This window comes from Exiguobacterium sp. (genome assembly GCF_020832205.1).
Lineage (GTDB): Bacteria > Bacillota > Bacilli > Exiguobacteriales > Exiguobacteriaceae > Exiguobacterium.
In genome coordinates this window covers 1-56807 of sequence record NZ_JAFIFD010000024.1, presented here as the reverse complement: position 1 = coordinate 56807, position 56807 = coordinate 1, and the positions used below count along the sequence as shown (strand labels likewise).

Genomic DNA, 56807 nt, shown 5'->3' with positions numbered 1-56807 from the left:
TCCGCGTCATCGAGAAGAGACGGCGCATGATTGGCTGACACGCATCCGGTTCACCGACGCCCCGCTCTTTGCCTCTTGGCTCGAGGCGGCCGAATACGGGGAGAAGGATGCCCCGAACCCGATTGTCGAAGCGTTCGAGCAACATGTCAAAAAAGTGCTCAAACAATAAGACCAGCGCGACCTTGAAGGGTCCAGCGCTGGTCTTTTCTTATAAGATCGGGCTGAGCAACCGGGATACGCTCTCTTTGAAGCGAATCCATTTCGTCCGCGTCTCGTAGCGCTCGATCGTCAATCGTTCGGCGCATGCCGTATCACGCTCGAACGCCTCGATGACAGAACGGGCGACCGTCTCATCATAGACGAGGGCCGAAATCTCGAAATTCAAATGAAAACTTCGGGCGTCGATGTTCGTCGTCCCGATCGAGGCGACCTCATGATCGATGACGAGCGTCTTCGCGTGCAAAAACCCTTTCTCATACGTGTAGACGTCAGCGCCGTAACGGACGAGTTCGGCCGCGTTGGCGTACGTCGCCCAGTAGACAAACATATGGTCCGGTTTGTTCGGGATCATCAAATGGATCTTTGTCCCGGACATGAGCGCGATTCGACACGCATCAAGGAAACTCGCGTCAGGGATGAAGTAAGGGGTTTGGATATAGATGGCGTCTTTCGCCTCGGTGATCATTTTGACGAGCATGTTTTTCAAATGCTCGGTCGTCGAATTCGGGCCCGACGTGACGATTTGGACCGGTGCAGCGAATGTGTCAAGCGTCCCTTGCGGCCAGACGAACGCTTCTTTCTCCGTCTTCTGCTTTGTCGGGACGGAGCGGTTCCAGTCGAGCAGGAAACGTTCGAGCAGCTCGCGCACGGCTTCACCTCGGATGCGCAAGTGAACGTCGCGCCAATAGCCGAACTGTCGATTCGTCCCTAAATACTCATTACCGACATTGAAGCCACCGATATAGCCGATTTCGCCATCGATGACACACAACTTGCGGTGGTTCCGGTTGTTGACACGGAAGTTGATGCCAAGCCGTGACGGAAAGAACGATTTCACTTCACCTCCATGGGCGAGCAGCTCTTTGAAATGATGCCGCCGCAAGCCACGGGATCCGACCGCGTCATACAAGAGACGGACACGGACACCTTGCTTCGCCCGCTCCGTGAGAGCAGCGATGAGCGCTTGGCCGAGCGAATCGTTTTGGATGATGTAGTATTGGATGTTGATTTCGCTCGTTGCCGCATCGATATCATGAAACAATGCCTCAAACTTCTGCTCCCCATCATGAATGACTTGAATGGCGTTATGATACGTCACGAGGGCGTTCGTCGACAGCAAGTTCAGACGGGCGAGGCGCCGGTACTTCGATAGGAGCGGATCGCTCGTGAACAAGTCTTGCCTTGCGTCTAGTTCGTCGAGCTGTTGTTGGACGTGATGAGCGTATTCGATCCGTCGTTCTTCATCGACTTGATAAAAATTGTTCGACTTGATCAAGCGTCCGAAGAAGATATAGATGAAGAAGCCGACGAGCGGCAAAAAGAACAAGACGAGAAGCCAGGCCCACGTCGAGCCGATGTCGCGTCGTTCGAAAAAGATGATGGTGATGGCGAATATCATGTTCAGAATGATCAAGATCATCCCGAGCACGCTTAAGATGATTTCTGTCGTCAGCATTTGATTCACCTTCCCTTTCCTGTTGTTTACCCGCCATCGTCAAAGATGAAGACACAAAAAAACACCGCGTATGCGGTGTTTTTGGGGTCGTACGAATTAGTTTAATACTGTGATTTTGACAGATTGACGACCAAATTGGATCGCTTGTTCTTGTGTCGGCATCAAGAGATCGATTTTGTTCCCTTTGATTGCGCCGCCAGTGTCTCCAGCGATGGCTTCGCCGTAACCTTCAACATAAACTTTAGAGCCGAGCGGGATGACTGAAGGGTCAACCGCGATGACTTTTTGGTTCGGGTTTGAACGGACGTCGATTCCTGTTGCTGTGATACCTGAGCATCCTGCACAGTATGGTGTATAAGCTGTGGCTTCAACTGTCATCGTCTTACCCGAAGCCGGAGCTTGAGTTTGCGTTGTCGACGTAGACTGTTTCGTCACAGGTGTAGATGTTGAAGCTTTTGGTTTCGCTGCAGGGGCGTTATTCGCTACTGATGCAGCGGCTGCGCCTTTCACCGCGAATTGTTGACCTGGGAAGATAAGATCCGATGAGAGACCGTTCCAAGTCATCAATTGGTTGACAGTGACGCCGTTGTTAGTCGCGATTCGATACAACGTGTCGCCTGATTTAACTGTATACGTATTAGATGAGTTCGAAGCTTTTGCTTCTGCCTTGCCAAGTTTCAATACTTGGTTCGGGTAGATCATATTTGAGTTTAAGCCGTTCGCTTGTTTAATGTCGTTTACAGAGACGTTGTTGTTCACGGCGATACGATACAATGTATCTCCAGACTGAACTGTGTGTGTTGATGCTGCCGAAGCTGGAGCAGCGACTCCTAAACTAAGGCCAGCGAGTGCCGTTAGTGTCAATAGTGGTTTTTTCATAAGAATATTCCTCCCTTTTCTAACGCTCCCTAACTGTAACACCTCTATATTTCAGCGCCGTTACAGTGCGATATGAGAGTGATATCAGTTCAGTTACAGAACTTTATTGGTGCGAAGTCAAGGGTGAGTTTCTTACAAATCGGATACAAATGGCTTTGTTGAGCCGTTTCGAGGTATACTGAACGGAGAAGAAAGGGGTGGATAGTCTTTGGAACTATTACTGCTATATTACATTGTGACTAATTTACTAGCTTTTATGACATTCTTTCTCGATAAACGACGGGCAAAAGCCGGTTCGTGGCGTATTTCGGAAAAAACGTTGCTCACGATGGTATGGGTCGGCGGGGCGTTCGGCGCGTATGTGGCGATGCGGCTGTTTCGTCACAAGACGTTGAAGCCAGCCTTTCGGCTCGGCGTGCCGATTGCGATCTTGATTCACGCAGGCATCACGGCGTACTTCATCTTTTAACGCCATTATATAGAAGGAACATGATTCGTCCATTTTCGCGAGGATGGATCAGAAATGTCAGAATCATCGTCTTTTTAACTGGAAATAGATTATCAGGACGGCGGAAATTCAAAAGAAATGTTCTATTGTTGAGGTGGATGAGTTTGAACGATACAGGAACGATTCTTTATGTAGAATGGTCGGGCGAACAGGTGCCGACGATCGGATTAGACGTGACGACGCATTTCCATGCGTTCATCGTCAGGCAAGGTCGAGCCGACTTGTTGCTCAATGGGGAAAAGATCCGGCTCAAAACGGGAACGGGGCTCCTTGTCGGTCCGGGGCAATTGATGAGACGCGTCGGATGGACCGACGAGACCCGTCTCGTGGAGATCAAGGTCGACCCGTATGATTTGTTCGCACCGGCGTTGGCGGAACAGTATGTGACGCCTTATATGAACACGTCTCATCTGACGAGGAAACAGCTGACACCGACAAATCGCCCCGAAAAGGCGGTGCTTGATACAATCGATAAGGTAGCCCGGACCGTTAAATCCGATACCCCGTTCTCTTGTCTCGACGCCGCGCTCCAATCGACCGTCCTCTGGCGCTATTGGATACAGCAAAAATGCGAGGAACCTCCACGCATGACGGGGAAAGATCGGATGACGGCGATGCTCGCTCATATCCATGCACACGTCACGCATCGTCTGACTCTCGAGCAAATCGCCACTGCGGGGGGCTTGAGCCGAGCGGAATGTTGCCGCTATTTCACGAAGTGGTGTGAGACGACCCCGCTCTCATATGCGTGTGACGTCCGGATGGAAGCGGCGGCGCGTCGATTAAAGGAGACGTCTGATTCGGTCGCCGTGATCGCGGACCAGTTCGGCTATTCGAGCGTCAGCCATTTCGTCCAAACGTTTAAGAAAGTACATAAAGTTACGCCACTTGCCTACCGTAAAGGAAAGAAGGCAAACTAAAAGCCGACATGAGTCGGCTATTTTTGTAGTTAGCGAGCGGTCCAACCGCCGTCTGCTTTCAGCACGTCACCGTTGACGAAACTTGAATCATCCGAGGCGAGGAAGAGCGCGACCTTGGCAATCTGTTCCGGTTCGCCCATCGGTGCCTCCCCTGCTCCTTGGATGGCCCGCATCCCGAGTTCGCTCGGTGCGGTGATCGTGGCGCCGATGTTCGTATTCACACCGCCCGGGGCAATCGCGTTCGCCCGAATCTTATGGAACGTACCGTATGTTGCGGCAATGTTTTTCGTCAATCCGATCAGTGCATGTTTCGAAGCGACGTACGAAGCACCGCCCCGCGTCCCGAATAGCCCCCCGACCGAGGCGTTATTGATGATGACTCCGCCCGAGTCTTGCTTGTCCATGACCTGAATCGCGGCCCGGGCCAATTTCATCGGTCCAGTCAAGTTGACGGCGATGACCCGGTCCCACACTTCGTCGGTCACTTCTCCGACCGTCAAGAAGTTGTCCATGATGCCGGCGTTGTTGACCAAGATGTCGAGGGAGCCGAACATATTCGTTGCCGTCTCAACCATCTTGTCGATGTCTTCCTGCTTCGTGACGTTCCCCGCGACCGCGACCGCTTCGCCGCCAGCATCCTTAATGTCACGCACCGCCGCTTCGACCGCATCCCCGTTCATGTCGACGGCGACGATGCGCGCCCCTTCTTTTGCGAAAAGCTTGGCGATGGCGAGTCCCATCCCTGAACCGGCACCGGTCACAAGCGCTGTCTTCCCTGATAATTTCACACAGCATTCCTCCTTGTCTACGTAACGGACGACATAGAAAAACGACAAGTGCGACTGAACACATGTCATTATAGATATACCCCGATTTATACGCAATCATCTGGCGAGATGAGGAACTTTTCTACAATTTTTTGGTCTCTTCCCGTACAATAGACACATACAGATATTGGGAGTTGAAAGGGGTGAGTCGAGTGAGTCGTTATCATGCAGAAGTGGTCGGGCGTGGGATCCCCGTTTTGTTTTTACCGTCCGGTGGATTCACTGGAGAGGAAGGGCGTTCGCTCGCCGAGGCGTTGCGCGACGAATTTGAGGTCCATTTGCTGGATTTGCCCGGGTTCGGAAGAAGCGAAGGGATAGGACAGGTTGTCGATGCCAAACAGTTGGCCGATTGGGTCAAAGGCTACGTAGAGTCCCGGCGACTCGGTCCCGTACACGTGATCGCTCACTCGCTCGGCGGCGCCGTCGCGCTCGCTTTCGCTGTTCATTATCCCGAACAAGTGGAGCGGCTCGTGTTGCTCGACCAAGGACACAAGTCGTTCCCGCGCGTTCCTATAAAAGAGTATGAGGTCTTTGGCTTCGCAGTACCGATCTTGAGCGGACTCTATCGTCTGCTAGGACCGCGGTTTTTAGAGCACATCGAACGAAAAGTGGTGTCGGACAAACCGTCCTCATCCATCTCAGATGACAGGTTCCAAGTTTTTTGTAAGCAGACCGGTCTCCCTGAACGAGATGAGATTCGTCATGCGTTGGACGCACCAGCCAAGCTCGAACGAGGTGGATTACAGTTGTTGTTCGGCTTCTATCACCTTGATGTGCCATTTCTTATGCGTTCACTTCAAGTACCGACCTTGCTCGTCTACGCTGATTTTGTCGGACTGGACGCCAAAGAAGCCCGATTGACGAAGTCAGCCATTATCGACCTGCAACGGCATGAGCTGCCAATTACCTACATACGTCTGACTGGGGGCCATTTCGTCCATTGGAACCCTGCGTTCCCGATTGAACAGGTGCTCCAGTTTTTACAATCTCAGAAAGTGAGTGGTCTTAGATGAAGCGTCAGCAAAAGATTGTCCTGATGATTGTTTCCGTATTGTTGTTATCAGCCGGAGTTGCCTGGGGAGTTGAGAAGACGAAGCAACCCCAGTTGCCTGAGGGAGCGGAACCGATTCTCACTTACGACCTGACTGACCGTGACATGAGTCTTCGCTTTTTCACGCAACGTTATGTCGACGAGTTGAGCGACGACACATCCACACAAGGCGTTGGCCTCGAAATTACCATCGACGACCGCATCGAGTCGATCGCTTCGATTTCTCTGTCTGAGGAAGATCTCATGTGGTCGACTGCCGGCCAAACGTGCGAAAATCGGTCAGGGGGTGTGCCCTACGACATCCTCTACGGCGTGAACCAAGGCATGACGACTCGAGTCGTCGTCGAATTGAACGGAGAGCAGTACGAACCAGAGTTGTTAAAGACGAAGGCCGGGAATGATGTCTGGTTCGTCATCGTCGATCAAATCGAGTCAATCGAGTTAATCACCGGGTATGATGCTGCCGGTAACGTGACATACGAGTTCAAAAATAAAACAGACTGAGGACGAGCCCCCAGTCTGTTATCGTTCACAAGCGATGCCGTCTTTATCCCGGTCTTTCGTGATGTTTGCTTGATACAGCGCTGCATCGACATGCGGTTTAAATTTTGTTTTTCCACCTACATTTTTGACGGTCTTGTTTTTTGCGACTCCGCCTTTATACGTTTTGTTTAACTCGGTGCAGTTCTTGAATTTCTTGGCAGCGGCATCGACGGATGACGTCGGGGTAACGCTCATCGTGAATAGCGCAATCCCTGCGACGGTGGCATAAAGTAGTTTCTTCATCGACTCTTCCTCCTTCTTAATGAGCGATTGGTGACAGTGTTCTGTTTCATTATAGGAGGAGTTATCGGTAATTACCTGATTTTTAAAATGAACGACAGAAGGCAATCCGTTATGGACTTGTTTATTTTGATGCAAGACCGGGCCCTCCCGTTACTGCTGCGTCGAACCTGTGGGCAGTTTTTCCGAATACTTGGCCTTTCCCAGAGACGCTCCAGGAGACGATGGCCAAGACATATGCCGAATGGTTGCCGACGTCTGGTTATGAGCTAGCCGACTTACCAAGCAGCTCGTTCACGAAGCATGACGGCCCGTCTATAGCGAAGTCTGGATGGCGGGTAAAGAGAAAAAATTGGAAGCGACATTTTAAATAGGAGAACCCCTTAGTAAAGAACATACTCTTTACTAAGGGGTTCAATCTGCTTTATAGCGAGTCACCTGACCTATTCATTAATGGCTATTGTATCTTTAATAATATGCAGAAAGAATTCCTCAAATGACAGTAGACGTTCATCGTGATCATAATCTTCTTCTGGGACGTTCGTGTTCCTGTACACGACACTCGGCTCTCCGTTCACCTCGTTATCAAGATCAAGGCAAGCATAAAAGTCTTCTAAGTCGTCATAATAAACAGCTATTAGATTTTCTGCCAGCCCATATTCATAGTCAGTCGGATGATGAAGTTGTCGGTTAATTTCAATCAATTCTTCATCCTCCAAAGAAAAGAATATATTCTCTCCGAATAGCCCTCCCCCGAACTCTTTCAAGAACGTAGCGTAGCTCCCTTTAAATGTTACCCCTAGTTTGTTTTCGATAGCTATAACTTGTTGATTGGTATAGCCACTTCCTAACTCCGAAAGCTCAGGGTGCTCAAGAATCAATTGTTTCGCCTGTTGATATGAATCTTGTGGAATACTATGCGAGAGAGGCTTCGAAAGCCGAGCGTCAACGTCCGGTCTTTCCGTAGTACTCATCTTACTTGAATAAGTAGAAACGGCGCTTCGACAAACTTCATAAAACATCTCTGTGAAGGAATCTTCTAAATACTCTGGCCCAATCGGTTCAGGTGGATAGACACTAATCTTCCTATCTATTCCATTCTCAACCCTTGCACTCGTATCCATACAAATCATGGATAAATCAAACTCACCTTCTTGAATCCCGAATAAAGACGAGGGCAACGTCGGAACGAACCGTCTCATAAGCTCTTTGTTGAACTCTTTCGTTTGAGAAACGATATCGTATGTATTTTCTTCAGGAGAAATCCCCCAGATGGATTCATCTTCCGTAATCAAGTAGCTATATTGCAACAAGAATTTTCGATACATCGCTGGGAACGTCACTCCAAGACTCTTTTCTACTTCATCGATGTCAGTTTCAGATGCTCCAGGTCCAACGGTAAATGCGTTCGGATATTTCTGTATCATCTTTTCGACTCTTTCGAATTTTGATATGAGTTTGCTCATTTGTTTCCTCCTTTTTAATAAAAGATGAGCTATGATTTATACTCCCATCTTCTTTACATAGTCAATCAATATCAGTTTATGATTGACGTGATGCTGTCCCTGTCGTTTGTAGCCAAGCTTCTCATAGAAATGATGATTCCTAGTATTCAAATGAGGCGTATCCAGAACCCATTCTTTAGCGAGAGGAAATTGTGCCTCAATTAGGTGAATCAATTCTGTTCCGAAGCCTTTATTTTGATACTGTTTCGATAAAAAAACTCGATTCAAACGATACTTCCCGTCACCGTTATCGCGTACGTCTGCTCCACCAGCAATCTCTCCATCAATCCAGATGGTGTAATGAATAAATAGTTGAATTTTCTTGATTAGACGCTCGATCGGCTCGTTGACGGGGTTCGTCTCATAATCTTCGTAGGTGATTAAATCTTCTTGAAAAGCTTCTTTTTGTATATCTAACAGAACAGCTGCTTCATGTATCGTTGACCGTTTAAGGGATAACATTGTCTGTCTCCAATCGTATGTAATATAGCGTTGCAAGTCATGTCCATTTCAGATTTATATCATTTGAAATACGTTTTCTTTTGGATGCATATTTCGAGGATTAAATACAATGCATCAGCGTTCTGTTTGGCTTCTACTTGGATAGTATCTTGGATGATATCGTGTAAAAACTCAGCATTTTTTATTCATCTTGTTTCTTCTCCTTATACTCGTGCTCGTTTATAGATGTCGATGTCCCCACTTCTGAAATCGATGCGTGCGTTCCAGTTCCGGACGTCAGATTGAATGACGAACACATCGTCTGACTCCCAACGACTCGTCCCGAAATATAATGAGAACGCGTTAAAGCTCGCAATCTCCTCAATCACCTTCGTATGAAACAGTCTTATCCCTTTTTCGTACCCTTCAATCCAAAACGTCGCACCGGTCACCGAGACGATCAATTTGAAAAGCACGATCTGATTGCGTTTTTTGTTCGCTTTCGGCGTCTTATTCAACAAGACGACCAACTTATAGTCGTTCATTTCAATCTGTTTCAGGCAATGCTCGATGATGTCAGAAATCGGCCGTTCTGTGCTGATCATCTGTTCATCTAACAATGGCACGAGCACGTCCCGAATGACCATCGCGAACTGGTGAAACTTCTCTTTCTCCTCTAGCATCATCACATACGTCTCGTAATCGAACGTCTCATGCGTGAACTCGTGTGTCACTCGTTGATGATGTGTGTCATCAAACGTATGTATGTTGTATGTATGATGTGTCTCAGCATAGATAAGGTTGATCCCTATCACATCAAGGTCTCTGAAACGAATGTCCCCGCTTTCCATGAAACGTGACAACGCACGTGATAGCAATTCTTCAAAGACGTATGACGAGTGAACCGCTGTGATGTGTTTCTTTGCCCAGTTCCGGTCACGCTGCGCGTTTACCCTCGAATCTAGGCGAATCGTGATGTGGCTCATCTGATCTCCCTCATTTCTCTCACTTCTTCATTATACAAAAAACTCCTTTTGACAATCATTAAGATCATCAAAAGGAGTCTGAGATTACTTTACCGGTTCGTACGCGAGCGCTTCCCCGTTCGTTTCAATCACGTGTTTGTACCAATCGAACGAATCTTTTTTCATCCGCTCCATCGAACCATTGCCTTCGTTGTCACGGTCGACGTAAATCATGCCGTAGCGCTTCTTCATCTCGCCCGTCGTGAACGAGACGATGTCGATGATGCCCCATGGCGTGTAGCCGATCAAGTCGACACCGTCATGGACGACCGCTTGTTTCAACTGTTCGATGTGCGCCTTTAAGTAATCGATGCGGGCCGCGTCGTGAATCTTCCCGTCGACGATCTCATCGACAGCACCGAATCCGTTCTCAACGATGAAGAGCGGGATTTGGTAACGGTCATACAACCGGTTGAGCACGTAGCGGAGACCGACCGGATCGATGGCCCAACCCCAGTCGCTCGACTTGATATACGGGTTCTCGACGCCGTTCGGCAGACCGCCGTTGACGATGTCGCCACTGTTATCGGCAACGACGTCACTCTTCACGGTCGTCGACATGTAGTAACTGAAGCCGAGGTAATCGACGGTCCCGTTCCTCAAGATCTCCTCGTCCCCGTCAAGGAACGGAATCGTATAGCCTTCCCGCTCGAACTCATTCAAGGCGTAGCTCGGGTAGACCCCGCGCACTTGCACGTCCGGGAAGAAATAACGTTGGCGCATCATCTCTTCAGCGAGCATGACGTCGTCCGGGTTCGACGAGAACGGATAGATCGGCACGTGCGACACCATCGCTCCGATCTCGAAGTCCGGGTTGATCGCCTTTCCTTTTGAGACAGCGAGAGCGCTCGCAATCAATTCGTGGTGACCGGTCTGATACATGACTTCACGCGCGTTTTCCCCTTCTTCGACGATAACGCCTGAGTTCGTCCATAAGAAGAGCGGGTTGTTGACGTCCATCTTGTTGTTAATCTCGTTGAACGTCATCCAGTATTTCACCTTATCTTTGTAGCGGTCAAAACACACCTCGGCGAAACGGACGAAATGGTCGACGACTTTACGGTTGCGGAACCCGCCGTACTCACGCGCGAGGTGGAGTGGCATCTCGAAATGCGACAACGTGATGATCGGTTCGATGCCGTGCTTCAACAGTTCGTCGAACAAGTCGTCATAAAACTTCAGACCGGCCTCGTTCGGCTCCGCGTCGTCCCCGTTCGGGAAGATCCGGCTCCAGCCGATTGAGGTACGGAGGCACTTCAAGCCCATCTCGGCAAACAAGGCGACGTCGTCTTTATAGCGGTGATAGAAGTCGATGGCCTCATGGTTCGGATAAAACTCGTCTGGCTCGACCTTGTCCGTGATGCGACGCGCGACGCCGTGGGCGCCTGCTGTCAACACGTCAACGACGCTCGGTCCTTTGCCGTCTGCGTTCCAGCCGCCTTCAAATTGGTGAGCGGCGAGCGCGCCGCCCCATAGAAAGTCTTTCGGTAATGTCTTCATTGTAGTTCCTCCTTAATTGTTCACAACCGTGAGCATCGCTTGTGTTGAATCTGTTTTTTGGTTTGGTTGGACGAGCACATCGGCGTATGTCGCGCTATTCGTCACGATGACCGGTGTGATTGCTGAAATGTTGTGGGCAGCGATCATGTCGCGGTCGAATGACGTCAACACATCGCCCGCTTTGAAACTGTCCCCATCGTTGACGTGCACCGTGAACGGTTTGCCGTCGAGCGTCACCGTATCGAGCCCGATATGAATCAAGAGCTCGATTCCTGAGTTCGAACGGAGACCGATTGCATGCTTCGTCGGTGCGACCATGACGACCGTCCCATCGAACGGTGCAATGACTTCATTCCCGTCTGGTTCGACGGCATAACCTTTCCCCATCGCGCCGGAGCTGAACACGTCGTCCGGAACATCGGTCAATGTGATGACACGGCCTGAAAGCGGTGATGTGACTGTTTCTTCTTGAACGACCGTCGCACTCGCTTCAGAAGCTGCCGGTGTCGCTAATTCTTCGTTTGCCTGTTTGGCCGTATCTTCCCCGAAGCCGAAAATTTGAATCAAGACGACCGGAAGGATGATGGCAATCGCCGTTCCAATTAACAGTCCCCAAATCGACGTCGGTACGTCTTCACTGATCCCGTTGACGAGTGTGAGCGGACCTGGTAAGCCGGCGTAGGCGAAGTAGTACGGGTTGAAGAAACTCGCGACGATGGCACCGGTCGCACCCGAAATGCACCCGAAGATGAACGGTTTTTTGAAACGGAGCGTCACACCGTAGATGGCAGGCTCGGTGATCCCGAACAGACCGGTGATGCCAGCCGAGACACCAACTTTTTTGATTTCCTGACTTTTCGCTTTCAAGATGACACCGAGTACGGCACCGACTTGGGCGATAACGGCGATCGTCTGATAGGCCTGGAACGAGTCCCGCCCGTATAAGTCGAAGTTCGCGAGCACCATCGGCGTCACACCCCAATGGACGCCGAAGATGACGACGACTTGCCAAAGTCCTCCGATGATGGCACCGGCGAGCATTGGTGCGTTCTCCGCTAAGAAGTTATACCCGTTCGCGATTCCGACCGCACCCATCGTCGTGATCGGTCCGATGACGAGAATCGTGAGCGGCACCATGAGCACCAAACTGAAGAATGGGACGAACAAAGGACGAATAACCTCATTCATATGCCGGTTCAAGAACCGCTCGACGTAAGATAAGATCCAAACGAGGAAGAGCGGTGGTAAGACGGACGAGGTGTACGTCGTCCCTGATAAGGCAAGACCGAGGAAACTGATTGTCTCCCCTGACGTGATGCGTGCCGCCATCTCGGCCCATGTCGGACTGACTAAGGCGGCACTTGCCGCGACAGCGATGAACGTGTTCGTCTTGAAGTGTTTCGACGCGGTGATGGCAATGAAGATCGGTAAGAACGTGAACGGTGCCCATGAGATGAAGCTGAACACTTCGTACGTTCCTGTCTCGGCAAAACCTTCGAACAATAAAGTCGTTAAAATGAGTACCCCTTGCAGAATCCCGGCTGCGGCCAAAATATAGATGAACGGTGCGAACACCGCGGACATCGTTGCGATGATCCGGTTGAGGACCGTTCCCTTGTTGCCCTCGTCTGTCTCGTTCGTCTCCATCTTCACGAGCTTCGAGAACTCCTCGAACACTTCCCCGACGTGCTGCCCGATGACGACTTGGAACTGTCCGCCCGTCTCGACGACCGTGATGACCCCTGGCATCGCCATGACACGCTCTTTCGCTTGCGGGTTTGACCGCTTCAACACGAGGCGAAGCCGTGTCGCACACCGTGCCGCATTGATGACGTTCTCTTCCCCACCGACCGCATCTAAAATGTCACGAGCGAGCTTTGAATAATCCCGAACTTTACTCAATTGAAAATCCTCCTTTGATGTAACGCTTACATTTTGTACACTCTTACTATAATTGTACCGGTACAATTAATCAAGACCGATATAAAATATTTGTGTGACCATTTTTCTAATGCCCGTATGATATAATACAGATATCATGACAATGTAGAAGAGGGACAAGGATGCTAAAATACCAACAGATTGCAGCAGAGATTGAGCAGTACATTACGAATCAGGATTTAAAACAAGGCGATAAGCTGCCCGTGCTCGAGCAGTTGATGAGCCAATACAGCGTCAGTAAGAGCACTGTCACGAAAGCGCTCGAGTTGTTGGAACGCCGCGGTGTCATCTTTCAGTTGCGCGGGAGTGGAATCTTCGTCCGGCGTCATAATCGCCCGGGTTATATGAGTCTGTTCTCGACGCAAGGGTTTAAGAGTAACCTCGGCGACCGCGTCTTGACGTCGGACGTGCTCGATGTATCGGTCACGAAGCCGAGTGAAGACGTCGCCGAGAACTTGGGGATTGGTGTGTCGGATGACGTGTATCGAGTCGAACGGGTCCGTTACGTCGACGGGGAAGTATTTTGTTACGAGGTGTCGTATTATTTGAAGGCGATCGTGCCGTATTTGAACCGGGAGATTGTCGCCGACTCGATCTTCGACTACGTCCAAAGCGCGCTCGGTGTCACAATCGGCTTCTCCGACATGTACATGCAGGTCGGGCGATTGAACAAGACAGAAGCCGGCTATCTTGGCCTGCAGACAGACGACCCGACACTTCGCATCGAGACAATCTTCCATCTGACGAACGGGAAACCGTTCGACTACTCACGCATCACCTACCATTACGAACACTCCCAGTTCGTCGTTCAGGCGAACGGACCGTACATGTGAAAACACCGCTCGACGCGATTTGCGTGGAGCGGTGTTTTTAGGTAGTTTAGACGAGCGGTTTACGTTTCAAATCCAGTAGCGCATCATCCGTTTTATAAAGTAATTCGTTGAATCGTTCTGCACCATGCGCTTCGATGAACGCTTCTTCGGATGGGTAGATGGGAATGAACCAGACCGGTACAACCGTTTGTTCGTCCCCTTCATACGCATGAAACGATTCATCAAAATAAAAAGGTGTCGCCACATAAATCGAGGAGAATTTTAATCGTTTGAAGACGTTCGGAGGGAGTTCAAAATATTCGCCGAGGTCGAAAGCGTGATGTGTCTCAAGTGCATGCGTCGTTAATTGCCACAGTAACTCAAGCACGTCTTCATACGCAAGTTTTTGTTTGAAACTCAACAGCAGCTCTTGATGTGTCTGAGTCTCATCCTCGTTTTGCAGCGTATGCCAGTGAAGGCCTAGCGTCGAGATGGTGAACGCATCGGTTGCAGGACTGTCATCAAACTGCAAGAACTGCACGGCCTGTTCTAACAAATCCTCTGTCTCGAATTGATTCGTGAACTCTCCACAGTGGGATTCTAAATGCTCTAAATAATTCATTATGTTTCCAACTTTCCTCATAGATTCTTACTTTACTATGGGTCCCTGTTCTCGATTCACCCAATCCATAATAAACCTCTCTTGGTGGCTGTTCAATGTTGGAAGTTCATGGCGTGAGAAAAAACGATGCTCGTGACTCTCTTCTCCTTCCTGCGCAAGTTCTCCTGAAAATCCCGTCGCATGAAAGATGACTTGTACACTAAAGACTTGATCTCCATTTTCGTAAGAAGCATATCCTTCTTTTCCTGAATATAGCCCAAACAAGCTTAGCTGACTGACTGTAAGACCTGTTTCTTCAAACGTTTCGCGTTGTGCTGCGCTCTCGAATGTTTCACCAGGTTCCATGACACCACCCGGGATTCCCCAAACGTCATGATCTTTACGATGCTGAAGCAAAATTTGATCATTGTGCTCGATTATGACGCCGCAACCGACCGTCATTAATAAGTTATTTCCAATGAGATTCCGCATGTCCTGTATGTAGTTCAATCTATTTCCCCCTTCCCATTATGAATTTCAAAACCGCTTGATTGAACCGTTCACATGATCAAGAAAGTGATACACGTCGTTTGCATCGTGTGCCAGTACGAAGTTTCCGAAGATATGAGGATGATACTCTCCGATGAACGTTTCAAGTGTCTGTACAGACGTAAGGGATGAGAGGGACTGCCAAAACCGTTTTGCTTTCGGAATCTCTAGTTGAGGCAACAACCCGTCTTCAATCAACTTCTTCCAGTCGTCATCATGAAGCGTCAATCGATACACTTCCTCCCTCGGGCCGAACGTTCCTCCGAGACAGAACGTCAACTCGATTGGAAACACACCCTTTGTCACATGGTGAAAGAACGTCTCGTAATCCGCTGTATCGATCGATTCAACGGATTCAATAGTCGTCCCTTGAAGTGTCAGCCCCTCACGGTAATAGCTTACCAACCAATCCGTTTCATTTGAGAACGTGACGACTTCTTCGCGCTGGTCGTCACAGAAAAGTGTCAGCCATGGTGCAATATCCTCATGATTATAAACGATTCCGGATGTGACAAACTCCTCTTTTAAGCGTTCAAACGAGAAACGATGTCGCTTCGGCAACCGTACTGACGTCTTTCGTTCGACGCGTAACGGGAACGCTGCGCCAGCAAGATGTCGGTAGATTAGATGATTTGTCTCTTTCTCTTTTAATGCATCGCTCGGCAAAATCAGCATCTCTGTCTGATGATAGATGATTCGACACGGTTTCACGTCCGGCTCGTTCCCGTAGTCCGTAAAACATGTCGCGAGCGCGTCCGCCGCCTCAGGCAATCGCCGCTCTAACTCCGTCCAACCGTAAAACTCAACGATATCCGGCAATCCGCTCTCATCGGTGATGGCGTCCCAAAATGCGTCCCAGTTCATGCCATAGTGCGAAGGGAATTGTAACTGTTCTTTGAATAGTCGATGTAACTCGGTTTCCGCCGCGATGTTCGAGACATCTAGTGTCACACGAGTGACTCGTTCATTCTGTTGACACACTTCGACCGGATGCATCCAGACATACACCGTCTCAACGACCCCAGATGGTATGACATCGACATAGACGGCTCTTGTGAACGGGTGCAAGACGAGGAATCGCAATATCGTCTCATTTGTAAAGCCTTCATCGATTTGTAAGTCATCCGGATAAAACGAGAAGATGTCGGCAGCTTGTCGACGAATCGAACGATACACGTCATCAAGCGTTTGGTCATAAACTTGGTCGAATTCATAACGAGCCACTTTCCATAACGTCACATCGTTCGAAAATGATAAACTCTCCGTCTTTTGTTCAAATTCATCCGTGTGCACCGCATGTCGACGCAGAAATAAAGCCGTGGCCGCATCGACTTTATGCAACCACGGACGTTTCAAATTCATCTTTTTCCTCTCCTCCGGTACAAAAGATAACCGAGCGGGAGCCCCGCCAACAACGCGAGTCCAAGCATCCAATACGATGTCGGCTCTGTCGTCTGAACATCACCTGAACCACTAGTGAGGGCATCCTCCGTGGAACCTTGATCGTTTGAACGTGTCTCGACCAAGAGTTTCTGATACATCTCGAGCGTGATCGTGTCTCCTTCGATGAACCGTTTCGCATCGGTCGTCAAGGCGGTCAACGTCTGCCCATCATAGTCAAACCAGGCGTTCTCGCGCGCGGAATGGACCAATGTACCGGACACATCAGCTAAGGCAATGGCCAACTCGTCACCATACCCGAACGTGGAGAAGGCGAAGAGGCCTGGCTCTTGCTCGTACGTCCCGATGACATTTCTCGGCTCCCCATCTTGTAGGACGGCTGATACGTACTCCTTGCTCGAGACGAACGTACACATTTCGTCCGACGAATAACAGGATTGTTCGGCGATCATCACTTCATGGAGCGGACCGAACGAGATGGCGCGACTTTCCGTCAAGTGATAGTTACCCGGGTCGTCTCCTTCGATATGGTCGAGGACGATCGACTCGAAATGTTCTTCAGCGAAACGCTCCGCGGATCGTTCTGTCGACGCCGCAGCTGCGGACGTAGCAGCGAGCGCGAGGGACAAGGCTAAAGCAAATGTTGTGATTAGGCGGAACATGTTGTTTCTCCTTTCAACCGACAGACATCTGTTTGAGAAGTGACGCGTCAATCCGAATCAGTTCCGCATGGGGATGTTTTTGTCGGTCGATGATTTGGTCAAATCGTTTCGAGGCGACGAATCGATCGGATTCGTGAATCCACGCCAAACGCACGAGGGCGAGGCGCAGTTGCTTACGACCGTCACTCATTCGCAGGTGATCAATCTGATTATCGGCATCGAGCCGATTGATGAACAGTTCGACTTTACAATCTTCCTTCACTAAATAGGATACCAAATAAGCGGCTTGTTGAATCAGTTCCTCATAGCGCGCGTGAAGACCGTTTCCGAGCGGCCCGCTCAAGTCGAGCACGAGCGTGAACGTATCGAGGTTTTGGCGTTGATACACTTTCGCCTGTAGCTTCCCTGTCTTGGCTGTAGCGACCCAGTCGATTTGTTTGACCGGCTCTTGCTCATATCGTTTTGTGCTTTGAATCATCAACGGGTCGTTGAGTGGTGAATGCTTGACGAGTCGATCCCCCATGCGCAACATGCGTGAGTCGAACCTGTTCTGTCTCGTGATGGATGGGAGGATGATCCAGGACGGAAGCGTATGATCTGTGACGAAGATGGTGCCGAGCCCAAATGGGAGTCTGAACTGAAGTGTACATTCATCGATTTGGACGGGCCCGCGCTGTTTCGCGTGGATCGGAAGCAAATAGGTCGATTCAGCACGAAGTGGAATGACATGTACGTGCTGATCTTCGTCAAACGTCAAACCGTGTCCCGTGACCAGGCGGACCGATGCCGGGATTCCGAGTTCTTGGAGACGCTCGATGCCTGTCACTTCCATCTTGAGCGTGACGCAATCATTCACGAACAACAACTGCTCCTTTTGATGAAATAACAAGCTTGTCGCCTCAACAATTTTCTTCGTCAACCACTTTCGTACGAGCATCAACCCTAAAATCGCGCCAGACAGATAAGCAAGCGGCCAGACGTACGGGAACCAAACGAATAGGACGAGGATACTCGTGTAGGCCGGCCAAAGCTTTTCATCTAAGAGGGATGGTGTACTTACTTCGACCTGACGCATCTTCACACCTTCTCGACTGGGACGTCGACTCGCTCCAAGATGTCAGTGAGGACTTCCCGTTTTGTCGATTTCACGTCCCCTTCGAGCGTGAGTGTCAATCGGTGCGCCAACACATGCGTCGCGACGGCTTGGACATCTTCCGGCGTCACGAATTCTCGTTCCTGGATATAGGCATAGGCTTGAGACGCCTTGACGAGGGCGAGCGTCGCCCGAGGGCTGGCCCCGACTTCGACAAGCGGATGGTGTCGCGTCTCTTGGATGAGCGCGAGCAGGTAGGTCACGACGTCCTCATGGATACGGACAGCTTCAACTTCTCCCTGTGCTGCTAAAAATGTCTCGGACGACATGAGAGCATGTACGACGTGCCGCGTTTTTGAAATCGTCTGTAGAATCAACTGCCGCTCCTCCCCCGCTTCAGGGTAGCCGACTTGAAGGGACATTAAGAACCGGTCGAGTTGAGCGTCCGGCAAAGCGAACGTCCCTGCCGATTCGATCGGATTTTGTGTCGCGATGACGAAGAACGGTTGCGGCAGTTGATACGTGACCCCGCCAATCGAGACTTGCCGCTCCTCCATCGCCTCAAGCAAGGCGGATTGCGTTCGTGGCACAGCACGGTTCACTTCGTCAATCAAGAGGATATTCGTGAAGATCGGTCCCGTCCGATTTTCGAACGTCTGCGTCTGCACGTTAAAGAAATCTGATCCGATGATGTCTGACGGTAGTAGATCGGCCGTGAACTGGATGCGTGTGAACTCAGCCTCGAAGCTTTTCGCGATGCTTTTCGCAAGTAATGTCTTCCCGGTACCTGGCACGTCTTCTAACAGAATATGTCCGTTCGCGAGTAGCGCCGTGCAACAGAGGCGCGTGATTTCAGGTTTTCCAAGATAAATCTGGTCCAGTTGTTCCAATACGCGTTTGATGGTCATGGGGTAGACTCCTTTTCTAAGCGAAGTAGGTAGGCATCAAGCTGTTGTTTAAACACTTCTTCACGTTGTGGCGTGATTTCGACTTGGTCATAACGGATCTCTAAATAGCTCAGTAGTGAGGCGTCGAGTTGGATGCGTCTCGCCCAGGCGGACAACGTCTCGAACGGACGTCGTCGTTGTTGTGGCGGCAGCGCTTGTTCGAATTGAATCAGGTGTTGCCGTAATGGGGAATCCGGCAGCGGATGGACGGGACGTTTTGGCTCTTCGATCGTTCCATCTGAATTTTGATTTGGATGAATCCTCTCGTCTGTCGGAACGGCTTCCCTCACTTTTTTCCTCAAGCGATGCCTGCGCCACATCCATGCGCCAATCAACAGAAGGATTGCACTGAGGATGTAAGGTAACGGGAAAAAGCGATTGACTTCGTCATTAGATGGTTTACCGTATGACGGAGACAAGTCCTCCCGATTTCCTCTTGGTGTGCCGCCTTCCTCATCCGATGGTCCAACAATGCTTCCACTTCCAGAAGACTTAGACGCAGACTCTTCGTCAGTGCCACCTCCGCACCAACGATTCGTGTCAACCACTTCGATAATCCCAAACAACTTTCGTTTGTCGTGGCAGTCCGTCACCCAACTCGTGATAGGGCTCCCGGAGATGTCCAACCCTTTGTAATATGTATATGCGACCTGACCTGAGAATGAAATGAGCGCGACAAACAGAAAGGAAATCAAGACTACTGATATAAAAAGAACTTTGGCTTTTCTCATGTGACGGTCCGTACGTGAATATGTAGATTCGACTGCATCCCATTCAACAGCTCCTTTCATTCAAAGATTCCATTTAATCCTTTTTATGGAAAAAGTAATTGATAGGATTATAGCATACGGATTAATGGAATATTCAGTTTTTTTCACAAAAAAAGTTGCCCGCTTATTGAACGAGCAACCAGACTTCTCCGCTATGTATGTTATCCTCCTCTTGAATCATCTCATGAAACCGACACACCTCGATATCCGCCGGAAGGTTGAATCGCTGTAAGCACACAGAGTCGACTGACAACCGCGTCCATGTCTGCTCTGAAGTATCCCGATCCATAAACGCCTTCAGTCGTGCATCACTTTCGAATACGAGAAGTTCGGACTGCCAAAGCGACGGCAAGTCGATCAAGACGACGACCCGGTACCGCTCCTGTTCTCGGAGGCGCACAAGACGTAAGGCCCCCTTTACCATCGCCTCGATGACGGCGTGCTGAATCCGGCTATTCTCCTCTATCGACAGCAAGAACGGTTGATCGATCGGAATCTTGTTATGCCAATACCCGTCATGAAACGTTGTCGGGAACGAATCGGTCTGTTCGCCGACATACAGGCGCAACCGTTTCAGTCTTCGTCTGACACCGCGTACTTTCGCTCGTCTCTTCAAGATGTTCTTCCCAATAGGACGTCGACTTGCTGCTGGTGGTGCCTGTCATGCTCGATGAACTCGGTGACGATATAGGCAAGTGTATACGGGACACCCTGATGCGGGCAATGAGTTGCTCCGTTCGCGGTCGTGTGTAGCGTCAACGTCTCTTGACGCAATGACTGAAGCGCTTCGACGAGCGAACCCCGACTCGTTTTGGCTAACTGGAGCACTTTTTCTCCCGAGAGACGCTTCGCTTTTTGGGTCGCTCGCGCGTTAAACGAGTCGAACTCCGGGAAAATCATCCCTTCCCCGTTCTTGACGGCCGGGATGATGACGTTCAACAGATGGTTGTCCCAATGGGCGATGTGCAAGACGATTGCTTTGATTGACCATTTGTCGGTCGCAATCGAACTCTCCCACGTCGATTCATCCAATTCCGTTAGCGTGTTAAGCCATTTTGTATAGGATGCAAACTCGTCGATGACGTTTGAAGTGTTCGTCATGAAAGTGTCCTCCTTCGGTTATAGGCTAAGAAAATTGTATCATGTTAAATCTCTTTTGTTCGGATCAAATAGCTCTAAGATTCCCCAATCATAAAATACTTGATAGAGGCGGTTGGACCTCTATGCGTCTAAAGAAATGGACAGCTTCTTTTTCGATTGTCGCGTCATCCCATCAATCGAGATTGAACCGTAAGTGATGGCGACACCCTCTGGAGATGGGATAATCGAAAGGGGAAACATATCTAACCAGTTCGCTGACGTCGGAAACGAATCTGGTGCCCAGTCGAGCTCCATCTCGTGCCCTGCTACTGCATAGGCATACGGTATGCGTTGATACACGTCTAAAAGCAGTCGTTCGATACTGGTCGTAATGCTCGCAATCGATTCTGTATCATTTGTGTCTGTGAACACGTCCTCCCAATCCAAATCAATGAGCAGCCCATCAAAATTGAGTTCGTCTTTCAACGACACGGTCACGACTTGATTGATTCGACCGAATCGATTGGTCGTTAGCGTGACCGTGCCATAATATCGAATGTGAGACAAGTCGGGATTTGCGTCTTTCGGTTCAATCGCCACCCACTCATTCCCGGCCTCATCATTGCTATAAGAAATGCGTGTGATTCTCCCACCCGTTATCATCAACGCTTCGCAAACGATGCGAAGATTTTGATCCCGTCCGTTTCCTTTTGCGAAAGCCATCCCGATTGAAACGAACCCTCCTGATTTCCCCATCGAATCTCCCCCTTTGTTTTCATCATACAAAAAAACGGCACCGTATACACGGTACCGCCCTATCTTATAGCCAGACTGGTAAAGAAAAGAAAACCAAGAACAACACGGTCAAGACACCGACGACCGGACTGAGTGACCGGTAGCCCTTCTTGAACAAGACAATCATCGTGTAGGCGATGAAGCCGAGCCCGATGCCATCAACGATGGAATACGTGAACGGGATCATGATGATGACGAGAATCGCCGGGAAGGCGTGCTCCCAATTGTCGAGCGGGAGATGCTTCACGTTCTGGAACATCATCATGCCGATGATGATCAACACCGGCGCAATCGCCGTCACCGGGATGATCGCGAACAGCGGCAGCAACAAGAGCGAGACAACGTACAGCCCTGACGTGACGAACGAGGCGATGCCGCCCCGCGCCCCGACCGAGATGCCGGCCGCGACCTCGACCGTCGACACGGTCGGGCTCGAGCCGAATAAGGCACCGGCCATCGTCGACAATCCTTGCGCGACGAGTCCTTTCGGTGCGTCTGCATCTTTGCCGATGGCGCGCGTCTGATTCTGGATCAGGCTGATGTTCTCGATCAACAACACGAGCGTCAACACGCCGACGGCGACGAGGAAGAGTGGCGACATCGATTCCGTGAACGAGACGCTCCCGAACACGGTACCGAACGACTCGAAGAACGGTGTGAGCGCGAACTCACCTGTCCAGTCGAGAGTACCCATGACAGCGCTCAAGCCGACCCCGAACGCAATCGTCCAGAGGAAACTGCTCGGTCCCATCTTCAAGAAAAGCAGGATCGCGACGAAGAGCGTCAGGAACGCGACCTGTACCGGCCGTTCCCCGAGGTCTCCGATGTGGAGCAGTGCCCCACCGCCGCCCGAGACGATCCCCGCCGCCTCGAGCCCAATCAAGATGAGGAACAGGCCGAGCCCGACCGTCAATCCGTCATGAATGATCGGCGGGAACGCGTTCGCCAGTTTCCTTGCCACCTTTGTCACTGTCAACAGGACGACGAGCGCCCCCGAGACAAACGAGACGGCGAGCGCGCCTTGCCAGCTCAGTCCCATCTGCAGGACGAGCGTGTACGTGAACAACGCGTTGATGCCCATCCCTGGTAACAGGAGCAGCGGCAAGTTAAAGAGCCCTGCGATGAACGTCCCGATGATGCTTGTCAAAATCGCTCCGACGAGCGCTCCCTCGAACGGGAGTCCGGCTTGTGTCAAGATTGCCGCATGCACGGCCGGGATGTATGCTGTCGCCAGAAAGTTCAGCACGCCCCCGTATGTTTCTGTTTTCCATTCTGTTTGTTTTGCCATAGGAATCAATCCTTTGTTGGCACCCTCACCCACCCATGTGGTTACACACGAAGCTGATTATATCCCGTCTGACTTCCGACATGCAACACTCTTGTAGTTCAATTCCATCTTTGGACCCAGTGCTGAGACGACTCCATCTAAAGGTTCATTTTATAAAACAAGAACAAACGTTCTTGTTTTTAGCATCTTTTTTGCCCTGAATCTGCTATAATGAAAGGGCAGGTTAACACAGCAATAGTGGGGTCAGCCGTCAATTCCGCAATGGAGGAAGGCGGTGGTGCGGATGGAACAACTGTGGAATTGGGTCGGCGATTACGTAATCGTCCCGATCCTCGCTCCGATCATTGTTCACTTGGTCATTCACCAATCATCCGATCGTGCAACGTCTGAACGCACAAAAAAATGACCCCCTCGGCGCAATGAGATGGGTCACTTTCTGATTCACTAACCATTGTGACGGCTGGGCCACTCTTAAAGTGGTAGCCTGTTTGACAGAGGTCGGTGTATCCAGCACCGGTCTCTTTCTACTTGCATCATACCATATCTGTTCCCAGTTTTCAGTAGTGGAAACACAAAAACCATGAATTTGACGTGACATACAAACACGACCAGGCTGACGTCAGCCTGGTCGTTTCGTGTCTTGTTCAACTGTATAACGTGAGAACCAGGCGAGCATAGCATCGGCCTCATGTTTTGGAATGTCTTCAATCGACTCGATTGACAACAAGCCGCCCCGCGTCGACAAGGTGACGTTACAGAGGCCAAAACGGCGTTGCAGCCAGGACTGGGTCACATGGATTTGTTCGATGCGTGGCTTATCTGTCACGAACGAGCGGACGTTGAACGCGCCTGTCCGTAATTGGATGAAGGCGCCGTTCCGCGCATAGCGGGTCGTGTAGTAGCTGAGCACGCGCCCTCCGATGATGAGCGACCATAAGAGGAGGAGCCACCAGGCAAAGTCACGGAAGAAATACAGGACGATGCCGGTGACGATGACGCCGAACCAGCTGATGCGCATCAATTTGATCCCCAACGATTTTTTTGGTAAACGATGGAGCGTGTCGGCCCAGGCGAACTGGTTGAAGTGTTCGTTTAGCACCGCCATCGCCTTGTCCCGTTTGACGAACGGGAGGATCGTCGACGACTCGTCTTTCAATTCTTCCTGGGTACCGGCTGCGACGAGTTCGACACCGATGATGTTGAACCAGCGTCGGATGAACGTCTCTTTGATACGGATGGCTTGAATCTTCTCATATGGGATTTCTTTGGCCGACCGATTCAACAGTCCTTTCTCAACACGGATCCGGTCGCCTCTTCGTTCGAGGAGAAAGTTTCCATACTTCAAAAAGTTGATCACCATACCGATGGCGACCGAGAGAAGTAAAATCGCGAGCACGAGCACACCGATGGCAATGATCGAGGCGCTGATGACCCAGTCCCCGATTTGGTCGACCGTTCCATCAATGCTGATAAAGTCATCGATGTACGTGATGATCGTTGAGGCGACCGGGAAGATCGCGAATACCGACAGTGACGTGAGCGAGGCGATGAGGATTTCGCGTGTCGACAACGTGTACAGACGAACGCCTTTCGGTTTCTCGATTGCGGCCGGTTCATCCGTGACCGGTTCATCGGTCTCGCTCGGCTCGGCCGCAACTTCAAGCCGTCGACGTCTGGACTGATCCAACACGTCCTCGAGCCGTTTCGCCTCACTCGGGAAGACGCCTGCGAGCTTGAACGAAGCGTCATCGCTATTCGCATTCGTGTCGAACGTCAATTCGGCGACGCCGAGAAGCCGGTAAAAGAACGGGCTGTTGGAATGAACGCTCTGAATCTTATAAAGCGGTAACGATTTCTCTTGCTTCATCCAGTTCCCTTCGATGACGTACATCGTCTTCTCGTCCAAGGCGTACCGGAAATTGCGCCATCCAAAAAACTTTTGAATCAAATCGAAGCCGATGAAGAAAAGCACCCCGACGCGGAGGATGATTCCAAAGGTCGTCTCCCAATCGTTGTTTAAGACGAACAAGATGACAATCGGGATGGCGAACGACTTCAATATGTCGACAATCCGTAGCAACAGCACGCGTTTCGGGAGGCGATGCCACGTGAGTGACGCTTCGCTCATACGACATCCTCCTCTTCAATCCGGGCGTAGACGGCGATCTGTTCCCGAAGCGTCTTCGCGAACGACTCTTCAATCGCGTAAATCTCGTGGGACCCGGCCGCTGTACCGATCGTGATCGTCTGCAAGCCGTACTTTCGGAGAAGCGGTCCTTGTTTGGCATGCACGTATTGCACTTTCGTCATCGGGATCAAGACGTCGTGTGTCGTGATGATCCCGTGATGCAAACGAATCTCGAGCGGTTGGACGAGATACGTGAAGCGTTCTTGTTTCCACTTTTGGAAGACGATGATATCGACCAAGCTATATATCACATCGATCGCGAGCAATACGAACGCGGTGATTTGAAGCCAGCTCGGCCAGTCGAACCAGACGGCCGCGAATGCGAGCGCCCCGGTGACGAGGAATCCAATTAAATAAAAGATGGCACTCGACAAGCGGAACACGGTCCGGGCCTCGACGGGCAACTTCCCGCTGATTGTTGATGGTGTTTCAAGTTCTGACATTGGTGTTTCCCCCTATCCGTTCGGACGTTTGTCCGTCTCTCTCTTCAGTATACGCCGTTTTTCTGAAAAAAGTTTCATTCTAAGACGGGGAAAGCGGCGAGTTGCTCGTTGATTAGTCGAAACCGTTGCCTTTCCTCAGGCTCGACTTCCTCGACGATGGTGGTTAACGCTTCTTGGGCGGAACGTTTCAGCGGATCCGTGATATGCCCGGTCAGTTTGATTGAGGCGAACGCACTTGCGAGGATGACGACGTCACATGCGAATCGGTCCCCGTTTTGCATCCAGTCATCCGGCGTCGAGATGTCTTCTTCGAGCCAGTCTGAAAGAATCGCATACGCCCCTTCCAGAAAATCGACGTCTCGGTCTTTTCGAAGCGCTTCTCCGAACATGTCGAGGACGTCGGCCCCTTCGTCGCTCCCGAACGGGGCAAACTCGTCCGTGCAGTCCAAATAATAGTCTTCATGGAAATACTGCATGAACGCCGGGTGGGCCGTCAGCGGATGCGGCCCGACTTCCGGGTCGTCCACGTACAGATGTGTGTCCCAGTCATACTCGACTTCAACATAGCCTTTCTTCAGTTTTTGACGGACGAGTTTGTCCGCTTCCTTCTTACATTCTTCCGCCGTATCGAACGACTTTAATTGGACTTTCCCGACCGTGTCGCGTTTGCCGTATTGGACGACGAACTCGTCCGTGCCGACACGAATAATCCAGAATTTGGTGTTGTGTTGTAAATGCATTTTCATAAAAAACCTCCAAAATCATATATGAGTTCAGTCAATTGTGGGTAAGACAAAGAGACGTTTTCTGGGTTTAAACGTTAAAATTTCTTCATGACGCTCTCCTTTCTCTTCCACAGAAATTCGTAGCGTGTAAATACTGTCTGGATTCGGTTCGGCACCTAAAAATGCGAACTCATACGAGTTACTTTGAAGCATCTCAATCGGATCACCTACAATCTCCCCGGTAAGTTGGGTATCGTTTTCATAGAATGATAGATTGACGATGACGCCTTCTGACTCATCCCACTCCACCTGACCCGCCCACGTCTCTTTTAAAGAATGTGAAACCGTATAAACTGCATCAAACTTTCCGTCATTTGAACTCGCAACGAGCTTTGGCGGAAGGGTGAGTGAGATAATCATCCATGTTCCTAATAAAAGCGTAACAACACCAATACTTACTTTCTTGTTCAAAAATATTCCCTCCTCTTTGTGTTTCTGATACCTTTTACATTCAGCAGCAACTTTATATATTCCTTTTTATTCCATAAAAAAAGCCAAGCCGCTTCTGCGCCTTGGCAATCCGTTAATCTTCAAAGAACCATTTCTTGCGTGGTTCCACTTTCAAGTTGTCCCCATGCTTTTTCATCTCTGTGATGAGGTAGCGTTCGAGCTCGTTCATTGCCTTGACCCAGTCCGTCATCGTTGCGACGAGCGGGACGACGGTCAAGATGAGGTCTTCCTCTTCATCCCGCATCTTCTCAATCATCAGTTTGGCGAAATCGAAGTTCTCATGGATGAGATCTTCTTCCCGGTCGATGATATGCTCGTTCTCGAGTTCATACGCCGAGAACAGCCGTTCATGACGGCGCAACAAGTGCCGAATGTGACGTAGCAATTCTTCTTCAAGTTGTGGCGGCAGATGTTCGATCGTTAAATAGTCGTCGTGAAGCTTGTCAAGAACGTGGATGGCGGCACTGTTCGTGTCGATCATCTTCGACTTGAGGACGGCCCGACGATAGATCGGAGTCTTCTTCTCGAGCCAGCGGTTCGCTTTGATCTCTTCTTCAAAATAATCATATGTCGTCTTTGAGCTACGATGTTTCTTTTTCGTCTCTTCGAGCGACTCAAACGAAGAACGTCCTCCGTCCGTCTCTGAGAATAGGCGCGCGATGCGGACGGCCATTTGGAATACCGTCGTGATCTCGTCCTCGAGCTTCCGCTCATAGCGTGGCGGGAACAAGAGCGCGTTGACGAGAAGCGCGACCGTGATCCCCATCATGATGAGCAAGTAACGTTCCCCGGCGAACATCCAAATCGGCATTTCCGATTGGCTCGCCCCTTCCATAATCAAGATCGTCGTCAAGATGACGGTCCGTGTCGTCGATTCAAGGTTCAAGAACAGAAGAATCGAGATGGCGATGATGATGACGACGCCGATCGCGATTGGCGTTGGGTTCGGTGTCAACAGTAAGGAGAAGACGGCGAGCAACGCCCCAATCAAGTTCCCTTTCATCTCTTCTAAAAGCCGGACACCGGTCTGATATACCGACGGCAGTAAAGCGAGTGATGCGGCGAGTGCCGGGACGACGATTTGTTCAAATTGAAACGCTTCAGCAATCAGTAACACCAGGGCGACAGAAATCCCGGTTTTAATCGTTCTAGCTCCAAATCTCATGCGGTGTCGACAGCGAACTGTCTTCCTCCCTTTTACACGTCTTCTTTTTTTGTATCCCACTTGTCAGCGAGTGAAACATCGAAACGCATGAAGCCTTGAAACGCTGTTTCGAGAGCGCTTCCGTGGTATGATGGCGTTGGATATTTTCTTTCATCTTGATGGGGAGGGGTTTACTTGTCAACCATTGCTTTATTCGGAGGGAGCGGCCGCACGGGGATGCGGTTGCTCGAGAAATTAGTAGAAGCCGGTCATGAGGTGAGACTCTTGTCTCGTCAACCGATCGAATCACGTGAAGGCGTCACGGTCATATTAGGGGATGCGACCGATCAAGAGGCAGTCGTCGAGACGATCAGCACAGCAGACGTCGTCTTCTCAGCGCTAGGGACCGATAAACAAAACGTCTTGTCCCGTTTCACTCCGCTCGTGATTGACGCGATGCGACAACTTGGCGTCACACGCATCGTCACGGTCGGGACGGCCGGCATCCTGCAGGCCCAAGGCACCGACGCCTATCGCTTCCAGACACGGGAGTCGAAGCGCTCGATGACCACTGCGGCCGAGGACCATGCTCATGCGTATGAGTTGCTCGATGCTTCAGGTCTCGACTACACGGTCGTCTGCCCGACACAGTTGATTGACGAGCCGTCAGTCGGCAAACTCGTCATCACTCAAGACGAGCTCGGGACGCTCCATTCCGGACCGATCTCACGCGATGACGTCGCCGACCTCGTCCTTGACGTCTGGCAAGAAAACAAATATGTAGGACACCGCGTCGGCATTACGACGGAATCATGAGGGGATGGGGACTTTGAACGAACAACGTATGCGCCTCGCGCAATTGACCGACCTGTTTGAAACGCAAGATGAGACCGATATGGCCCGTCTTGCCTGGACGGCACTTCGTAAAGTGACACGTGATGAGATATGGATCGCCGTCTGCGGTCACTTCTCCGCCGGAAAATCGACACTGCTTAACAACTGGCTAGGAGACGGCGTCTTGCCGACGAGCCCGATTCCGACGAGCGCCAACATCGTCACGCTTCGAAGCGGTGCGACGGGGGCCTCGGTTGCCATCAATGACACGGATTGGATTCAACTCGAGGCAGAGGGACTCTCTCGGTTGAGCGACTATTGCAAGATTGAGGAAATCAAAGAAGTCGAATACGCCCTGCCCCGCTTCCCGTTCGGGGACGACGTCGTCTTGATGGATACGCCAGGCATCGATTCGACCGATGAGCGCCACCGTCAGGCGACGGAACGCTCATTGTTCCTCGCGGATCACTTGTTTTTCATGATGGACTACAACCACGTCCAATCAGCACAAAATATTCAACTCATGAAACAGTTTAGCGCCGAGGGACGTCCGTATTCAATCATCATCAACCAAATCGACAAGCATGATGAGAGCGAGTTGTCGTTCTCGTCATTCAAACAGACGCTCGCGGCAGCGTTCGCACACCACGACATCGAGCCGGATGACGTATTCTATATCTCGCTCCGTGATCTCGACCATACGGAAAACGAAGTGCCGCGGCTACGGTCATACGTCGAACGAGTCATCACTACAGCAAGGGACAATCGTCTCGAAAGTGCCGAGCAGTTGACGGACACGCTCCTCGCGCGTTCGGAACAGATGTACGTCCGTTCACTCGAGCAGTTGCCCGATGTGGAGAAACATCCGACCGAGATTCAGGCCCGCCTGCAGCGACTCGAGAAAAAACACGTCTGGCTCAGTGCGTTCCGCCGCGAGTTCTTCCGCCACCAGGCCCCAATCGTCGCCAGCGCCCCAATCATGAACTACGAGTTCCGTGAACTGTTGCGGGACTATTTGGAAAGCTGTGTCCCGACGTTCAAGGTCGGCCTCTTCTTCTCAAAAGACAAGACGCGGCAAGAACGGTCGCGCCGTGAAGAGATCGCCGTCAAAGAGTTCAACCGCCTGCTCGACACGAACTTGCGCCCGCACTTAATCAAATACGCAGAAGACATCATTCGCGACTTGAAGTTACCTGAAACGGCACTCGCCCGACCGGACACGTTACCAGAAGCGCCGGCCACGCTCATCACCGACCAAGTGAAAAGCGGCGCCTCGCTTAGCGGGGACACGGTCCTTCAGTTCAGCCGGGACATCGAGTCCGCCCTCGCCGCCTGGGTGACGAAAGCGTCCGACCCGTGGGTCACGTCGGTCGAAACGTATCTCGAGACAGACGGTGCGGATCGGCTTGAACGAATCACGACCGAACAAGATTCGCTTTACGATATGTTGGACACGCTCGGTATGAGACGTCGCCTCCTTGAGCGACAAGCTTCACTTCGTGCTTTTACCGAACGAACACTATTGACGGAACGAATTGAGGAACTCGAAGTCCGTCACTACGTCGATGTCGAACATTTACCGAAGCAACAAAGCGCCCAGCAGCAACAAGAAGTTGCACCGACGGCGATTTTGGATGATACTTTTACGACTTTTTTGTCTGATTTTTCTTATGAATATGCGGTATGTGAAATATTAGAGAGCCATCCACTGTTCACGTCCCGGGTGAAGTCGCTCCGCCGCAAACTCGAACGCGCCGAATCGGAAACATACACGCTCGCCATCTTCGGTGCGTTCTCATCCGGCAAATCGTCGACGTTGAACGCCCTACTCGGCGAGACGGTGTTGCCGACGTCGCCGAACCCGCTCACCGCCTCAATCACGAAAATCGTCCCGCCGAACGGACGGGCGCACAAGAGCGCCACGATCACGTTCAAATCGCGCGACGAGCTCGAGACAGAACTAAACAGTTACGGGACGACGCTCGAGACGCTCGCACTCGACCATCCGTTCGTGAACGCGGTGAAACACGCCCCACTCCAACATCTCGGAACGTCGGAGACGGTCGATTATGACACGTTCGCCTCGTTCGTCACGGAAGAAGCGAAGAGTTGCATCGTCAAAGAAATCGAGCTGTACGTCGACTCCCCTTGGGCCGAGCGCGGCATCATCTTCGTCGATACACCGGGCGCCGACTCGCAGTTCAACCGACATAGCGAGGTCCAGTTCGGCTATATGCGCGACGCTGATGCGGTGTTGTTCGTGACGTATTACAATCACGCCTTTACCGAGGCCGACCGTGAACTCGTCATCCAGCTCGGACGTGTCCAAGGGACGGGCGACCACCAGATGTTCTTCCTCGTCAACGCCTCTGACTTGGCAGCGGACGAGACAGAACGGGATGCCGTGACCGACTATGTGGCCCAGCAATTGACGAAGCTTGGCGTGAGACACCCTTCCGTGTTACCGATCTCGAGCCGAAACGCCATGAACGGGCGCGACGAAGGATTCGACCGCTTCGCTGAACGGCTCGGCCAGTTCGTCGACCACGACCTGCGCCAAGCGAACGCGCTTCGCATCAAGGAAGAGACGGCCGCACTCCTCGCCTCGTTCGAAGAGGTCGTTCGGGAAGCAGACGCCGACGCGAGTGTCAAAGCGAAACGTCGCGAACGACTCGAACGGTTACAAAGTGGGCAAGTTCTCCCGGTCACGTCACTTGACGCACCGTTCGCCCGGGAAGCGAAGGAGCTGCTTGCCCACCTCGAGACGCGGTCGCTCCTGCGCTTGTCGGACTTCGTCAAAGAGACGTTCCATCCGGTCGAAGTGGACGGTTCGAAGGCGAGTCTAGAACGCGCCCTCGTCCGCACGCTCGACAAGTACGCTTATGACGTCCATCAAGAACTCCAAGTGTTCAAATATCGGCTTGAGAAGTTTTTGAAGAACGAGACGGCCCGACTCATCGCGCAAGAGACTGAGAAGTTACGTCCGCTGTTGCCGACGTTCGCGTTCGACGAGGACGTGACGATCGACTGGCTGCGTGACACGGTCGAGACGGTGTCGTTTGACCAAACCGCTTTCCGTCCGGTGTTAAAACAGTTCAAGAACACGAGCCAGTTCTTCGAAGGAGACGGCCGGACGATGCTCCGGGACGACTTGAGCGCACGCTTGCGCCTTGCTGTCCGTGAACAGCTCGAAGCAATCGGTGCCCGAGAAATCGAACGGACGTCTCGTGAGCTCATCGGACTCGAGGAAAGCCTAAGTGCCGCGTGGAACGATGAAGTGCGTGAACTCGTCTCCGGCGAGCTGAGCGTCCTCTCAGACGGACAGTCGTTCACGGACATGAGACAGCGCCTCGGAGCGCTCGGAAAGGAATGAACGCATGGGATCTATACTCCTTGTCGGCTTGATTCCGGCCGTGATCATGACGATCGCGCTCGGTCTGTTCATCCGACACCTATATATCACGAACAAAGAATGAAACAAGCCTCGAGCGCATATCAGCACTCGAGGCTTGTTTTTATTCATCTGCCGGGTAACGGACGTCGATTTGGCGGCGCATATCGGTCATGACATCGGCAAGCATGCGCATGTCGTCATGCGTATGACGCGATGTCTCCCGCTCCCCCGCCTCGATTAAATGAATGAACTCCTGAATCTCGAACGCCATCGGGTTTATTTGTTCGCTGACGAGCTCCTCGGTCGTCCCGTCACGCCCTTCGAACGTCAACCGGTCGAACGTGGCGATGTCGTCAATCAAAATACGCCCCGTCTCCCCAATAACTTCAGACGGTGAGTTCGAGCCGTGAATCTTCGAATGGAGCACGACGATGTCCATCCCGTCATACGATAGGATGGCCGAGCCGCTGCCGTCGACACCCGACTCGAGTTTGATGGCGTTCGCCAATACCGTATTTGGTCGACCGAACAGTTTGAGCGCGGGTCCGAGACAGTAGACGCCGAGATCCATGAGTGACCCGTTCGAGAAGTCCGGGTTGAACGTGTTCGGGTTATCCCCACGTTTATACAGGTCATAGCGTGACGAGTACTGCGATTTGTTCAAGACGACGCGCCGGACCGGACCGATGCGATGAAGTTCTTGACGCAACACGTCGAAGTTCGGCATGAACAAGTTGCGAAGCGCCTCGAGCAAGACGACGTCATGCGCACGTGCCGTCTCGAGCATCGCGTCGACCTCGCGGACGTTCGAGGCGAACGGTTTCTCGCAGAGAACGTGCTTGTTGTGACGCATGAACAGGATGCTCTGCTCGGCGTGTAGCGAGTTCGGGCTCGCGATATAGACCGCGTCGATGACGTCACTCGTGGCCATCGCTTCAAGCGATGTGAACGTATGTAAGATGTTATGTTGAGCGGCGTATGTGTCCGCCCGCTCAGCCGTTCTTGAATAGACGGCCGTCACTTCTCCACCATTGATTTGTTGGACTGTGTCTACGAAGGTGTCGGTGATGAAGTTCGTGCCGATGATGCCGAATCGAATCATAAGTCGTCTCCTCGTTTCTTTTTTTACTAAATTTGGCGAGAATTCCCCCACCTCCAAGCGTCTCGGGCGAAGCCCAGCATAGGTGGGAGATGAATCGCCTGCTAGCAAATCCTTTGGATATCCCTGTGACAGATATGACTAACATAAGTTCGTTATTCCGTCAGATTTCCTCTCCCCCTCCGCGGGTATCGGATGAGGAAGGCGCTCATCACGATCATCGGCCGAGAGGAGGGAGAAACATGCTGAAGGGCTACAAATATCGGCTCCACCCGACGGCGGCGCAGGCCGAGTTCCTGGTCAAGACGATCGGCTGCGCCCGCTTCGTCTACAACAAGCTGCTCGAGGACCGCATCGCCATCCACGAGGAGGCGAAGGCGGGCGGCGGCCCGAGGCGCAAGCCGCCGACGCCGGCCTCCTACAAGCCGCTGTTCCCGTTCCTGTGCGAGGCGGACAGCCTCGCGCTCGCGAACGCGAAGCTGCACCTCGACGCGGCGTTCGCGAAGTTCTCCGCCGGGACGGCCGGCTTCCCAGTGTTCAAGTCGAGACGGCGGTCGCGCGCGTCCTACACGACGAACAACCAGCACGGCACGATCCGCATCGAAGGGGACCGGGTCCGGCTCCCGAAGGTCGGGTTCATCCGTTGCACACAGCACCGCGGCCTCGACGGCGAGATCCGCTCGGCGACCGTGTCGATGACACGGACGGGCAAATTCTTCGTGTCGCTCCTCGTCGAGCAGGCCGACGCGCCGTGGGTCCCGGCAGAACATAAGATCGGGGTCGACCTCGGCCTCGCGCACTTCGCCACCATGACGGACGACGACCTCGTCACGGAGAAGATCCCGAACCCGCGCAACCTGCGGGAGGCCGAGGCGCGGCTCAAGCGGGCGCAGCGCACGCTCGCCCGCAAGAAGCCCGGTAGCCGGAACCGCGAGAAGGCGCGGCTCCTTCTGGCCAAAAAGCATGAAGAAGTACGGGACCGCCGGCATGACTTCCTCCACAAGCTGTCGCGACGCATCGTCGACGAGAACCAAGTCGTCGTGGTCGAGACGCTGAGACCGAGGGAGATGATGCGGGACCGCCGCCTGGCGAAATCGATCGGGGACGCCGGGTGGGGCGAGTTCGTCCGGCAACTCGAGTATAAATGTAAATTCTACGGGCGGACGCTCGTCAAGGCCGACCCGTGGTTCGCCTCGACCCAGGTCTGTTCGGCCTGCGGCGAGAACGGCGGCAAGAAGGGCCTGCACATCCGCGAGTGGACGTGTGCCGCGTGCGGCGCGCACCACGACCGCGACGTCAACGCGAGCCGCAACCTGTTGCGCCTCGCCGACCGAAACACCCCAGGGCAGGGACTGCCCGACGAGCTTGGCCCATAACCGTGGCTACCAAAAGCACGGTCTTCCCAAGAAGCTCCCACTTCAGGTTGCGAAGCAAGCAAGTGGTGAGTAGTTCACCGTCCATTCTTATAGGTTGTCAATCACAGGAAGACACTCAAAAGGAAAATGATCCGAGTAAAGTCGCTCAACAAACTGAAGCGAGTCCATCTTCAGAAGATGGCGCGGAGAAGATGAAGATCAAAGACTCGATCGCAAAGATTAGCATTTCAAAAGACGGTGAGGTAATCAGTTTAAATGATGATGCGTCGATTGAAACGTTACGTGCAGTCATTGAAAGTGCCACGAAAGAAGATGGGATTGTGAACATGTCTAATCCTACACACTATGTAGATGTTGTTTATGCGAACGAAGACAAACAACGTTTTTATTTCTGGTTAGGTGAAGCAGGTGAACGAAGTGCGATTATGAGCGCAGACGACAAACATTCCATTTATACAGTTTCAGCAGCGTTGACAGAAAAAATCATCATTTTAACTCAATAAGATTAACAATAGACCTCAACTCGAGGTCTATTCTTTTCATGCTAGTTTTCAAACGCTTTCTCGAAACAAATATATCGTTCATGCCCTTTAGGTTTTGAATCAAAATGAACACTACCACGTTCGACATAACCATGGCGTTGATAAAAGTTACATGCAGTTTCATTACCCGAAAAACTGTCGAGCCGGATGCTGTGATACCCTTGCTCCTTTGCCAAACGCTCCGAAGCGTGGAGAACGAGGTTCCCGATTCCCTTACCTTGTTGCGACGGATGGACCATGAGCGAGTGAATGACGAGCGGTTTCTCGCCTTGCCATTCAATTTCGTTCCATTCCGCAGATTGCCATTCATCAAGCACGACGATTCCGAGCAACTGTTCACCGTCTTTCATGATATAGACGGAGCCTTCTTTGATACAATCCTCGAAATAGGCGCGGTTCGGGTAAGGGTCGTCCCATTGGAAAATCTGTCTGTGGAGCAAATCGTCTTTACAGGCGAGATAAAGTTGTTCGATTGCATTCACATCTGATGGTGTAGCTAAAGAGATTGTGGTCATTCCAATGCTCCATTCTTAAAAGTGACTATTTTTTATTGATCATCCGTTCATATTTTTTATACTCGTCACGGGACATGCTTAGACCGAGCAGCTCAGTGATCGTGTCTTGTCGCCACGTGCTGGGATTGAAATATTGTGAGCCCGTATTGAACCAGCGCCCCTTTTGATCAAATCCCCATTTATACTTCACACGGTCAAGTCCTTGCTTGATGAGCATCTTTCCTTCTTTCGGATTAGTACGCATGCGATGTTCTCCGAGCTTCATATATGGTTCGACCGCCCACGGGCATCGTTCAATCGCCCGTTGAACATATGTATAATCGAAATGATTAACGTCTCTCCTCGCCAACGCAATGCACAGCAAGCCACTTACTTCTTCTGGCCCACGTTCGATGAGCGTTTCTGCCAAGACGACATCCTCGTCTGTGATGACAAAATCGTTCCAACCCATCCAATATAAAGCGAGCGCATAATAGAACGGATCATCCGGATGATATGTATAGGCGGTTAGCGCGAAGCGATTCACCCGTTCAAAATCTTCGATGGTATCTATCAATTCATACCCGATGAGCCAGTCCCATCGGCTTTTATCGGTCGGGTCCATCATCACCTGGTCAATTAACATCTGTTCGATACCCTGTGTCTGTTGAAGGTAATACTCGAGCTGCTTGAACTGTTTTGCCTCAATGTGTGCATTAATGCAATCCATCATCGCTTGTTGCTCTGCCGAAAAAACCTCGTTCCCTGAGTAAAGCTCAAAAATATACCCTCTCGTGTAATCATTCAAATTCGAATCTCCTCTCACACGTCGCTTTCCACAATACGGGCTAGTTCTTCAATCCCTTCACGTGTGATGCCTACTCGCTGCTCGATGGCGAGCGGATGGTCGGTCGGCTCAAGTTCGATGTAAGGACGCATGCCGACCTCTCGAATATGGACGTTCGTCTTCAAGTTGATCGTGTCCGGATAATCGGGCAAGTCTGTCGAGAACCAACCGAACATCGGTTCAAGTTCGACACGAGCCGTATCTTCCCACGCGTCAAGCATCCGAAAGAAATTATCCGCGCTGAGTGACACCCAGACGTTCCAAGTGAAGACGTCGTCCTCTCCGATAATCGGAAGTTCGAGACAACCATTCACAAAAAAATGTTCCTCGTCTAGGACGCAGACGTCATCGGTCAAAACGACGCGCCGCTTCATCTCTTTCTTAGAGAATTCCTCGATATAAGTCGGCATGAGTGAGCCATATCCGAGCGGTGTGTCGATCGGCGTCTGGCAGACCGAGCAGGCACACTGGGCGCTATGCTTGCGCTTCTGTTTAAAACAGTTCATCATTCTTACAACTTCTCCTTTAAAAATTACAAATTCGGTATTTGAAATAAAATTAGTCTTCTTCTTCGATGGCTTCTAGGACGGTTTCGGGATCGTACTCCATCCCTTTCAAGTCACTCGACCAATCCAATCCACATAGCAACCCGTCATCCGCCATATTCGGCAACCAGCCCGCGACGAACAAATCAAGTGGCAACTCGATAAGCTGATAGTCTTCCCATTCCTCAGCCCTACAAGCAAGTGCGCGTTCACGAGTCGAGAAGAACAGCAACACGTCTGTCGCCTCAATGATTGAAGGCGCATATGCCCAGCCATTGTCCGCTTCGGCCGATAAGCCGAACACCGTCTCGCTTTCAAGGACACGCGCACAGAATCGCTCGATCACGTCCGACTCCAATCGGACCACTTCGACGAACGCATCGATTGAGTCGGCAACTCGCTCGAGTTCCTCCGTCTCATGCCACCAGATATAGATCGTCTCGACGTCTGAAGTCAAAAAACCGAGCTCGTCCCCGCTCCCGTTCGCAGCGACCGTGATAAAGTCTTCCGGTAACCCGCGCTCGTCTCTGTTCGCACGGATGATGTCGTCCCACGTTTTATTGAAGAAGCGTTCGTCTTTGATTGGGTAAAAGAACCACTCCCCGACCTCAAACTTATTGTCGTGAAGCCACGCCTCCCGGAGTCCGTTCGGCAAACGGCTCCCGAGCGCTTGTTCGACCGCTTCGATTGTTTCTAACGTAAATCCTGGCAAATTGGTTTCGATTCGCATTGCAATCCCTCATTTCGTCATTCAATCACATAAAGTATACTTTTTTTGGTGAAAAGAGGGAATGTGTTTTTCGTCTTTGCTGTCTGAACGACTCACACACGAAGCAACGTGACATCCGTTCCGTCAATTTGAATAAACCCGCCAGCACACCCGCGCAGGTCACCGGTCACTCTCCCGCATCGGGTCGGCTTCTCACGCCGACCGAACGCCCAACGATACAATTCGCCGCCCGTCACAAAATAAGCCGCTTCTTCGACAATCGTCATCGCCTCGCTTTCATGGAGCATTTTCGGTGTACGATAGACGATAATTTGTCCGTTACGATCGATATGTGTCAACTCACCGTCGAGTGACGGGAAAGTCCAGACGCCTGAAGCGGTCGTAACGAGGTGCTCACAGTCAACGATAATCGGTGCTTTACGCGTTTCGGGATTATAGCGAAACAGGACGTCACCGCCCTTTGAAAAACAAACGAGCGCCTCCGTCGCGATGCCTTCACCAAAAATCCCTTCATCGCCGTATCCGACCCAAATCCTTGACGTATCAACGGCAACGGACGCGATACATTGACCGGCATGAAATGAAGTCTCGATGCTGCCATCCGTTCGAACAGTCCAAGCATTCGGTTTTGTATCATCGCGAGTAAAGTCGACAATGACAAATGTCGCCTCGTCGATCACCCGGATGAACGGGTCGGTCAGGTCGAGTTTGAGTTTGATCGTATTCGCTCGCCACGTCACGATGGCAACGCCATCTGCATGATGTAACGTGATGAGCTCCTCACCCCACCAATCGGCATCAACAGCTTCATACATTGTCTCGTTCATCGTTATACTCCTTTCGTCTTCTTGTTAGAACGTCGTTTTTGAATCGAGTCGTCTAAGTTGCGTCCATCCCGCTTCACTATAGACATGTTGGCGTGCGACGTGGCTAGAAGGGGAAACGCTTAAGATTTGGAGTGCCAATCGCTCCGCCTCCTCTTCACTAAGCAGTTTGTCCAGAATGACATGAAAGAATAATACATACTCTTTCAACCGAACATCGTCAGGATCAAGTTCAGTGGCCCTTATCGCGTGTGAAAAACTCCGCTCATAGGCGCCTGCATGGTGACAAAACGGCTGGCTTAATAAAAGCGAGGCGATTTCATGCCATTGTGCCGTCTCTTCTATTTGAATGATTTCGACGATAAAATCATAAAGCGAGAGGTCACCTTCGTCATATCCAACTGTTAAAAACAAATCGCGCACCGTGTCGTCATCATATGTAGCAGCCATTGCAAGCACGGTCCGTACGTCTCGGCACCGGATCGCACGTCGAAAAGCCACACCATCTAAATGCTCGAACCATCCCATGTTTTGACCTCCTCAGTCGTCTCTCACACGTTCATATGTGCCGTATCGTGCGTCATACACCTCGCGCACCGGATCAAGCGTCACGTCGTTGATCGTGACGAGCCCTTCTTCCCAAACGACTGTCACTTCTTCGCATGGATATTCCCAGAAGATACGCTCATGTTCTGTCGACCCACGGTGTTCGATTTCTCCTAACATCGCAAAGTCGGTCGTCGCCCCACCGCTCGTTCGATAGAAGAACATCGTCTGTGTCCCGTCAGGTGAGACTGATTCATAGACGAGCTCGCCCTTTGGCACACCATCGATCGTGTCGCCTGCTGTTACGAAACGATATGCACCGTACCCGAGCGCAGCCCAGACACATAAACTGATTAGACCAAGGGCAAACAACCAACCACCATGTACATTCTTCAAGTTCGCTCACCTTCCAATCTGTCCAAGCCTGATCGTTCTAAACGTTTCCGCTCTAGCGTTTGACCGGTCACGCACCACTTCCCGTCTTGTTTCGGGTAGACACGAAATCTGTACCGGTCTCCGAGCCACCCGATCACATCCAACGTATAGAGTGAATCCCAGTGCAACTTGTACACCTGACGAGAGATTCGATACCCTCTCGGAAAGGAACGATCGAACGACGATGCATCGACCTCGATGACGGCTTCCCGTTTCATCCAGCGACGTTTACCATGAATGTCATATAAATCAAGCGATACCCTAGCTTTATCCTCTCTTATCGTGACAATCAAGTTCGCCCGAATCGTCTCGTTCTTATTTTTCGCTCGCATCAAGTTTGCTTCGAACGTATAGTCGTGACGCTCGACGTGATCGCGCAACGTATGTCGCACGTCTGGCGTGAAAACGTTCGGTGCAAAGAAGCGTAATGCACGCTCCAACTCGGTCAGCGCCCGTTCCGGGGTGACTTCTTCATTGATTGGTGCCACATACACCGGTGTGCTGTTATGCTGAAACACAATGGCCTGAAGCGATTCACTCGACAATGTGTCACAACAGACAACCGTCAGCGACGCGTCACAAGGAAGTGTAAGCTTCAAGCTCCGAATCTTCTGATGAAGTAACGTAATCAAGGCATCCAATTTAGGTATCTCGCGCGTCAGCCCGCCTTGACCCAACTGTTCGATTGAAATCCTCATCGTCACCCCTCCCTTTCTCGCAGATCGTCAATCCAACGCTCGAGCTCTTCTCTCTCATGCCAATATACACCCGGCTCTACCTGAAGGTCGACCCCGTGCAAAAACGTCAGCCCGTCCATCACACTCGCATCAACGTGCATGTCTTCCGTCCGCTCTAATGCGTCCGCTGCCAAATCGGAGACGTTTTCGAACGTCAGCGCGCCTGTACGGACAGCGCATAACCAATCGACAAGATCCTCGCGAGACGGGACGTTCCGGCGCCTCGGAAGTTCATCTGTCGCCAGCTTTCCTCTGTTCACCTGCTTAAAGAGTTCGATGAGCCGCTGGTTTGTCGGCGCAATGTCGAGCACCGTCTCAATCGGCGTCCGAATCGATTTGATCTGATTGTTCATCTCATTCCATAAAAAGAGCGTCTCATCTCGTCCGTACATGAGCCAATCACCGGAAGCGTCATATCCGATTCGTTGCCCGAGCGGAGATAATGGAAGGTGTGACGCATCCTCAATAGTGAGGAGCGTCGCAGGCAGCCGTTCACCCGAAGAGGTCGTCATGGTGACGGGACACTCTTCGGTCGGGAGAAACTTTCGCACGTCTTCCCATGTCATCGTTCTGACTGCAACCAATCTTCAAACGAAGGCGCGATTTGCTCGACATGATCACCTGTCTCATGGTCAACGATGACGACTTCATTTGTCTTCAAGTCGACACAGACGAGGTCCCCGAGGAAATCTTCATATCCGATGACGGGGAGATGGTTTGGCCACGGCTCTTCCTCATCGAAAACCTCTCCTTGTACCTCGTCAAAACGGTCGCGTTCGTTTAAGAATGCGAAACGCGGCAGCCCTTCTGCATCCTTCAATCGAATTTCCGTTTCGGACGTCGGTAATAACGCCAGCAATTCTTCTTTCGTCATATGACTACCTCCCTCTATTTTTCTTCATTTTACCTCATCATCCTTAAAATATGTTTTATATTCCCATTGATTCTAATTGACAACGATTTTGTATAGTGTAAAATTACACTTGTAAGTTATTGTCATAATATCCTTTTTAGTAGTCAATTGAGGTGGACCATGAATAAGAACGATTTTATCCAAACTATTTCAAAACATATGAAATCGATTCGGATCGAGCAACAGTTTTCGCAAGAAGAAATGGCCGAGGTGCTCGGCATCTCAAAAAAAACGCTCATCCAAATCGAGAAAGAACGGACTGTCGCCAACTGGGGCACGGTCGTCACGCTCTGCACGCTCTTCAATGATAGCGAAATTCTGTTAAATGAGATTGGGGACGACCCGGTCGAGTTCGTGAAATTGCTCGCTAAAGAGGTCGCCTATGAGCCGAAATCGAAGACGCTCGGCGGCCGGGTCTGGTGGAAGCAGATCTCGACAGATGGTGATTATGTGATGCAACAAAACGTCATCAGTAGCCATTACCGTATCCTCGATTCAAAAGACGTCCGTTGGTACAGCTCGTTCGATGCGGACGATGCCATGCACGTTTTGGCCAGACTCGCGCGAAATCAATGAAAGGAGCTTCAACATGAACATTAAAAAACGATGCATCGTGACGCTATCGTGCGTCTATGCTATCGCCTTTGTCTTAAACGTCATCCCTTCGGTCACGTTCCCCGATGCGACAATCGGACCACTTCAGGCAACGGCGTCCGTCTTGCTCGTCCTCTGTATGATTGGGACGTGCGTTTTGAACGACCGGGTCGCCAAGCTTTATGTGACCGCCCTCTTGTTCGCCGGTGTGACCGTGTTCACGTTACATAGCTTCGAGACGTATGTGTACGACATCGTCATCCTTGACGCCTTGTTCGCGATTCAATATCCGCTCTACTTGTTATTCGTGGCCCCACTTTTCGGGCTCAACTTCTTTTTCAACGTCGAGGCAGACTTCATCGCCTTGTTCGCTTTTTTCATCGGACTGTTCATCCTTGGTATCCATGAGATTGCGATGATGGTGTCACGGAGATCGACATGAGCCGTTGGTTGCTGATTGGATTGGCCAGTCTCATCACCGCCCTCATCCATTTCCTACTTTCGCCGAATCTGCCTGACGTGAATGAATCGATTTGGTTAGGCGGAACAGTAGGGCTTCTCCTGTTGTCCGTCATGGGATTCAGTACCCTTCTCGGACAGAAGCATCATTGGACTTACCGCCAACGGTTCGTTGTCGGAATCGGACTGATTGTCGCTTTTGCGCTGTCATTCAGTCTCATCCTTTGGTGGGTCGTCGCAGTTAACTTGAATCAAATTTAAATGGGAGGAAACTCAATGTACTACTATATCGGGTCAGGGTTTAATAACATCGAGAACGTCAGACGGTTACGCGATCTGCTCACCGCACAAGGGGCATACCCATACATACGATTGGACGCGTAATGCGCGAGCCGATTCGGTCGATGCGCTACGCGACATCGGAGAGAAAGAGCGTGACGCCATCAAGACTTCTGACTTTGTCGTCATCTTGCTTCCGGCCGGGAAAGGCAGCCACGTGGAGCTCGGGATTGCCATCGGCTCAGGCGTGCCGGTGTTTCTTCACGACACGACCGACAGCATGACGAATGTCGAGACGACAAGCACGTTTTATCACGTCTCGCATGTCGTCCAGCTGACTGATGACCTTGAAGACGTTCCACATCAAATCGATTCTTATTTCTCGTCTGCAAGCTTCTAAACGTTGTTTCTCCTCTGTCGTGTACTTCAACTCCCTTCCCTTTCCCACACAAAATTTTGAATTTACTTGATTTTTATGGCGCCTCAGTCATTTTTGTGACATACTGTTCAAAATTGATTTGAACGGAGACGATTGCGATGCGATCTTGGAAACAACCTTTACTTTTGCTCACTGGGGTCGGCATCTCGAACCTCGGGGCTTGGGTGTACTTCATCGCCCTCAACTTGATCGTCCTCGAGATGACGCAGTCGCCGTTCGCCGTGTCCGTCCTCTACATGCTCGTCCCGCTCGCGGCTCTCTGTGCCAACTTCTGGTCAGGTACGGTCATCGACCGCACGGATACACGACGCCTGATGATTTTGCTCGACGCGCTACGCGCCGTCGTCGTCTTCAGTCTCGCCTTCATCGACTCGCTCGCGCTCATTTACGTGCTCGTCTTTCTATTGAACATCGCCAGTTCCGTCTTTGAATCGGCGTCCCTCGTCTACATGACGAAACTCGTCCCGAGTGGCGACCGCCAGCGGTTTAACGCCATGAAGAACTTTGTTCAATCGGCTGGTTTTATCCTAGGACCAGCTATCGCCGGGCTTTTGTTTATGATTGGCAGTCCGACGCTCGCCATTCAGTTGAATGCGTTGGCGCTACTCGTCTCGGTCGGCATCCTCGCGCTTTTGCCGACGCTATACACGGCCCGTGACGTAGTCGAGGTGTTCAGTGTACGCATGATCATCGAGGATTGGAAGACGGTCGTACGCTTCGCGTCGACGAAGCGCTACGTGACGCTCGTTTATAGCCTTTTCTGCGTCATGACGATTTTCATGTCCGGACTCGACTCGCTCGAGGCATCATTTGCGACGCAAGTGCTCGATTTCTCCGAGAGCCGTTACGGCTTTCTTGTCAGTGTCGCCGGAGCCGGGATTATCGCCGGATCAATCATCAATGCGACGTTCAGTGCGAGGATGACGTTGCCGTTCTTGATTAGTTTCGGTGCTGTGATGACGCCTATCGGCTATCTCGTCTTTGCCTTCTCGGAATCATTCGTGGTCGCGTCTGTCGGCTTCTTCTTACTCACGTTCGCCTTGTCATTCGCGAACACCGGCTTCTTGTCGTTTTATCAAAACAACGTCCCGACCGACCTGATGGGCCGCTTCTCCGGGGTGATCAGCGTCGCGGAGTCTGTCTTGATTATCAGCTTGACGTTCGGTATCGGTTTGCTCGCAGAATTTGTCGGGATCCGCTCGACGTACGTCGCCTTCTCGCTCGCGTTCTTGCTCGTCGGCTTAATCACGATCCGGGTTGTGCTCGAACGTTCGAGACGTTCATTGTACGATACCGCATCATTTGAAGAAGCGTCATGAATGAACAGAGACAGTCGTTTATAGGAAACGGCTGTCTCTGTTCGTTTTACCTTGAAATATGTAAGGAATGTACTCGCTTCATTTCGAAAAGTCGATAATCCGACGCCATCCCTTGTTCTATAATGAACATAAAGTGCCTTCTCTTGGTTAACCCACCTATACATGGGATAATTGTGAGGGAAAGCCTCAAACTCAAAAGATACACAAGGAGGGATGACTATGAACCGATGGACCAACGAATCGTTAAAGCTGATTGGTCTAATCTCTTCCCTGCTCATCGGAACGATACTCTATACCATCTTGCTCGTGGAAAGTGACAGCGGATTTCTCGGCTTATTGATTTTGCCGGTCATCGTCATAACTTCACTCGCCTTCGGGATGCGGGCTGGCTTGTCGATTTCTGTGACACTGCTCGTCTTTCTCTTCATCTACTTCCAATCGTTTGCCCCACTAAATGCACAAGGGGAAGTCCAGTTCTTCAATTGGCGCGGGATCGGGTTTACCACACTTCTCCTCATGCTATCTGTCGTTTCTGGCCTCGTTCACCAACTCGTGAAGCGCGTTCAACGATCGCGATACGCACTTGAAGAACGTGCGCGACAACTGATTGCCGTTGACCCCGAAACGTGGCTCGATAACGCCGAGCGGTTTCAACTGAACGTCAACAGCGAACGTGACCGTCTCGTCCGCCATGGTGGTGCTTTCTCGGTTTCGTTCATTCAATTTGACGACTTTATGCGTTTCGAAGAGACATATGGACGCACGGAGTATGAATGGTTTTTGAATTACTTCAGTGACGAACTCCACAGGGCGACACGGCGTACGGACCAAAAATACCGAATCGCCCATGACACGTTCGCCATCATCTTTCCGTACACGTCTCCAGAGGCGGCGCAAGTCGTCCACGACCGCATCCGTCCGTTGCTCGAGGACTATGAGTTACAGAGCGGCGAGCACGTGAGACTGACATACGAGGACATGTTTTATGAAGTGACGCTTGAGAACGCCACGGTCATGGTCGATGCAATTCTTGAGAGGGCTTCATCGCTTCATTAGAATCGTTTTGACCTAGTAAGCCCTTGAACGATCCGTCGGAGGACGTGATTGTTCAAGGGCTTTTTCGTAGTCTGCGTGACTTGTCTTGTCTGTACAGGAATCACGTCACACGAGAGCGAAATCAATATATAACACACCATCAAGGAGGCATGATTCCCATTTCATCGACCGTCTATAGCATTAAACCGATCCAGTCACCACGCGAACTCGACGCATCGTTCCTCGTCATGAACCAATTGCGGACCGACCTGACCCTCGACGCCTATCGTGAGCTCGTCGCCGCCATGCGGCCCCAAGGCTATGAACTTTATGCGCTATACGCAGACGATACGATCGTATCGCTCGCGGGCATAGAAGTTCGCGTCAATCTCTATCTCGAGAAGCACGTCTACATATATGACCTCGTGACGTGCGCCGCGCATCGTTCGAACGGGTACGGTGAGATGCTGCTTCACTTCGTCCACGAATACGCACGCGATCGTGGCGCCCATTACGTTGCCCTCGAGTCTGGACTCGCCCGAACCGAGGCGCACCGTTTTTATACGGACAAGATGGACTACGCCATCACGAGTTATTCCTTCCGAAAAAAACTTTGATATACATGAAAAAAAGAAGAGCAAGTCGCTCTTCCCATTTTCATTATATCGAAATTCTCGAACCAAACACAGACTATTTCCCTCTAATTTCATCCACTACACTATGAAGACAGCCTGACTGAAGGAGAGATGATACATGAACGATGACAACACACCGCTCGACCGTGGCCCGTTCTTTCACGGGACGAAAGCCGAACTGAAGCTTGGAGAGTTACTGGAACCGCGACGCGATTCGAACTATCAAGACAAACAATCGAACTATATCTACTTCACGGCCACCCTCGACGCCGCCAAATGGGGAGCCGAACTGGCGAGCGGGGATGCCCGTGAACGCATTTATCTCGTCGAACCGACCGGTGACTTCGAGAACGATCCGAACTTGACGGACAAACGCTTCCCCGGCAATCCGACGCGGTCGTACCGCTCGAGCGAACCGATCAAAGTCGTGGCCGAGCTTGGTGCTTGGGAACGCCATTCCGTCGAACAAATCGACCAGATGCGCGCCGCGCTTGAGAAGCTCCGTCTAGAAGGGAAAGATGTCATTGAAGACTAACATGAAGGAGAAGTACGTTGAAGAAATCGTATCAGAAACGTAAATGGCTCATCCTCGTCTTCACTATCTCCGGATTATTGTATGCGACGACGTACATCCCGCAACGCGTCATCACGACAACACCATCGAGCGTCGCTCGCATTCACATATTTGACGGTCAGAGCGGTTACGAGCTCGACTTGAGTGACCGAGACGACATCAACGCCGTCATGCAAAATTTGAATGATGTCACGTTCCAAAAAGGGAAAGTGAGCTTCGGTTATATGGGGTACTCGTACCGCATCACATTGTATGACAAAGACGGGGATGAGCTCGATGAATTTATTGTCAATAGTGCCGACACCGTCCGTTACCGCGGCTTCTTTTACACGGCGAAATCAGGAAGAATCGACTATGACATGCTTGATGAATGGATGCAAGAGCTCAAATCATACCCCGAAGATTAATGACTTTATGTTTCTTCAATTCATGAGTTGCAAAAACGGATGGGATCAGTAACTGATTCCATCCGTTCTCTTTTGGTTCCCCTGTTGAAGCGCACCATCCGCATGAACGAGCGTGAACGGATCGGCGAGCGAGGCCGCTGCCGCCTCTGCTTGCGAAACCGTCTCATCGACCACGATCGCTTCTTGACGTCGTAACCGGAAAGCCCAGTCGGCTCGTCAATAATTTACTAAGAGAGACTAGCGAGGTAAGCGCAAAGAACTGATATTTTTTTGTGTCTCCGTTAATCACTTCAATCTCTATTCAATTTTTACTTAGAAGCAAAGTCGATTACATATACATGTTCTCCAATAAACAAGTTTCCATTTACAAGTAATGCAACGCGGTCAACTTCTGAAGGGATCTCATAGGTCAACAAAACTTTGACGTTTGCCGGGACGGTTAGCTGGGATTTGCCATCCCATCCTCCCTCCTCAAGAATCGTTACATCTTTCACTTCATACTTATCTCCTTGTCCATCGAGTAAAGGATAGTGTTGAGGCATGAACCTAAAGGGAAAATCTTCTTGGCCCGGGACATCTTCTGGCTTTACCGTAACTTGAACGGGAATGGTGAGTAAACGTGCTGTCGGAGTGGAAATCTGTATGCCACCTGGCGTATCGACCGGATTGAAAACTTGTATTTCTTCACCTTCACGTTCTGCATTCGTTACTTCATAGAAACGAAATGCCGCTTCCCCCCGTTCTTGGATGGCGTCTTCTACCACAACGACTTCTTCCCCAGGAGACGTCTCCTCGTTTTTCTTATCCTGAAGATCTGCTAATTTCTCACCTGTCGTTCCTTGTACAATCGGCTTGTCCACATCAGGTGATCCAAGCTCGCCCGCTTCTGGTAACGCAAAGAAGAACAGCGTCAAGACGGCTGCGCCGAGCCCGCCTGCGACAGACCCGAGGACCCACTTGAAGCGACGCTCGGTCCGTCTCGTGTTCACCTGCGTCCCGCGCATCGCTTGATACGGCAAAACGTTGACGGCCATCTGGGCCGGGAGCAACGCGCCAACGACTCCGGTCAAAATTGGAACGAAGAGCGTCGCCGAGAGGAACAACACTTCGGTGAGCGGGAGCGATCCATACACGTTCCAGACGAGCACACCGGCGACGATTAGACCAAGCAGACCGGCCAATAGCCCGAGCAGTCCGCCTTCGACAAGCACGAGGCGGCGCACGTTGGCCGAGCGCCATCCGGTCGCCTTCAGGATGGCGATCTCACTTCTGCGTTCATTAATGTTCTGCCACATGACCTCTGTCGTGGTCAGGACCGCGATGAGGAGGGACACCCCCATGGCGACATAGTGCATCGTCCCGACCTCGAGGGCGACGTACTCCCCGAGGAGCGACGTAAACATGACGCCTTGCAGGCGGACCGAGACGAACAGGAAGAACATGAACAGGCTCGTCGGCACGGCGATGGCGAGAAGCGTCAACAGTGTGCGCTTCCATTGCGTCACGAGCTGGTTTAGCGCCATTCCGAGCACGCCCTCGGCCCGGACTAGCCGCAACCCACGCGTCGTCGCACCGGAACGGAGCGCCTCGTACGGTTTAATTTGTCGGATCATCAACATCGGGACGAGTGACCCGAGCACATAAATCCCGAGCCCCCCCAACCCGATCAAGACGACACGAAGACCTGTCGTCGCCGTGTCCCCGGCAAGAAGGAACGCGCCCAAGATCGACCAAGCGACAAGGGCGACGACACCGCCGAGCAAGAGAGCCTCAATCAAGAGGAGACGAGACAATTGACGCGGACCCCAGCCCAGCGAGAGGAGCACCGCGAACTCTTTCTTGCGTGCGTACAACATGATCACGTTCGACGTGAACACGTACAAAATCGCGACGAGGATAACGCTCGCAATGACACCGCCCATGCCCATCTTCGTCTCTTCGAAGATGGTGAACGAGGACCCTAATCGGACCCAAGGCTGTTGGACCCAGCCGAGCGCCTCGCCTTCTTTGAGACCCGGTAAGTACGTCAACGCCATCTGCGGGGACGACCCGAGCGTGACGTCGGTGATGAGTCCGGTCGTCTCCTCAATCTCTTTCGCGACGGCCTGGAGCTTCGCCTCACTCACCTCGTTCAATTCGTCGACACCGCTCACGTTGACCCGAATCGCCGAGATTGGCTTGTCGCCGAGGATGGCCACCGCCGCATCGAGCGTCGTCAGGACGAGCGGCGGTCTCGTGAGAAAGCCACGGTCGTTGTTGAGCGGCAACATTTGTTTCACCGGGTTGACCGGCTCGTCATTCGCATCGATGACCCAGTCGGCCTTAGCCGGGAAATACGTCTCCATCGGCAGGTCGGTGAGTGGGTCGCGTGCCATATCGAGCTTCTCTGGATCAAAGGCCCCGATATAATTCAGCTTTACCTTCGGCCAATCCAATCCCGTCTCACTGAACATATTGAGCGGCCGATACATCTGTTTGAACGGATAAATGCTATCCTCAGGGACCTCGTAAGGTTTCACCTGATAGGCGAACGGCCAACGCTCAGCGAACGGGCTCGTGACGGTCTCATAGTCCAGTGAAGAGGGACGCATCATAAGGAAGTTGAATGCATCATTCTCATCCGAGAAGCCGAGTTGCTCCCCGTTCAGCAGCGACTGGATGACTTCCTTATGCACTTCCTTACTACCGACGGGATCGACTTCATCAATCTTTTTCCCGGAAAGGCTCTCGAGATAGTCCTTTCCCCCTTTGTCCCGTACGTAATTGGCGATTTCTCGGGTGTCTGTTGTGTCGATAGGGAGTTTAACTTCTTCTAACTCATAGGCCATGGTCATATCGACAAAGTTCTCGGTGCTCATGATCACGGGAACTTGAACGATTCCCTGTTCATTCAAACTCGCGTTATCTGATTCAGAGAAATACTGACTATGCTCAGTCTTCACTACCGCCTGTTCCAGACCGACCAATTTCGCCTCTGCCTCCGGATCGATACCGGCAATCATGAAATTGGAAGCCAAAATCGGCTCGATGGTCTCTCCGACGTCAGCTGGCGACATACCATAGTTCGGGTCGGCTTCCATCGGGCGCCAGTCCCCTAGAACATAGAGGTGAGAAATGTCTTCCTCAATCCCTGCACCCGTGTTCGTACGTTCAATAAATTTCACGCGATATACTTTCGGCTCGTCCGTTTGAAACGTGCCGATTTTCTTGAAGTATTCGTAAGAGCCAATCATCGCGATTGGTGCCGCTACCTCGATGTCGCTAATTTGTTTGATTTGTTCATACTGCTCGAGCGTGATTCCGCCGTCTAAACCGCTCATATAGTTTGGCTCGAGCAGGTTCAGCTCCTCAGTCACGCTCCGCGAGCCCGGGGGCCGTACGACGATATGATACGAGGACTTCCAACGCTTCTCGAGCTCAGAGACGACCGTCCCCTTGTTCGACTCGGTCAATCCGACGAGATAAGACAACCCGGTACTGACGATTAAGACACCGACGAGGAGCAGGATGAATCGCTCCTTGTTGCGCCACCACGAATTCCAGATGAACTTAAGCATGTCCCGACACCCTCGTATCCATCACCTCGATGATTTCGCCATCCTTCATACGAATCTGTACCTCGGCCCGCTCGGCGATACTCGGGTCATGGGTCACACAGATGACGCCGCAACCCTTCTCTTGATTCAACTCCCGTAGCAATTCGAAAATGACCTCGCCCGTCTCCGAGTCGAGGTTCCCGGTCGGCTCGTCGGCGAGTAGCCACTCTGGCTCATGGATGAGGGCACGTGCGACCGCGACACGTTGTTGCTGCCCGCCCGATAACTGGGACGGCAACGACTCCGCCTTCTCCTGTAACCCTACACGTGCGAGTAGCGACAAAGCCCGCTCTTTTTTGTCATAGTCTACCTTACGACCGAAGAGTGGTGCCATCACGTTCTCGACGGCCGTCAATGTCGGGATAAGGTGAAACTGTTGGAAGATGAATCCGACTTTCTCAAATCGAAAGTCGGCCAGCTCCTTCGCGTTCATTTGACTTAACTTTTCCCCGTCAAAAAACAAATCCCCACTCGTCGGCACGTCGAGCGTTCCTAGAAGACTCAGTAATGTCGATTTTCCTGACCCAGATGGTCCAATGACAGAGACGAAGTCCCCTGTTTTGAAATCTATGCTGATTGGTTTCAACGCATATGTATCGATTCCGTCCCCCTGAAACTTTCGAGACATTTGTACGCATTTAAATTCACCCATATTTTTACCTCCAAGTTATCATTTGGTAATTATTAGTTGAATCAATTATAGCAAGATTTATCCAAATAACCATTATTTTATTTGATTATTCTGACATCAATGTGTACGAAGTTGTTTGACGTAACAGAAAAAGGCGTTCCCGATGAAGGGAATGCCTCTTCTAACCGATATCATTTAAACGCTTGTGACGATTTAGTTGAAGCGCACCATCCGCATGAACGAGCGTGAACGGATCGGCGAGCGAGGCCGCTGCCGCCTCTGCTTGCGAGACCGTCTCATCGACCACGATCGCTTCTTGACGTCGTAACCGGAAAGCCCGCTCGAGTCGGCTCGTCAACAAATTGCTGAGGAAGACGAGCAAGGACAGTCCGATGGCCGGGACGAGGAAGATATGACTCGTCATCCAAGTCGTCGCCGTGAACTGCTTGAAATAATACCCGAACATCGACGACCATTCGAATAGCGTCGGCATGACCCCTTCAAACAAGAACACGGTTCCTCCAAAGAAGACACCGAACAACGACAGATGGATGAGTAACATCAACGTTTGCACGAACTGCTGCATGAAGACGATCACCAACGTCGGGACGAGGTGCGGCCACAGATGTCGTCTCGTCCGATGCCAAACGCCGCCTCCTAACGTCTCAGCGACGACCATGAACTCTTGTTTCAGCAGTTGCCTCACTTCTGTGATCAAATAAAGCGTGACAGCAGGTAACCCGAGTAGGATGAAGACGGTGAGCTGGAGCGAGACGCGATCCACGAGTGGTGGCACCATCGTCGAGTCGGCGAACATCAAGGACGAGAACAACATCATCATCGCGAGTAACGAGATCGGTAGAATTAAAAAACCGTCCAACACCATTTTGAAGTAACGATTCAACCGCGCCCCGCGGAACGCGAGCGGAATCCCGACGAGTAACCCGAGCGCCATCCGCCCGAGCGCAACGGTCGCACAAATGCCGACCGTCCATTTGAACCCTTCAATCATCATTTGGAACAAGTCGTTCCCGGCCCGGTCCGTCCCGAGCCATTGGTCTTTCGACGGTTCAAGCGGCGGGATGCCAATCAATCGCCCTTCCTCTGAGTACCGATTCAAGAATTGATCGACTTGCCCGTCGCGAAAAATCGTATTGCCGATACTGAGTACAAGTAAGCCCATTAAAATCGTGAAGACGATTAAGAAAATCGGATCACGCATGAGTGCGCGGCGCATCAAACCCCTCCTTTCCATGCATCCGGGATAAGCCATTCCGCCAACACGTCCACAAGAAAGATCGGAATATAAACGACCAGTAAAATGACGAGGAGGATCGGCATCACCGGATTATAGACGACGAAACGGAAGATGCCTTGCACGTTGAACAAATACTCGATAATCAAAAGACTCGATAGTACCGTAATCAAATTCGATCGGAAAAAGAGGTAGAATCGATACACCAAATTCGGGAGCAAGTGTTTCCAGAACAAGGCGGCCGGTCGGACACCTTTGGCCCGAGCCAGCTCGAGGAACGGGGTCGCTTCCTCCTCAAGGATATGCTTCGTCAACCATTTAAGTAAGAAAAACAAAATGGTGAGTGTCAGCGTCACAATCGGCAAAAAACGTATGTACTCGGCAAAGCCACCCGCGACCTCGATACGATTGAATCCCGTCTGTTTGTAGAGCGTGATGGCGAGGAATTGCGTGAAGATAAGCCAAAACAGATCCGGGACCATCTCGAGCGTCTGACTCGTTTGTTGTAACACCGTCCGCACACGCTTCCCGCTCCGATAAAAGAAATAAGCGTAGAGTAGGGCGAACGCGACCGAGACGGCAAGTGACGTCATAAAGATGATGACGGTCTCTTTCATGAGCGGCGCGAGCGCTGGCAGTAACGGTAACTCTTGTTGCGCCGTGACGTTGTAATACGTGATCTCATCAAGTTTCGTCAACTGACTGAATTGTTGTTGCAGCCCGTTCCAGTAGTTCGATGGCACGAACTCGAGTTGCACGACGAGTGACGGCAAAGCACTGATCGCAATCAACACAAACAATGTGATAAAAAACTGAGCCGATTTTTGAGCAATCCAGTGCATCGTGTTCTTCCCCTTTCCAAAAATACATCGATTTCGTATAACCTTGTCGTGCTTTCATGTATGCAATCCATAATATAGCTTATAATACGGATACTAAAGTTAAAAATATCCATATACACTGTTATGATTCTATCACAATCAGCATGTGAATAAATACAATATTCCGAAAATTATTTGCGAATAAAATCTGGAATCGTGAATACATTATGCTACTGTCTATGCCCTCAACAACTCAAATGACGAACTTGCTATCACGATTATCTGATTAGAAAAGGAGACTTTCATGACCAACTTCCTCAAGTTACAATCGATCTCAATCTTACTGGCCCTCACCTTACTCATTAATATTCAGCTCCTCGCCAACAGCGGTCGTCTGTATTTGTTGATTGGTGACGGGTATGTGCTCGTCATCGCCGTGAGCGGACTCGCCTCACTCGTTTTGTTCGCGCGCGTCCTCATCAAGCTCCTACTGTTGCTCCCTATGTCACGTTGGAACTTCTTCCTTTACATCTTATGGCTTCCCTACTTAGCTTTGTTCACGTACGTGTGGACACGGCTCGTTCCTCCCCCGGGCGAGGCGGCATGGCCGAGTCCCGTCATCGGTCTCTTGATCATCGCCCTCACGCTCGTATTCCCGCTCTACGTGCTCGTCGTCCATATGATTGCCCGCTCCCCAAAAAGAACGCTCCAAATCGAAGACAAGGCGTAACCGAAATCCGGTCACGCCTTGTCTGTGTTTACCATTCTTGGCGTCGCTTCTGCCACGCCACGAGTAAGATGCTGATGATGACGAGCAAGAACCACGACGACAGTTTGCCGAGGTCGACGAGCGCCCAGCCGCTCAACTGGTTCGGATACGCCCAACCGTTATAGAACGTGACGATATTCTCGGCGAACCAGATGAAACAGGCGATCAAAAAGAAGGCGACGACGACGGGCATCGTGAAGCGACGGTCGTCGAGCCGATACGTGACGATGGCCCGACCGAACGTAAGAAAGACAAGACCAATCAACACCCAGCGCAAGTCGAGCCAAATGTGGTGCCAAAAGAAGTTAAAATAGATGGCGATCCCGAGACCGAAGGCGATGAGCGGCGGCGGCATCTTCAAAAACTCGAGGTCGAGCCGACGCCACGATTGGACGACGTAGCTGCCGACGCTCGCATACATGAACCCAGCATAGAGCGGCACGCCGAACCATTTCGTCAGTGCCTCGTCCGGATAGCTCCACGACCCCATCTGGACTTTGAACAGCTCAAGGCCGAGCCCGATGACGTGGAACCAGCTGATTACTTTTAGTTCTTCCATTGTCTCGAGCCCAGTCTTGACGAGCACGACTTGGACGAACAGACACCAGATGAGGAGGACGTCGTAGCGCGGAATCGGAAAGTCGATCCATTTCGTCAACGCGAGCGCGCCGAAGATGGCGACCGCGAAGAGGCAACTGAGTGCCTGTTCGTAGCCGAAGATGAATAAGTATCGGAGGCGTCGCATCGGATCACCTACAATTCGATGTATTCGTAGAGGAATGACGACTCGCCGTCAAAGAAACGCGGGTCGAATAGACCGAGTCGCTCGTCTTCCTCGACAACGACAACGAAGGGTGACCATTGCTTCAGCGTGAGTGCCTCTTTATTCTCATCAAAGAGCGGAGTCAAGTCAGCGTCGTCCGCACTCGTCAATTCATATTGAAGTTCAGACGATTGATACACTGAATCACTGAAAATCGAGACAGTATCGTCCGTCTTCGTGACGACCGTGAACTGGGTCGGGATGAACGACGCCGATAATGCGACTTCTTCATGATCTTTCGCGTACGACTGATACAGGTACGCCCCTTGTGCACTTTGAATCAAGACGTGGACAAGGATAGCAGCCCAGGCGTAACGGTACACCGTGTGCCTCACGTCAGTCCGGCGCGCGATGAGCCACGCGACGAGGAAAATACCCCAATAGACGAAGTCGACGATCGGGATGACGCCTAACGTGAGCCTAGCGTCGGACAACGGCTCGAAGTAACCCGTCCCCCAGGCGTTGAACACGTCGGCCGTGTTGTGGATGAATACCGAGAGCATCGCCCAGTAAAAATAACGCTTATCCGTTACCTTGAAGAGAACGCGGACGAGCCAATAGATGAGCAGCGCGAATATTGGGACGAGGAAAATCGAGTGCGTGATGCCGCGATGCCACATCTGATACATCCCTTCCGTGTCCCAAAGCCGCGAGATGACATCCGCATCCGGGATTTGACTCCCGACGAGCGTCGTCACGAGCAACGCCCGCTTCTCATTTTTCTGTAACTCGCGCTTGTCTGCTGCTCCATATAATGTGAGACCGAACAGCGTATGTGTGATCGTATCCATCTATTCCCTCCTTTCTCTTTGAAAAGACATCCTCCTCAAAGCGAGAAGGATGTCCTCAATTTATTTATCTTGGTCCATTTTCATGGCGCGTCTCGCGACGACAGCAACAAAAATGACAGCGACAATCGGAATGATTAATGGCATCCAATTCAACATCCGCCTGTCCCCTTTCTACAAGTGTCGCAAGCAGTATATCACAACTTCAAATCAATCGTTTCAATGGATGCTCGCCTTCGCATATCGACTTGCCATCGACTCGATTGTCTCCCGCATATGGTCGCGGAGCGTCACCGGTTCGAGCACCTCGACTTGATCGCCGAGGGACAACAGCCAAAAGACGAATCCGTCCGATACGGCCGCGTCAAAACGGATGTGGAAACGCTCATTCACTTCAGTGATCGATACGTCTTCCCCTAGTTTGTCGAAGATGACCGGTAGCACGCGCTCCTCGACGGTCAAGACGACTTCTTCATCGAGCCCGTTGTACATGTTGAACGATTTTTGGAAATAGTCATCGGGCAAGTGGTGTTTTTGACGCGGTGAATCGTCCTCGACGATCTCCGAGTTGACGATCCGGTCGACCCGGTAGTTGCGAACTTCCCCGATCGATTCGTCGATACCGATCAAGTAGTACTGCTCGTGATTCCAATGCAAATCGATTGGATTGACGACGTAGCGTTCCCCGTCACGCCGGAGCGGGAACGTCCGCTTGGCGACGTCGAAGCCGACGACGTCCGTGTATTGGAACGAGATGGCTTTTTGTTCTTGAATCGCCCGTTGGATCCGGTCGATATGATATGGGATATAGTTCACTTTCTTTTTCGGTGTCTTGATGATCGACTGGAGCGTCTCTGCTTCCGGGATGCTCGTCAAATGGCGGAGCTTGTCGACGATCTGTTCGGTCACGTCTTCCGAGATGAATTTCGCGGCGACGATCGCATCGACCATCATCCGCAGTTCATGGCTTTCGAACAAACGCGCTGAATGCCAGTATTTTTTGG

66 protein-coding genes (1 of these 66 running past the window's edge) are annotated in these 56807 nt (G+C 51.4%); 22 read left to right on the top strand and 44 right to left on the bottom strand.

Going from position 1 to position 56807, the window contains the following annotated elements:
• Positions 1-169, top strand: the 3' end of a protein-coding gene (locus JJU47_RS05570; protein ID WP_228616927.1) for a hypothetical protein. The gene continues 809 nt to the left of window position 1, outside the view; 169 of the gene's 978 nt are visible here — the last part of the coding sequence; its start codon lies beyond the left edge, outside the window; its stop codon occupies positions 167-169.
• Positions 170-208: 39 nt separating this feature from the next.
• Here JJU47_RS05570 and cls read toward each other — a convergent pair whose 3' ends face one another.
• Positions 209-1675, bottom strand: a complete 1467-nt coding sequence (gene cls, locus JJU47_RS05565; protein WP_228616925.1) for a cardiolipin synthase — start codon at positions 1673-1675, stop codon at positions 209-211.
• 96 nt (positions 1676-1771) lie between these two features.
• The gene (locus JJU47_RS05560) at positions 1772-2554 is read right to left on the bottom strand and encodes a LysM peptidoglycan-binding and 3D domain-containing protein (RefSeq protein ID WP_228616923.1); all 783 of its coding nucleotides are present in this window, start codon (positions 2552-2554) and stop codon (positions 1772-1774) included.
• Positions 2555-2762: 208 nt separating this feature from the next.
• On the opposite strand from JJU47_RS05560, the gene JJU47_RS05555 reads away from it, so the two are divergent.
• Positions 2763-3023 (top strand): DUF1294 domain-containing protein, encoded by a 261-nt coding sequence (locus JJU47_RS05555; protein ID WP_228616921.1) that lies wholly within the window; start codon positions 2763-2765, stop codon positions 3021-3023.
• Positions 3024-3166: 143 nt separating this feature from the next.
• A complete protein-coding gene (locus tag JJU47_RS05550) occupies positions 3167-3982 on the top strand; it encodes an AraC family transcriptional regulator (protein WP_228616918.1) in 816 nt (271 codons plus the stop codon).
• Positions 3983-4011: 29 nt separating this feature from the next.
• On the opposite strand, the gene JJU47_RS05545 is transcribed toward JJU47_RS05550, so the two are convergent.
• A complete protein-coding gene (locus JJU47_RS05545) occupies positions 4012-4770 on the bottom strand; it encodes a glucose 1-dehydrogenase (RefSeq protein ID WP_228616916.1) in 759 nt (252 codons plus the stop codon).
• A 191-nt stretch (positions 4771-4961) separates the two neighbouring features.
• Between JJU47_RS05545 and JJU47_RS05540 the strand changes: the two genes are divergently transcribed.
• Together JJU47_RS05540 and JJU47_RS05535 are read left to right on the top strand one after the other, a co-directional pair.
• A complete protein-coding gene (locus tag JJU47_RS05540) occupies positions 4962-5822 on the top strand; it encodes an alpha/beta fold hydrolase (RefSeq protein ID WP_228616914.1) in 861 nt (286 codons plus the stop codon).
• Positions 5819-6364: a hypothetical protein gene (locus tag JJU47_RS05535; protein ID WP_228616912.1), complete on the top strand. Its 546-nt coding sequence runs from the start codon at positions 5819-5821 to the stop codon at positions 6362-6364. Before JJU47_RS05540 ends, JJU47_RS05535 begins: the two co-directional genes overlap by 4 nt.
• A gap of 18 nt (positions 6365-6382) precedes the next feature.
• Here JJU47_RS05535 and JJU47_RS05530 read toward each other — a convergent pair whose 3' ends face one another.
• A complete protein-coding gene (locus tag JJU47_RS05530; RefSeq protein ID WP_228616910.1) occupies positions 6383-6646 on the bottom strand; it encodes an excalibur calcium-binding domain-containing protein in 264 nt (87 codons plus the stop codon).
• 221 nt (positions 6647-6867) lie between these two features.
• Here JJU47_RS05530 and JJU47_RS14605 point away from each other — a divergent pair, with 221 nt between their 5' ends.
• Entirely contained in the window at positions 6868-7017 is a 150-nt protein-coding gene (locus tag JJU47_RS14605) for a hypothetical protein (RefSeq protein ID WP_300997485.1), read from the top strand.
• A gap of 69 nt (positions 7018-7086) precedes the next feature.
• Here JJU47_RS14605 and JJU47_RS05520 read toward each other — a convergent pair whose 3' ends face one another.
• The 5 genes from JJU47_RS05520 to JJU47_RS05500 all read right to left on the bottom strand — a co-directional run bounded on the left by JJU47_RS05520 (position 7087) and on the right by JJU47_RS05500 (position 13016).
• The gene (locus JJU47_RS05520) at positions 7087-8109 is read right to left on the bottom strand and encodes an SMI1/KNR4 family protein (RefSeq protein WP_228616908.1); all 1023 of its coding nucleotides are present in this window, start codon (positions 8107-8109) and stop codon (positions 7087-7089) included.
• 36 nt (positions 8110-8145) lie between these two features.
• The gene (locus JJU47_RS05515) at positions 8146-8610 is read right to left on the bottom strand and encodes a GNAT family N-acetyltransferase (protein WP_228616906.1); all 465 of its coding nucleotides are present in this window, start codon (positions 8608-8610) and stop codon (positions 8146-8148) included.
• A 203-nt stretch (positions 8611-8813) separates the two neighbouring features.
• Positions 8814-9575, bottom strand: a complete 762-nt coding sequence (locus JJU47_RS05510; protein ID WP_228616904.1) for a hypothetical protein — start codon at positions 9573-9575, stop codon at positions 8814-8816.
• Positions 9576-9659: 84 nt separating this feature from the next.
• Positions 9660-11114: a 6-phospho-beta-glucosidase BglA gene (bglA, locus tag JJU47_RS05505; RefSeq protein ID WP_228616902.1), complete on the bottom strand. Its 1455-nt coding sequence runs from the start codon at positions 11112-11114 to the stop codon at positions 9660-9662.
• 12 nt (positions 11115-11126) lie between these two features.
• Positions 11127-13016 (bottom strand): beta-glucoside-specific PTS transporter subunit IIABC, encoded by a 1890-nt coding sequence (locus JJU47_RS05500; protein ID WP_228616900.1) that lies wholly within the window; start codon positions 13014-13016, stop codon positions 11127-11129.
• A gap of 161 nt (positions 13017-13177) precedes the next feature.
• Here JJU47_RS05500 and JJU47_RS05495 point away from each other — a divergent pair, with 161 nt between their 5' ends.
• On the top strand, positions 13178-13888 hold the full coding sequence (locus JJU47_RS05495; RefSeq protein WP_228616898.1) for a GntR family transcriptional regulator: 711 nt from the start codon (positions 13178-13180) through the stop codon (positions 13886-13888).
• Between the two features lie 46 nt (positions 13889-13934).
• Here JJU47_RS05495 and JJU47_RS05490 read toward each other — a convergent pair whose 3' ends face one another.
• The 11 genes from JJU47_RS05490 to JJU47_RS05440 form a co-directional block, all read right to left on the bottom strand.
• Positions 13935-14489, bottom strand: a complete 555-nt coding sequence (locus JJU47_RS05490; RefSeq protein WP_228616896.1) for a suppressor of fused domain protein — start codon at positions 14487-14489, stop codon at positions 13935-13937.
• Positions 14490-14516: 27 nt separating this feature from the next.
• The gene (locus JJU47_RS05485; protein WP_228616894.1) at positions 14517-14978 is read right to left on the bottom strand and encodes an NUDIX hydrolase; all 462 of its coding nucleotides are present in this window, start codon (positions 14976-14978) and stop codon (positions 14517-14519) included.
• 27 nt (positions 14979-15005) lie between these two features.
• Positions 15006-16379 (bottom strand): barstar family protein, encoded by a 1374-nt coding sequence (locus JJU47_RS05480; RefSeq protein WP_228616892.1) that lies wholly within the window; start codon positions 16377-16379, stop codon positions 15006-15008.
• Positions 16376-17080 (bottom strand): hypothetical protein, encoded by a 705-nt coding sequence (locus JJU47_RS05475; protein WP_228616889.1) that lies wholly within the window; start codon positions 17078-17080, stop codon positions 16376-16378. The genes JJU47_RS05480 and JJU47_RS05475 overlap by 4 nt, the downstream gene beginning before the upstream one ends.
• 13 nt (positions 17081-17093) lie before the next feature.
• Positions 17094-18155: a DUF58 domain-containing protein gene (locus tag JJU47_RS05470; protein WP_228616887.1), complete on the bottom strand. Its 1062-nt coding sequence runs from the start codon at positions 18153-18155 to the stop codon at positions 17094-17096.
• A 2-nt stretch (positions 18156-18157) separates the two neighbouring features.
• Positions 18158-19081: an AAA family ATPase gene (locus JJU47_RS05465; protein ID WP_228616885.1), complete on the bottom strand. Its 924-nt coding sequence runs from the start codon at positions 19079-19081 to the stop codon at positions 18158-18160.
• The gene (locus JJU47_RS05460; RefSeq protein ID WP_228616883.1) at positions 19078-19410 is read right to left on the bottom strand and encodes a hypothetical protein; all 333 of its coding nucleotides are present in this window, start codon (positions 19408-19410) and stop codon (positions 19078-19080) included. Before JJU47_RS05460 ends, JJU47_RS05465 begins: the two co-directional genes overlap by 4 nt.
• 604 nt (positions 19411-20014) lie before the next feature.
• Positions 20015-20506 carry a DUF3916 domain-containing protein gene (locus JJU47_RS05455; protein ID WP_228616881.1) on the bottom strand — a complete coding sequence of 164 codons (492 nt, stop codon included), beginning with the start codon at positions 20504-20506 and terminating at the stop codon, positions 20015-20017.
• Entirely contained in the window at positions 20503-20991 is a 489-nt protein-coding gene (locus JJU47_RS05450) for a DinB family protein (protein WP_228616880.1), read from the bottom strand. Before JJU47_RS05450 ends, JJU47_RS05455 begins: the two co-directional genes overlap by 4 nt.
• A gap of 120 nt (positions 20992-21111) precedes the next feature.
• Positions 21112-21726, bottom strand: coding sequence for an Imm64 family immunity protein (locus JJU47_RS05445; protein ID WP_228616878.1), 615 nt, complete (start codon positions 21724-21726; stop codon positions 21112-21114).
• A 64-nt stretch (positions 21727-21790) separates the two neighbouring features.
• On the bottom strand, positions 21791-23053 hold the full coding sequence (locus JJU47_RS05440) for an NCS2 family permease (protein WP_024370381.1): 1263 nt from the start codon (positions 23051-23053) through the stop codon (positions 21791-21793).
• A 283-nt stretch (positions 23054-23336) separates the two neighbouring features.
• Here JJU47_RS05440 and JJU47_RS14600 point away from each other — a divergent pair, with 283 nt between their 5' ends.
• A complete protein-coding gene (locus JJU47_RS14600) occupies positions 23337-23459 on the top strand; it encodes a hypothetical protein (protein ID WP_300997474.1) in 123 nt (40 codons plus the stop codon).
• 213 nt (positions 23460-23672) lie between these two features.
• Here JJU47_RS14600 and JJU47_RS05435 read toward each other — a convergent pair whose 3' ends face one another.
• The 5 genes from JJU47_RS05435 to JJU47_RS05415 all read right to left on the bottom strand — a co-directional run bounded on the left by JJU47_RS05435 (position 23673) and on the right by JJU47_RS05415 (position 28036).
• Positions 23673-25181 (bottom strand): PH domain-containing protein, encoded by a 1509-nt coding sequence (locus JJU47_RS05435; protein WP_228616876.1) that lies wholly within the window; start codon positions 25179-25181, stop codon positions 23673-23675.
• Positions 25178-25684, bottom strand: coding sequence for a PH domain-containing protein (locus JJU47_RS05430; protein ID WP_228616874.1), 507 nt, complete (start codon positions 25682-25684; stop codon positions 25178-25180). The genes JJU47_RS05435 and JJU47_RS05430 overlap by 4 nt, the downstream gene beginning before the upstream one ends.
• Positions 25685-25758: 74 nt before the next feature.
• Positions 25759-26430 carry a WGR domain-containing protein gene (locus JJU47_RS05425; protein WP_228616872.1) on the bottom strand — a complete coding sequence of 224 codons (672 nt, stop codon included), beginning with the start codon at positions 26428-26430 and terminating at the stop codon, positions 25759-25761.
• A 27-nt stretch (positions 26431-26457) separates the two neighbouring features.
• Positions 26458-26880, bottom strand: coding sequence for a hypothetical protein (locus JJU47_RS05420; protein WP_228616870.1), 423 nt, complete (start codon positions 26878-26880; stop codon positions 26458-26460).
• A gap of 112 nt (positions 26881-26992) precedes the next feature.
• Positions 26993-28036 carry an FUSC family protein gene (locus JJU47_RS05415; RefSeq protein WP_366511940.1) on the bottom strand — a complete coding sequence of 348 codons (1044 nt, stop codon included), beginning with the start codon at positions 28034-28036 and terminating at the stop codon, positions 26993-26995.
• A 222-nt stretch (positions 28037-28258) separates the two neighbouring features.
• Between JJU47_RS05415 and JJU47_RS05410 the strand changes: the two genes are divergently transcribed.
• Complete coding sequence (locus tag JJU47_RS05410; protein ID WP_228616866.1) at positions 28259-28879, top strand: NAD(P)-dependent oxidoreductase; 621 nt, start codon at positions 28259-28261, stop codon at positions 28877-28879.
• Between the two features lie 4 nt (positions 28880-28883).
• Positions 28884-32270, top strand: coding sequence for a dynamin family protein (locus tag JJU47_RS05405; RefSeq protein ID WP_228616863.1), 3387 nt, complete (start codon positions 28884-28886; stop codon positions 32268-32270).
• A 142-nt stretch (positions 32271-32412) separates the two neighbouring features.
• Here JJU47_RS05405 and JJU47_RS05400 read toward each other — a convergent pair whose 3' ends face one another.
• On the bottom strand, positions 32413-33393 hold the full coding sequence (locus JJU47_RS05400; protein WP_228616861.1) for a Gfo/Idh/MocA family protein: 981 nt from the start codon (positions 33391-33393) through the stop codon (positions 32413-32415).
• Positions 33394-33632: 239 nt separating this feature from the next.
• Between JJU47_RS05400 and JJU47_RS05395 the strand changes: the two genes are divergently transcribed.
• The gene (locus JJU47_RS05395) at positions 33633-34766 is read left to right on the top strand and encodes a transposase (protein ID WP_228616859.1); all 1134 of its coding nucleotides are present in this window, start codon (positions 33633-33635) and stop codon (positions 34764-34766) included.
• 65 nt (positions 34767-34831) lie between these two features.
• A complete protein-coding gene (locus JJU47_RS05390; protein ID WP_228616857.1) occupies positions 34832-35269 on the top strand; it encodes a YhfM domain-containing protein in 438 nt (145 codons plus the stop codon).
• 41 nt (positions 35270-35310) lie between these two features.
• Here the strand turns inward: JJU47_RS05390 and JJU47_RS05385 are convergent, their stop codons facing one another.
• The 10 genes from JJU47_RS05385 to JJU47_RS05340 form a co-directional block, all read right to left on the bottom strand.
• A complete protein-coding gene (locus JJU47_RS05385; RefSeq protein WP_228616855.1) occupies positions 35311-35823 on the bottom strand; it encodes a GNAT family N-acetyltransferase in 513 nt (170 codons plus the stop codon).
• Between the two features lie 25 nt (positions 35824-35848).
• Positions 35849-36610, bottom strand: a complete 762-nt coding sequence (locus tag JJU47_RS05380) for a hypothetical protein (RefSeq protein WP_228616853.1) — start codon at positions 36608-36610, stop codon at positions 35849-35851.
• A 14-nt stretch (positions 36611-36624) separates the two neighbouring features.
• Complete coding sequence (locus JJU47_RS05375; RefSeq protein WP_228616851.1) at positions 36625-37158, bottom strand: DUF2199 domain-containing protein; 534 nt, start codon at positions 37156-37158, stop codon at positions 36625-36627.
• Between the two features lie 49 nt (positions 37159-37207).
• Positions 37208-37924, bottom strand: coding sequence for a DUF2750 domain-containing protein (locus tag JJU47_RS05370; RefSeq protein WP_024370368.1), 717 nt, complete (start codon positions 37922-37924; stop codon positions 37208-37210).
• Between the two features lie 92 nt (positions 37925-38016).
• Complete coding sequence (locus JJU47_RS05365; RefSeq protein ID WP_047375706.1) at positions 38017-38751, bottom strand: hypothetical protein; 735 nt, start codon at positions 38749-38751, stop codon at positions 38017-38019.
• Between the two features lie 24 nt (positions 38752-38775).
• Positions 38776-39276: a hypothetical protein gene (locus JJU47_RS05360; RefSeq protein WP_228616849.1), complete on the bottom strand. Its 501-nt coding sequence runs from the start codon at positions 39274-39276 to the stop codon at positions 38776-38778.
• Positions 39277-39288: 12 nt separating this feature from the next.
• On the bottom strand, positions 39289-39690 hold the full coding sequence (locus JJU47_RS05355; RefSeq protein ID WP_228616847.1) for a DUF5412 family protein: 402 nt from the start codon (positions 39688-39690) through the stop codon (positions 39289-39291).
• Positions 39687-40427 (bottom strand): hypothetical protein, encoded by a 741-nt coding sequence (locus JJU47_RS05350; protein ID WP_228616845.1) that lies wholly within the window; start codon positions 40425-40427, stop codon positions 39687-39689. Before JJU47_RS05350 ends, JJU47_RS05355 begins: the two co-directional genes overlap by 4 nt.
• A 2-nt stretch (positions 40428-40429) precedes the next feature.
• Complete coding sequence (locus JJU47_RS05345; protein ID WP_228616843.1) at positions 40430-40978, bottom strand: hypothetical protein; 549 nt, start codon at positions 40976-40978, stop codon at positions 40430-40432.
• Positions 40979-41028: 50 nt separating this feature from the next.
• Entirely contained in the window at positions 41029-41340 is a 312-nt protein-coding gene (locus tag JJU47_RS05340; RefSeq protein WP_228616841.1) for an SMI1/KNR4 family protein, read from the bottom strand.
• 159 nt (positions 41341-41499) lie between these two features.
• Here JJU47_RS05340 and JJU47_RS05335 point away from each other — a divergent pair, with 159 nt between their 5' ends.
• From JJU47_RS05335 to JJU47_RS05295, 9 genes are all read left to right on the top strand, one after another.
• Positions 41500-41955, top strand: coding sequence for a helix-turn-helix transcriptional regulator (locus JJU47_RS05335; RefSeq protein WP_228616839.1), 456 nt, complete (start codon positions 41500-41502; stop codon positions 41953-41955).
• Between the two features lie 13 nt (positions 41956-41968).
• Positions 41969-42415: a hypothetical protein gene (locus tag JJU47_RS05330; RefSeq protein ID WP_228616837.1), complete on the top strand. Its 447-nt coding sequence runs from the start codon at positions 41969-41971 to the stop codon at positions 42413-42415.
• Positions 42412-42693 (top strand): hypothetical protein, encoded by a 282-nt coding sequence (locus JJU47_RS05325; protein ID WP_228616835.1) that lies wholly within the window; start codon positions 42412-42414, stop codon positions 42691-42693. Before JJU47_RS05330 ends, JJU47_RS05325 begins: the two co-directional genes overlap by 4 nt.
• Before the next feature lie 235 nt (positions 42694-42928).
• A complete protein-coding gene (locus tag JJU47_RS05320; RefSeq protein WP_228616833.1) occupies positions 42929-43111 on the top strand; it encodes a hypothetical protein in 183 nt (60 codons plus the stop codon).
• Between the two features lie 137 nt (positions 43112-43248).
• Positions 43249-44469, top strand: coding sequence for an MFS transporter (locus tag JJU47_RS05315; RefSeq protein ID WP_228616831.1), 1221 nt, complete (start codon positions 43249-43251; stop codon positions 44467-44469).
• Positions 44470-44688: 219 nt separating this feature from the next.
• Positions 44689-45525: a GGDEF domain-containing protein gene (locus tag JJU47_RS05310; protein WP_228616829.1), complete on the top strand. Its 837-nt coding sequence runs from the start codon at positions 44689-44691 to the stop codon at positions 45523-45525.
• Positions 45526-45674: 149 nt separating this feature from the next.
• Positions 45675-46121: a GNAT family N-acetyltransferase gene (locus JJU47_RS05305; RefSeq protein ID WP_228616827.1), complete on the top strand. Its 447-nt coding sequence runs from the start codon at positions 45675-45677 to the stop codon at positions 46119-46121.
• 136 nt (positions 46122-46257) lie between these two features.
• The gene (gene arr / locus JJU47_RS05300) at positions 46258-46674 is read left to right on the top strand and encodes an NAD(+)--rifampin ADP-ribosyltransferase (protein ID WP_228616826.1); all 417 of its coding nucleotides are present in this window, start codon (positions 46258-46260) and stop codon (positions 46672-46674) included.
• Positions 46675-46691: 17 nt separating this feature from the next.
• Positions 46692-47120 (top strand): hypothetical protein, encoded by a 429-nt coding sequence (locus tag JJU47_RS05295; RefSeq protein ID WP_228616824.1) that lies wholly within the window; start codon positions 46692-46694, stop codon positions 47118-47120.
• A gap of 45 nt (positions 47121-47165) precedes the next feature.
• Here JJU47_RS05295 and JJU47_RS14595 read toward each other — a convergent pair whose 3' ends face one another.
• The 5 genes from JJU47_RS14595 to JJU47_RS05275 form a co-directional block, all read right to left on the bottom strand.
• Complete coding sequence (locus tag JJU47_RS14595; protein WP_300997466.1) at positions 47166-47294, bottom strand: hypothetical protein; 129 nt, start codon at positions 47292-47294, stop codon at positions 47166-47168.
• Positions 47295-47428: 134 nt separating this feature from the next.
• Positions 47429-50677: an FtsX-like permease family protein gene (locus JJU47_RS05290; protein WP_228616822.1), complete on the bottom strand. Its 3249-nt coding sequence runs from the start codon at positions 50675-50677 to the stop codon at positions 47429-47431.
• On the bottom strand, positions 50670-51368 hold the full coding sequence (locus tag JJU47_RS05285; protein ID WP_228616820.1) for an ABC transporter ATP-binding protein: 699 nt from the start codon (positions 51366-51368) through the stop codon (positions 50670-50672). The genes JJU47_RS05290 and JJU47_RS05285 overlap by 8 nt, the downstream gene beginning before the upstream one ends.
• A gap of 160 nt (positions 51369-51528) precedes the next feature.
• Positions 51529-52584: an ABC transporter permease gene (locus JJU47_RS05280; protein ID WP_228616818.1), complete on the bottom strand. Its 1056-nt coding sequence runs from the start codon at positions 52582-52584 to the stop codon at positions 51529-51531.
• Entirely contained in the window at positions 52584-53444 is an 861-nt protein-coding gene (locus JJU47_RS05275; RefSeq protein ID WP_228616816.1) for an ABC transporter permease subunit, read from the bottom strand. The genes JJU47_RS05280 and JJU47_RS05275 overlap by 1 nt, the downstream gene beginning before the upstream one ends.
• Positions 53445-53727: 283 nt before the next feature.
• Here JJU47_RS05275 and JJU47_RS05270 point away from each other — a divergent pair, with 283 nt between their 5' ends.
• A complete protein-coding gene (locus tag JJU47_RS05270; protein WP_228616813.1) occupies positions 53728-54153 on the top strand; it encodes a hypothetical protein in 426 nt (141 codons plus the stop codon).
• 28 nt (positions 54154-54181) lie between these two features.
• On the opposite strand, the gene JJU47_RS05265 is transcribed toward JJU47_RS05270, so the two are convergent.
• From JJU47_RS05265 to JJU47_RS05255, 3 genes are all read right to left on the bottom strand, one after another.
• Positions 54182-54937 carry a DUF817 domain-containing protein gene (locus tag JJU47_RS05265; RefSeq protein ID WP_228616811.1) on the bottom strand — a complete coding sequence of 252 codons (756 nt, stop codon included), beginning with the start codon at positions 54935-54937 and terminating at the stop codon, positions 54182-54184.
• A gap of 8 nt (positions 54938-54945) precedes the next feature.
• Positions 54946-55806 carry a metal-dependent hydrolase gene (locus tag JJU47_RS05260; protein WP_228616809.1) on the bottom strand — a complete coding sequence of 287 codons (861 nt, stop codon included), beginning with the start codon at positions 55804-55806 and terminating at the stop codon, positions 54946-54948.
• A gap of 216 nt (positions 55807-56022) precedes the next feature.
• Positions 56023-56807 (bottom strand): helix-turn-helix transcriptional regulator (locus JJU47_RS05255; RefSeq protein ID WP_228616807.1); only part of this gene is annotated, 785 nt, incomplete at its 5' end.

Bases quoted from the DNA above. Each gene is read 5' to 3' on its own strand.
- cls (WP_228616925.1), bottom strand. From the start codon at position 1,675: ATGCTGACGACAGAAATCATCTTAAGCGTGCTCGGGATGATCTTGATC.
- JJU47_RS05560 (WP_228616923.1), bottom strand. From the start codon at position 2,554: ATGAAAAAACCACTATTGACACTAACGGCACTCGCTGGCCTTAGTTTA.
- JJU47_RS05535 (WP_228616912.1), top strand. From the start codon at position 5,819: ATGAAGCGTCAGCAAAAGATTGTCCTGATGATTGTTTCCGTATTGTTG.
- JJU47_RS05530 (WP_228616910.1), bottom strand. From the start codon at position 6,646: ATGAAGAAACTACTTTATGCCACCGTCGCAGGGATTGCGCTATTCACG.
- JJU47_RS14605 (WP_300997485.1), top strand. From the start codon at position 6,868: ATGGCCAAGACATATGCCGAATGGTTGCCGACGTCTGGTTATGAGCTA.
- JJU47_RS05520 (WP_228616908.1), bottom strand. From the start codon at position 8,109: ATGAGCAAACTCATATCAAAATTCGAAAGAGTCGAAAAGATGATACAG.
- JJU47_RS05515 (WP_228616906.1), bottom strand. From the start codon at position 8,610: ATGTTATCCCTTAAACGGTCAACGATACATGAAGCAGCTGTTCTGTTA.
- JJU47_RS05510 (WP_228616904.1), bottom strand. From the start codon at position 9,575: ATGAGCCACATCACGATTCGCCTAGATTCGAGGGTAAACGCGCAGCGT.
- bglA (WP_228616902.1), bottom strand. From the start codon at position 11,114: ATGAAGACATTACCGAAAGACTTTCTATGGGGCGGCGCGCTCGCCGCT.
- JJU47_RS05495 (WP_228616898.1), top strand. From the start codon at position 13,178: ATGCTAAAATACCAACAGATTGCAGCAGAGATTGAGCAGTACATTACG.
- JJU47_RS05490 (WP_228616896.1), bottom strand. From the start codon at position 14,489: ATGAATTATTTAGAGCATTTAGAATCCCACTGTGGAGAGTTCACGAAT.
- JJU47_RS05480 (WP_228616892.1), bottom strand. From the start codon at position 16,379: ATGAATTTGAAACGTCCGTGGTTGCATAAAGTCGATGCGGCCACGGCT.
- JJU47_RS05475 (WP_228616889.1), bottom strand. From the start codon at position 17,080: ATGTTCCGCCTAATCACAACATTTGCTTTAGCCTTGTCCCTCGCGCTC.
- JJU47_RS05470 (WP_228616887.1), bottom strand. From the start codon at position 18,155: ATGCGTCAGGTCGAAGTAAGTACACCATCCCTCTTAGATGAAAAGCTT.
- JJU47_RS05465 (WP_228616885.1), bottom strand. From the start codon at position 19,081: ATGACCATCAAACGCGTATTGGAACAACTGGACCAGATTTATCTTGGA.
- JJU47_RS05450 (WP_228616880.1), bottom strand. From the start codon at position 20,991: ATGACGAACACTTCAAACGTCATCGACGAGTTTGCATCCTATACAAAA.
- JJU47_RS05445 (WP_228616878.1), bottom strand. From the start codon at position 21,726: ATGGGGAAATCAGGAGGGTTCGTTTCAATCGGGATGGCTTTCGCAAAA.
- JJU47_RS05440 (WP_024370381.1), bottom strand. From the start codon at position 23,053: ATGGCAAAACAAACAGAATGGAAAACAGAAACATACGGGGGCGTGCTG.
- JJU47_RS14600 (WP_300997474.1), top strand. From the start codon at position 23,337: ATGGAACAACTGTGGAATTGGGTCGGCGATTACGTAATCGTCCCGATC.
- JJU47_RS05435 (WP_228616876.1), bottom strand. From the start codon at position 25,181: ATGAGCGAAGCGTCACTCACGTGGCATCGCCTCCCGAAACGCGTGCTG.
- JJU47_RS05430 (WP_228616874.1), bottom strand. From the start codon at position 25,684: ATGTCAGAACTTGAAACACCATCAACAATCAGCGGGAAGTTGCCCGTC.
- JJU47_RS05425 (WP_228616872.1), bottom strand. From the start codon at position 26,430: ATGAAAATGCATTTACAACACAACACCAAATTCTGGATTATTCGTGTC.
- JJU47_RS05405 (WP_228616863.1), top strand. From the start codon at position 28,884: ATGGGGACTTTGAACGAACAACGTATGCGCCTCGCGCAATTGACCGAC.
- JJU47_RS05400 (WP_228616861.1), bottom strand. From the start codon at position 33,393: ATGATTCGATTCGGCATCATCGGCACGAACTTCATCACCGACACCTTC.
- JJU47_RS05395 (WP_228616859.1), top strand. From the start codon at position 33,633: ATGCTGAAGGGCTACAAATATCGGCTCCACCCGACGGCGGCGCAGGCC.
- JJU47_RS05385 (WP_228616855.1), bottom strand. From the start codon at position 35,823: ATGACCACAATCTCTTTAGCTACACCATCAGATGTGAATGCAATCGAA.
- JJU47_RS05375 (WP_228616851.1), bottom strand. From the start codon at position 37,158: ATGATGAACTGTTTTAAACAGAAGCGCAAGCATAGCGCCCAGTGTGCC.
- JJU47_RS05370 (WP_024370368.1), bottom strand. From the start codon at position 37,924: ATGCGAATCGAAACCAATTTGCCAGGATTTACGTTAGAAACAATCGAA.
- JJU47_RS05365 (WP_047375706.1), bottom strand. From the start codon at position 38,751: ATGAACGAGACAATGTATGAAGCTGTTGATGCCGATTGGTGGGGTGAG.
- JJU47_RS05360 (WP_228616849.1), bottom strand. From the start codon at position 39,276: ATGGGATGGTTCGAGCATTTAGATGGTGTGGCTTTTCGACGTGCGATC.
- JJU47_RS05350 (WP_228616845.1), bottom strand. From the start codon at position 40,427: ATGAGGATTTCAATCGAACAGTTGGGTCAAGGCGGGCTGACGCGCGAG.
- JJU47_RS05345 (WP_228616843.1), bottom strand. From the start codon at position 40,978: ATGACGACCTCTTCGGGTGAACGGCTGCCTGCGACGCTCCTCACTATT.
- JJU47_RS05340 (WP_228616841.1), bottom strand. From the start codon at position 41,340: ATGACGAAAGAAGAATTGCTGGCGTTATTACCGACGTCCGAAACGGAA.
- JJU47_RS05335 (WP_228616839.1), top strand. From the start codon at position 41,500: ATGAATAAGAACGATTTTATCCAAACTATTTCAAAACATATGAAATCG.
- JJU47_RS05330 (WP_228616837.1), top strand. From the start codon at position 41,969: ATGAACATTAAAAAACGATGCATCGTGACGCTATCGTGCGTCTATGCT.
- JJU47_RS05325 (WP_228616835.1), top strand. From the start codon at position 42,412: ATGAGCCGTTGGTTGCTGATTGGATTGGCCAGTCTCATCACCGCCCTC.
- JJU47_RS05315 (WP_228616831.1), top strand. From the start codon at position 43,249: ATGCGATCTTGGAAACAACCTTTACTTTTGCTCACTGGGGTCGGCATC.
- JJU47_RS05310 (WP_228616829.1), top strand. From the start codon at position 44,689: ATGAACCGATGGACCAACGAATCGTTAAAGCTGATTGGTCTAATCTCT.
- JJU47_RS05305 (WP_228616827.1), top strand. From the start codon at position 45,675: ATGATTCCCATTTCATCGACCGTCTATAGCATTAAACCGATCCAGTCA.
- arr (WP_228616826.1), top strand. From the start codon at position 46,258: ATGAACGATGACAACACACCGCTCGACCGTGGCCCGTTCTTTCACGGG.
- JJU47_RS05290 (WP_228616822.1), bottom strand. From the start codon at position 50,677: ATGCTTAAGTTCATCTGGAATTCGTGGTGGCGCAACAAGGAGCGATTC.
- JJU47_RS05285 (WP_228616820.1), bottom strand. From the start codon at position 51,368: ATGGGTGAATTTAAATGCGTACAAATGTCTCGAAAGTTTCAGGGGGAC.
- JJU47_RS05280 (WP_228616818.1), bottom strand. From the start codon at position 52,584: ATGCGCCGCGCACTCATGCGTGATCCGATTTTCTTAATCGTCTTCACG.
- JJU47_RS05275 (WP_228616816.1), bottom strand. From the start codon at position 53,444: ATGCACTGGATTGCTCAAAAATCGGCTCAGTTTTTTATCACATTGTTT.
- JJU47_RS05270 (WP_228616813.1), top strand. From the start codon at position 53,728: ATGACCAACTTCCTCAAGTTACAATCGATCTCAATCTTACTGGCCCTC.
- JJU47_RS05265 (WP_228616811.1), bottom strand. From the start codon at position 54,937: ATGCGACGCCTCCGATACTTATTCATCTTCGGCTACGAACAGGCACTC.
- JJU47_RS05260 (WP_228616809.1), bottom strand. From the start codon at position 55,806: ATGGATACGATCACACATACGCTGTTCGGTCTCACATTATATGGAGCA.